Raw genomic sequence first — 53,912 nt, 5'->3', positions numbered from 1 at the left:
TGTGTTTCGGCGTGCAAGTTTGACCCCTTGAGGCGGGGGATCGGCGTCCAACTTTGACCCCCTTGAGCCGGTTTCGGTGAGACTGCCCGTTCTGGTTTCAGACGGGCGGGCGGGGGATGAAGGGCGTGGATACGATTGCGCGGATCCGGCGCGAGTTTTCGATCCGGGGGAAGACGATCAAGGAGATTGTCCGCGAGCTTCACGTCTCGCGGAACACGGTGCGCAAGGTGCTGCGCTCGGGCGCGACGTCGTTCGAGTACGAGCGGAAGGTTCAGCCCCAGCCTAAGATCGGCCCCTGGCGTGCGGACCTGGACCGGCTTCTGATGGCGAACGAGGGCAAACCGGCGCGTGAGCGTCTGACGCTGATCCGGATCTTCGAGGAACTGCGGGGCCGCGGTTACGAGGGCAGCTATGATGCCGTTCGCCGCTATGCGCGGGGTTGGCGCCGCGAGCAGTCGGCCGTCACCGCCGACGCCTATGTTCCGCTGAGCTTCGCGCCCGGCGAGGCCTATCAGTTCGACTGGAGCCACGAGATCGTCGTCGTCAACGGCGTGACGACCAAGGTGAAGGTCGCTCATCTGCGGCTCTGCCACTCGCGCATGCTGTTCGTGCGGGCCTATCCCCGCGAGAGCCAGGAGATGGTCTTCGACGCCCATGATCGGGGCTTCGCCTTCTTCAAGGGCGCCTGCACGCGCGGCATCTACGACAACATGAAGACGGCGGTGGAGACCATCTTCGTCGGCAAGGAGCGCGCCTATAACCGGCGCTTCCTGCAGATGTGCAGCCACTACCTGGTCGATCCCGTCGCCTGCACGCCGGCCTCGGGCTGGGAGAAGGGGCAGGTCGAGAACCAGGTCGGTCTCGTGCGCGAGCGCTTCTTCGCGCCCAGGCTGAGGGTCAGGAACTATGACGAGCTGAACGCCTGGCTGATGGACCAGGTGCTCAGCTATGCCAAGGCGCATCGCCATCCCGAGCGGCGCGACCTGACGATCTGGGAGGCATTCGAAGCCGAGCGGCCGAGCCTCGTTGCCTATGCCGGCCGCTTCGACGGCTTCCATGCGCTGCCGGCGGCGGTGTCGAAGACCTGCCTGGTCCGCTTCGACAACAACAAGTACTCGGTCGCGGCGAGCGCGATCGGCCGGCCCGTCGAGATCCGCGCCTATGCCGATCGCGTCGAGTTGCGTCAGGACGGTCGCATCGTCGGCGAGCACGCCCGCTGCTACGGCCGCGATCAGACGACCTTCGATCCCTGGCACTATGTGCCGGTGCTGGCCCGCAAGCCGGGCGCCCTGCGCAACGGTGCGCCCTTCAAGGACTGGATCCTTCCGGCCGCGCTGGACCGGGTGCGTCGGAAGCTGGTGGCGGCGCAGGATGGTGATCGGCAGATGGTCGATATCCTGACCACGGTGCTGAGCGATGGCTTGCCGGCGGTCGAGGCCGCCTGTGCCGAGGCGCTGAAGCAAGGCGTGCATTCGGCCGACGTCATTCTCAACATCCTGGCCCGGCGCCGGGAGCCAGCCGCTGCGATCACCATCATGACGCCCGATGCACTGCGCCTGCGCCATGAGCCAGCTGCCGATTGTGCCCGCTACGACAGCCTCAGGAGGGCCGTGTGATGGAACGCTCGGAGATTCTCGCCACCATGGGCGAGCTCAAGCTCTACGGCATGAAGGCCGCCTTCGACGAGATCATCACCACAGCGGTGAAGCGCCAGCACGAACCGCAGCGCATCGTCGGCGATCTGCTATCGGCGGAGATCGCCGAGAAGCAGGCGCGCTCGATCAAGTACCAGATCACCATCGCCAAGCTGCCCCTCGCCAAGGATGTCGGCGACTTCGTCTTCGATGGCACGCCGCTCAACGAGACGCTCGTCCACGACCTGGCCGGCGGCAACTTCATCGCCCATCAGCGCAATGTCGTCCTCGTCGGCGGCACCGGGACCGGCAAGACCCATCTCGCCATCGCGATCGCCCGAGCCTGCATCCGTGCCGGCGCCCGAGGGCGCTTCTTCAACGTCGTCGATCTCGTCAACAAGCTCGAGGCCGAGGCCCGCGCCGGCCGGCAGGGCCGCATGGCCGACTATCTCTCACGCATGGACTTCATCGTCCTCGACGAACTCGGCTATCTCCCCTTCGCCCAGTCCGGCGGCCAGTTGCTGTTCCACCTGATCAGCAGGCTCTACGAACAGAGCTCCGTCATCGTCACAACCAACCTCGCCTTCGGCGAATGGCCCTCCGTCTTCGGCGACGCCAAGATGACGACCGCGCTCCTCGACCGGCTGACCCATCACTGCGACATCGTCGAGACCGGCAACGAGAGCTGGCGCTTCAAGAACAGGCTCTGAGCCCACGCGCGCCTACGACCCGGAGCCGGCGCGGCTGCGCAACCCATACCAGCTCCGCCGCGCCGCCTCCTGCCACCTCAGCTCATCAAGGGGTCAAGATTGGACGCCGATCGGGGGGCAATATTGCGTGCCGTTTGACAGAGCAAAGTCAGAGTTCAGAAGACCCAACGGAAAATCCGGTTTGGCCTGCCCCCATCAGGTGGCCCAGTTTTAATCTAATGCATGGTGGGCTTGGCGGCCACGGTTGAGATGGNACCCATACCAGCTCCGCCGCGCCGCCTCCTGCCACCTCAGCTCATCAAGGGGTCAAGATTGGACGCCGATCGGGGGGCAATATTGCGTGCCGTTTGACAAGCAGATCGCCGCCATGGTCGGCATGTCGATTCAGAAGGTCATGCACTACAGCCGGCACATCGATCAGCGCCTTGCGGCGAGAGGTAGCGAGAAGCCCGTTAGCGAGACTCGAGAAACAGTAGCCGGCCCGCTGGGGCGTATATTCGATCTAGAAGAGCTATCTGCCTAACATCGCCGCCTGCTCGGGCAGCGTCATAGAACGCCTTGGACGACACCTCGCCGGCCTTCACGAGCTGCGTCAGCTTGGCGACGTCGCCGCCTGCTTCCTTCATTCCCGCCGCGACCGCCTGCAAAAGCGGATACTGGCCATCGAGGAGGCTGTTGTACTCCTCGGCCTGGACCTTGCCGCCGCTGAGGGCCTGCGAGAGCTGGAGGAGCGAGCCGGAGGCTTCGGATGCGGATGTGCCAGAGACGCGAAGGCCCTGCGCCACGAGGTCGGTGAACTTCAGTAGCTCGCCCGATGTCGTGCCGAGGGTAGTCTGCGCCTGGCTAACCCGCCCGAAGAGCTGCGCGAGGGCTTCCATTGGGACAGCGTTCTTGATCGCCGATTGATAAACGGCGTCCAGCGTCTTTGGCAGTTCTGCGTCCGAAACGCCCGCAACCTTCAGCGAGTTTACGACCTTCTGGTAGCTTTCGGCAGCCCTCTGAATATCGCCGAGAGCCCTACCAACGGTGATGCCCGCGAACAGGCCGGCGAGCCGCTTGCCCAAGCTTCCGAAAGAAGCCCCGACACCCTTTTCCATCTGGCTGGCGCGGTCTTCCAAACTTTTGAAAAGGCGGTAAGCAGTCGCATTTTGCTTTTTCAGCTGCTGCTCAAAGCGATTTCCTTGAACTTCTAAGATGAGTTGTAGACGCTCGGCGTCGACCGCCATAAATTCAGCCTTTCCCAGACATGCGGAATCGGCCAACGGGTTGGCTTCTGCATTGTCCTGAAGATGAGATTTGGAATGAGTGAAAATAATCAGGAACTGGTCGCGATGGCTGCCGAGATCGTTTCGGCGTACGTCGCAAACAACAGCGTTCAGCCAGCAGATTTGGCTACGCTCATCGCAACCGTCCACGGATCGCTAACGAAACTGGGCGAACCTGCAGCGCCACCCGCTCCGCCGCAGATCCCTGCTGTTCCGATCCGGAAGTCTGTCACCCCCGACGCGATAATCTGCCTTGAAGACGGCAAGGCCTTCAAGTCGCTGAAACGCCACCTGAGCACGGCCTACGGCCTCACCCCCGAGCAGTATCGCACCAAATGGGGCCTGCCGGCGGACTATCCGATGGTCGCGCCCGCCTATGCTGAGGCTCGCTCCGCTCTCGCCAGGTCGATGGGCCTGGGTCAGAAGCGCCGCAAGACGCAACCTGCAGCAGCAAAGCCCGCCGTTGCTAAGCCCGCCGCGGCGAAGCGGGGCAGGCCGAAATCTTCTGCCTGATCGATACGGGCGGGCGAGATGGTCGAAGAACTCGCCCGCCGGCCTCGATACGCGAGGTCTTCAGCCTATAGGGTTGTTAACGATTGAGATTAGCGATAGCATCACCCCTCTAGTAGCTAGTGAGGAGTGTCCGATGCATCCAATTCTCGTAAAATGTCCGCAGACCGGGCGCGCTGTCGAGACTGGACTTCGCACCACGAAATCCAGCTTCGGGACACTGTCCATTCGCAGAGTACTGACGTGCCCGGATTGCGATCAGGATCATAGCTGGTCATGCGAGGAGGCTTTCCTTGGCGATGCACAAGAACTGCGGGGGCGTGGCTCTCCGCGCGCTTAGATCGATACCGCCATAGCTATTACCGCCCAGGGCGCCTTCGTTGAGCCCCGGGCGGGCCGAACTGCTCCTCGGCCCAATACGGTCGCTGCACCGCTCGATAGTCGCGATTGAACTCTTCGAGATAGACGATGACCTGCTCGCCGATGCGGCTCCATGTTTCCTCGGCAACGGCTATCGCCTCGGGTTCGGTCAAGCCGACGTCACCGAGATCGTCAAAGAAGTCGGCACCGCACATGAAGAGGCAGGACCACGCCTTAACCTCGCCTGCGCGGGCCTTCGATTTACGGCTACGGACGGGCATTAGCGCCGAGCCCCGTAGTTAGCCGTCCGCGGCGATCGGGGCGCCTCTGGCGCGTCCACGCCATCAAGCGCTAGTTCGCGCAGTAGGCGAGCGTAGGAGATTCGCGCATCTCTCTCGATGGCGATTTCTGGTCGAGGCTTAGGCGAGCCGAAACGATCAACGAACGTCATCCCCTCGGCGTCGACAACTTCGCGAGCCTGTTGGCCGCGATCCCAGGCTTCCGAGGCAAGCGTCAGGAGACGGACATGATGAGCGTCCAATTCGTATTCATCGACAACGGATCGGAACCAGTCTGCCGTGGCTTTGCGCAAGTGTGCTGGCGGCTTCAGGGATGCCGAAGCCGAATGATTTGGCATTGAATGCCTCCAAATTTTTGATTCAACCGGGGCAAGGCGCGCGCGTACTGTGGGAGGGCGCCGGTGTGGGCCTATCGATGCCCTCGCAGAGCAAAACTCCCCCCCGGCCTATAGGGGCCACCCGTCCGGCCCGAAGCGGACGACTGTCTTGCCGTGATCCTCAAGCTGGCCATCACGGTTATGATGAGCGGCACATAGGGACTCGAATGGTCCTGACCAAAATTTGGCCTCGTCACCTTTGTGGCCACCGTCCCTATGATGAACGACGGTCGCCTCGGTGACGATATCGGAAGCTAGGCAACGGGCGCAGAGCGGCTCAGCGGTTAGCTGTGCCTCGCGCAGCCGCTTCCAACGCGCGAGGCCGTACCAGCGTCGCCAGGCACGGCTATCGTCCGGCATACGCCACCTCTCTCGCAAGGGAGTCGCGCCGATCGCGCGCCAAGGCTCGAATGTTCGCAAACGCAGACGGCGCCCAGGTCATCCGGTCATTGCAGTGCTGCCTAGTGCTCTCAATATACTCCGAGCGCTCGGCTGGCGTTGCGCGGAGCAGATCGCACAGGGCCTCGGCAGATGCGAACACACTGCGTAGGTCACGCTTTAGGCGGGCGACGCGGCGGGGCGCTAGGAGATGCAACGTCGCACCTCCTCGCCTTCAGCCCCCATAGCAGCCACAGCCCGACGGCGAACGGCTGTGAATAGATGCGGCGCGAGACTGACTCGTGCCGGGAGGCGCACATCTGGCAGATCAGCAGGGCCGGCGGTCAGGGTGCAGCCGTGGAGCACGACGTCGCCCAGTTTCAGCGTGAAGCGGCGCGGGCCGGTGGGTTTGATGCTAATCAAGGAGCGGCCTCACTGACCGATCTGCCCAATCGCGCAACAGCTCCCGCTGGTGATCGAGGAGGTCGACCACCTCTCGCGGCACATCACCGGCTTCACGACGACGCTCATCGTGCGAGTGCAACGCCATGGCGGCGGCGGCAGCGACGAGTGCCACGGCGGCAGCCCGGTCAGGATCGGCGCCGTTTGCGACCAAGCGCTTCACCTCGCTCATGACGGAAATAGCGGTCATGAGCTGCTCCCGGCAGGAACGCGCACGCGGGGCTTAATAGCAGTCTGCGACTTTACCTCAGCCTCGAGCACCGCGATCCGCTGTGCGGTGGCTTCTTCGTGCAGGCGCTCTACCCTTGCGAGCCGATGCTCGACGGCGGCGAACCCGCGATCGATATAGCCCTTCACGGACGCAAACCCAGCGTCAAGTACCTTTTCAACGTCGAACTTCATGTATCATTCCTGGCGGCAGCAGATTTCAGCGCAGCAAAATCGGCCTCCATTGCAGAAACGCGCTGCGCTAAAGCATCTTTCTGCGCACCCTCGAGGGCTCTGAGCCGCTTGTGAATGGTCGCAAACGAGCGATCCACATAGCCCTTGATGGCATCAAAGCCGGCGTCGAAGGCCTTTTGGATATCGCTCATCGCTGCGCCTCCGCCGATTTGAGCGAGGCCACAGCAGCCTCAAGGGCAGAAATTCGCTGTGTCTCCGCGCTCTTGTGCACGCGCTCAACCTCGATTAGGCGTTCCTCAATCTGGTCGAGCGCAACATCAATGTATTTTTTGACGGCTTCGAAGCATTCATCAAAGGCGCTTTGTAGATCTGTCAATTCAGTGTCCTTGTAAAAATCTTGTGCTGCAGGCACCATTCGAGCCCTGACGGCTCTTCCGTGCTCTGTTCATTGGTTATTGCTTCGATCGGCGCGCCGGTTCGGGCGGCAATGATCTTAGCGATCTGCCTGTCGATCCAGGCGAGGTCGTCAGGATGACCGCCGTGGGCGGGGTGGATCAGAACCGACGCACCGCGTCTGGCTATCCGCTCGTCCCCAGCTAGTAGGGGTAAAATCGCTGCCGATTGGACGTGCGCGCCGAAAGCGACCTTGTGAGTGGCCGGGTGCCTGTCCAGAAGCACGAAGAGGTCGACGGCCGCCAGGGCCTCGCCACCGTACGAGTCGACATCGATCGTCAGGCTTTCAGCGGTTGACGCCTTGGCTAGCGTCTCGGCGACGCGGTCGACCATGGCGCGGTCGATTTCGTTCCAAATTCGGATATGAGCGCGGCCGGAAAGGCCGGGCACGCGCACCCGCGGCTCTTCGTTCCACAAGTCAAACGACACCAATGGCCTCGTCGATTGCCCTATAGAGCGGCTGGAGCGGGACGATCAGCAAAGGCCCATCGGCGGGAAAGGCATCTTCCGGAACAAGCGCCGGGCAGTGCCGAGGCTCGCCGGAAAAGACTGCCGCGATCGGCCACCCCTTGGTGTCGCGATCGGCGATCGACGCGGCGTGCTGGGCCGCCAGATTTGGGCTGATGCCCCGCTCGGTTTGGGCGCGCATCAAAGCCAGAATCCGAAGGCCGCGCTTGTCGAAGCGAGGGCGCCCATTACCTGCTTGTGCGGTGATGATATCGCGGCTGCGCTGCAGCCAGTTGTTGATGCTAGTTATGGGAACGCCCGTCAGGCGGGCCGCCTCGCGCGGGCTGTAGAGCATTGTGTGTTCCGGGAAATGTTGTGGGGGCGAAAAGAAACGACCCCGCCGAAGCGAGGTCGTTGATAGTCAACGGGGCCTACAAGAAGGAACTATCCCTCCTATTATGACCCGTCTCAGTGGCTGCGGAATCGACTCGGCTACGCCGCCTCCGAGCAATTTTCTTCATTATCGTTCGCCGCGACCCCCATGACGCGCTTGACCTCATCAACAGCAGCCAGCAGTGCCGGCTTCCCATGTCGAGCCGCAGTGCTAGCTGGAGCACCCAAGTGCCTCCCAATGTTCTCGAGCGTGCCGCCTGATAGTACGATTTCCAGAACAGCCACGGTCTCAGCCGTCAGCTCATCACGCGGATCGCGCTCGGGCACGGGAACTGGCTGGGACTTGTCTGCCTTCGCCGCCTGTGTCACGCCGCCGAATTCCGCGCCCTTCGCAATCCCTGGCCGGTGTTGCACCGCGATACGTCGTGCTTGAAGCCGCGCGATCTCGAAGGGCACATCGCCGTCAACGCCAAGGCCGCGCAGAAGTGCCCGTCCCTCCGCCACGCCGAAGCGATTTGCAGACTCGGAGCGGGGCATGCCGTGCAAGCCACCCGTAACCGCGCCGAGAGGCGCGCAAGGCCGTCTCCAGCCCTTAGCGGTGGGGTCGCTTGCCGGAAGGCGCAGATACGCCCACACAGCCGCCTGCGACCGTTTGGGTTCTGCGGGTCCGCGGTCGCCGGTCATACGGGTCGAAGGGCGTCTGGGCCTACCCTTCGACGTCCGTCCGTATTCGACGATGAAGCCGGTATCTATCGGGTGCTTCTGGCCAGGGGTCAGGTCGAGCACCACTGTGCCGCAGCGGGCAATAACGGGGTCGCCCCGGTGGGCGCGCTTATCAAAAATGACAGGCGAGCCAGGAGGAGCCGCTGCTAGCAACTCGTCGATGCTGGGGCGGGTGCGCAGGATGCTGTCGGTGTCCATCACGATGCCAGCGGGTGCTGCGTGCACATCGGGGTCGGCATATCTGCCGCGCCGGTTGTCATCGTTCTCAACCGTCAGGTCGATGTTGTCATTTGCAGGCGCCGACGTCGCCCGGTCGTACTGAATCAAGGCTAGCGCGGCGGCTGGGTCTGTTCCGACCATCTTTTTGACTAACCGGGGAAGTTCTGCGCGGTAGCGGCTATAAGCGAAATCAACGTCGGGCGCGTCCGGATGGAGCATTGATTTTGTAACAGTCATGTAGTTCCCATTGAATTAAGCGCGCCATTGCCTGGCGTCTATTTACAGAATGCGGTTTCCCGGCCCCGAGCGGGCCGTCGGCGGCGAAGGCAGGAATTTAGGTAGTCGGGTGGCCGGGACGTTTCGGAAGGTGCTGGCGGGCGCATGTGGGGCTGCGCGGCCAGCCTCCATACTAAATCTAGTGCGTCCGCGGCGAAATGGTCAAGGAATTACCAGATATTGTGTATCTGTGATTCTGCGCGTGGAATTTCAAGGCGCCCCGTAACCCTTTGACGCTGCAGGATTTTTGAGACGGAATAATCAAAGATCGGAATTTTAGTTGCGCATGGCAGGGCGGCAGGTGCGCTGGAAAGCGATCGCAACAGAAGCCTCCCCCCCGGTGGGACGCTGGTTTCGTCGGCGCACGCCCCTTGAATCTATATCGAGCCCGCCACGCTCAAAATATGCTGCAAGTGATGCAGCTGGACTTGTCCTGATACGGGGTATCTAATCAATTGCTGCGCCTAGCCTGCATCTTCCCAGATTGAATATATAGCAAGAATTGAGGAACAAATGGACAAGCGCGCCGGTCGATCACGCTTTGCATCAATCATGGAGCGCGCGCATAAGAAGAAGCTGCGAGCGAAAAAAGAAGCTAAAGAATTAGCTATCCAGAATGCGAAAGCTTACTGCTCCGCAGAGAATGACAACGTGCGTAACCTGCATCCGCTGCTCGCCCCAATTTCATAGGGCCCCTCGCGCGCTTGCGCGCGCGTAAGTCAGCGTTTTCTGTATTAGCGCTCGAGGTCGTTTACCGGACCGTTGCGGTGGACGAGGGGCCATAACCTGCACATGCCCCCGCCCTACGGCTCCCGAAGCCGGCACGCTCCACCAGCGCACGCCTCAATGGCTGTGAGCGCCTGGTCCAATGTCTCAAATGACTGCGCCGTGGCCGCGCGCAGCACAGCAGCCGTTCGGTCCGACGGTCTGAGCGGCTGCTTTCATTTCTCACAGTTTGTGAGTTTTGAAGCTCGGTAAGCTCGATCCACCGGGCGGCCCAGCAGATCGGTTAGCACCCAACGGTCGGGCGCGGCTTGTCTGACGTCTATATCCACAGGGGCCTCCGTTCTGGGCTGATGGCGCTTTCGGCTCTTTTTTGAGGAAGGCTGGTATTTGCTCGAGGATGAAAAGGGACATTTTGTCCTTTTTCATTATCTTTCGGACCCGCATCCCCGGACATCTGGACACCCGGACATCCCTAAGGAAAGGGATGTCCGTGTCCGGTGTCCAAGCTGTCCGATGGGAGGTTTTGCGCACCTATTGGACACCTGTTTGGACATGTCCGGACGTGTCCGGGGTGGTGTCCGGGAGGCGAAATAGGTCGCCATCGACGACGACTTTCTCCAGGTCCAGCAGCTTGGCCCTGTGCCTCCGGAACTTGCGAGCAACGCTGTCGGCGTTCCCTTCAGGCTCGGACGCAATATAGGCCGCGCACCATTCGTGCTCACTCATCGACCCGGCCGCGGTAAGGATGGCCAACGCGCTCTCCCACGATTCCGACTTGGTGGCCTTGCCTGGCTGTGGCTTCCAATCTGCCATCCCAACAGCCATGACGGTCGGAACGAGCCTGCCCTTGCTATCTACCAGCGTCGGCGCAGTAACCGTATCGAGTGCGAAATAGAGAGGCGCGAAGTCGGCTCCTCGGTGCTTGACCTGCCAGTGCAGTTTCACGCGCGAGTCGGCCTTCGTGAGGGTCAGATTGCCGTCCACCTCAGCGATGAAGGCGCCGCCACCACGCGGCTGCAAGTTCGCCGGGTCTGCGTTCTTTGTGGGATGACAGGCAACCACAACGGCAGGCCTGCCTGGGAGCGCGCATAGCTGCCGAAGCTCGCGGGCGTGCTTTCCGAGGGGCGTGTTGCCGTTCTCGTCATCGCCCTGAAAGTAGGCCGCGCTCGTATCCACTATGACGAGATCGACGCCGCCAAGCCGCTCCACGTCAGCGCTGACGCGTTCGATTACGCCGGGCACGGAGAAGGTGCCTGGGATAAAGTGGACGTCCATGTCGGCGGGGTCGAAGCCCTGATGGTGCGCCATCGCGAGCCAGCGCATTCGAACGTCATCGGGGTTCTCACCGGCCAGATAGAGTACTCGCCCCTTCCGAACGTCCTGACCACACAGCGCGGTGCCGAGCGCAGTGCTGGATGTCAGTGCAAGCATCACCGCAGTCTTGCCGGTGCCTGTGCTGGCTGTCAGGGCATAGATAAATCCGGCCTGGGCGACGCCGTCCAAGTGATAGTCCGGCGGCACGAAGCCCTTCACGAAGTCGGCGCTACTAACGATGCCGGGATAGGGGCTGTTATCGTTCGCGGGCTTCGGCGCCGCAAGCCGCAACGGCAACGGCGACTTCAGACCCATTTCCGCGGCGAGCGCGCCGAGGTCCCCTTCCAAAGCCAGTCGGCCCATGCGTCCGATTTTTCTGTGTCGCTCGTTTTGGGCGTCTTGCTCGGGTGTCAGGACACGGTTCGGTGCCTCAGTGGCTTGCCAATCATCGAGTATCCGCGAAAGGTGCGGGCTTGTCGGATAGGCTGCCTCGGCATTGAAGTGGTAGGCCTCTTCCAAATGGACGGTATCAGTTGCGGGCATGCGGGGCACCAAGCCTCCCGAACTCGGCGACAGCATCCGCGGTCAATGCTCGGAAGGTATCCAGTGCGAAGTGCGCCACCCGGACCCCGAACGCGGCAGGCGCCGCAATGGTGTGGCCACCGTCCCGACGCCGACGCAGGCGGAAGCCGGTCAGCTTGAGTTCTGGCGAGACATCTATAGAGAAACGTGCAATGTTCTGGCCGCCGTCGTAATAGATCGGCGTCATATCAACTATGCGCACAATGCGCTCCTATGGTTGGTTGTGAGTATAGGCGTAAAGACGTAACGCCGAATTTTGGCGTTACGTTGCGATTGCCGTACGAGGCGGCGGGGTTAAGCCGCGGCCCTCGCGCGGGCGGCGATCCTGTCTTTCATCCAGCCGATAACTTCAGCGCGGACGTACGCCTGCCGCCGCTCGCCGAGCTTGACCGGCAAGGGGAACTGCCCTTGCCTCGACATCAGGGTCAGGAGTTGTCGAGATAGGCTTGTCTCGCGAGCCGCATCCTTTGGCGACATCAGGATAGGCAGGTTGTCGTTTGCGGCCGTCATCAAAAAATCTCCGAAAGGGGGTTGACAGGGTTTTTAGGATTCAAGATACTGAGATCACATCGACAGGTGTGCCTGATTGAATTTTGGCAACCGTGTTTATGGCGAATCCTAATTTGCAAAGTCAAGCGTCAACTTGCGCTATTGCGCTTGGTCGCAGTATTTCGCCCAGTCCTCCATCAGGGCACGCCGCTTCTGGAGGGCATCGGAGCGGCGGTAAGCGCGCTCGACAGCATTCCCAACTTGGTGCGCGAGAGCTGCCTCTATTATTTCGCGCGGATGACTCGTGCAGTCACCCGCCCAGTCTCTCAGTGTGCTTCTCAGACCGTGCGGCGTGGCTGGAGCCGGCGTCGCTGCATCAAGCGCGTTCCCGACGGCGGTTTCTGAGATCGGCTTGCCTTCCACGGCCCCCGGGAAGATGAATTCGTTCACTGACTGCTGGCGCATGTTCTCGATGATTCCGAGACCCCGCTCGGTCAGCGGCACGACGTGGTCCTTCTTCATTTTTGCGCGCGAGGCCGGAACGGTCCAAGTACGCGCCTTGGTGTCGACCTCGGAGAAGAGGGCACCCCTCGCCTCCCCCATGCGAACTGCAGTGAGCAGGATGAACTCCACACAACGGGCGGCAACACCTGATGCGGATCGTAGATTCCGAGACAGATCTGGAACGCGGGTATAGGGAAGCGCGGTGTGGTGCTTCGCGGCCTTCTGAGGCTTAGGCAACGCGTGCTCCAACAACCCCGTCCAGGCAGCCGGATTGGCGTCGCGGCGCCACTTATGGGCAATCGCAAAGTCGAAGACGGATGCGATGCGAGCGCGGAGCCTCGTCGCTGTTACGTGACGGGCGGTCCAGTGCGGCAGGAGGCACTCTTTGACCTGCTCCATAGTAATGCCTGCGACAGGTAGCGCATGCAGGTCGGATGCGTAATTAGTGAGCGTATCGCGCCATTGCGCAGCGTGCTTCGCGTTGGTCCACTCGGACGACTTCGCTTCGAGGTAGTCGTCGACGACGTCCTTGAAGGTTCGCGCTTTCGCGCGAGAATGATGGGGATGCTCGCCTAGAGCTAGCCGGTCCCGGATCGCGTCTGCCTTCGTCCGCGCCAGAGCCAGGCTAACCGGCTGCGTCCCCTGCCCGTAGCCGCCCAGCCCGATCTCGGTTCGTGTCACGCCCCTACGAAAGATAAAGATCCAGTTTTTCGAGGGCGGGCGCTCGCCCTTCGGCTTGTGAACGCGCAGCCATAATCCGTCGCCATCACCGTAAAGACCGGGCTTGGACAGGCCCTTGATTCGTGCTTCGCTTAGCTTGTTCTTGGCCATGAGAACCGTCCATCGCAGAATTTCGCGATAACGGTTATCCTAACGGCGAACAAGCGCAAGGCGGAAAACTGATAAAATGAAGCAAGTGTGTTTGCCTTTTTGGCCGATTTTTCCGAGTTTCAAGCAAGTTCGCGGCACTCATGTCCGCAACACCGCCGAGATCGGCCTTGTCGCGGTCACCGATATCGAGAAAAAGGGCAAGCAGAACCGGCGGGTACGGATCGCGCTGGCCTGCATCGACGAGCTGCCCAGACCAAGAGGAAACGCCGACATGGCACATGAAGATGTTTTCGTCTCGACGGAGTGGCTGGCGGAGCGCCTCGACGCTCCGGACGTCGTCGTCGTGGACGGCTCCTGGTACCTGCCCGCCCATGGTCGCGATCCGCATGCGGAATATGCCGAGCGCAGGATTCCGGGGGCGCTGCGCTTCGACATCGACGCCGTGAAGGATGCCGGTTCCGATCTGCCGCACATGCTGCCGCGGCCGGAGGCCTTTGCCGCCGCCGTCGGCGCGAAGGGCATCGGCGACGGCATGCGGATCGTCATCTATGACGGGCTCGGCCTGTTCTCGGCGCCCCGCGTCCGCTGGACCTTCAAGACCTTCGGCGCGAAGGATGTCGTGATCCTGGAAGGCGGTTTCCCGAAATGGCAGGCCGAGAACCGGCCGATCGAGCACGGTCCTCCCCGCTCCCGCGCCGCCCGCAGCTTCACCGCAAGGCTCGACCATTCGGCGGTGGCCGATGCCGACGATGTCGCGCGCGCCCTTTCCGAGGGCACGGCCCAGGTGGTCGATGCACGCCCCGGCGACCGCTTTCGCGGCGAGGCGCCGGAACCGCGCCCCGGCGTGCGCTCCGGCCACATACCGGGCGCGCTCAACCTGCCCGCGCCTGCGGTCATGCGGGACGGACAGCTCAAATCGCCGGAAGAGATCGCCGCCGCCTTCACCGAGGCCGGCGTCGATCTTGACCGCCCGCTTATCACAAGTTGCGGCTCGGGCGTCACGGCCGCGATCCTGTCGGCAGCGCTGGAGAGCATCGGCAAGCGGGCGCGCGCGCTGTATGATGGCTCCTGGGCCGAATGGGGCGCAAGCACCCGCTCGCTTGAGATTGGGCCGGCAAAGCCGAAGTGACCTGCGCAACGGATGAGCGGCCAGCGTGGCGGCATTGACTGCCGCATCGCTGGCCCCTTATACTAAACCTTAAAGTTAAGCTTTCGGCGACCGCCTGCAACCAGCGGGCACTTCTCCGTGCTGTCAGCCTTTGACGCACTGGAATCTCATGCTGAGCAGCATCTGCGAGTGCCCGGAACGGCGCCCTGAAGATGTCTCGGGGTGCGTCGGCGCGACGCAACGACAAAATGGCTGGAACCATGACGATTGCCGAAGAGGGGCCGAAGGCAACGCGGCGCGAGTGGCTGGGGCTCGCGGTCCTTGCCCTGCCCTGCCTGCTGTATTCGATGGATCTCACGGTCCTGAACCTCGCCGTACCGCAACTCAGCGCCGATCTGAAGCCGAGCGCAGCGCAACTCCTCTGGATCGTCGACATCTACGGTTTCATGGTTGCCGGAGCGCTCATCACCATGGGCACGCTGGGGGACCGGATCGGGCGTCGCAAGCTGCTGCTGATCGGCGCGGCGGCCTTCGGCGTCGCCTCGGTCCTCGCGGCCTTCTCGACCAGCGCCGAGATGCTGATCGCGACGCGCGCGCTGCTCGGCATCGCCGGCGCGACGCTCGCGCCCTCCACGCTCTCGCTCATCCGCAACATGTTCCTGGACGGCCGCGAGCGCAGTTTCGCCATCGGGATCTGGATCGCGAGCTTCTCGGCCGGCGCCGCGATCGGCCCGCTCGTCGGCGGCCTGCTGCTCGAATACTTCTGGTGGGGCTCGGTCTTCCTCGTCGGCGTGCCGGTGATGGTACTGTTGCTGATTCTCGGGCCCGTGCTCCTGCCGGAATTCAAAGACCCCGATGCGGGGCAGATCGATCTCGCCAGCGCAGCGCTGTCGCTGGCAGCCGTGCTCGCGATGATCTACGGCATCAAGCACATGGCCGAGCATGGCGCCAGCTGGCAGGCCGCTGTCGCGATCCTGGCCGGAATCGGGCTCGGCACGGTGTTCGTGCGCAGGCAACGCAAGCTGGCCGATCCCCTGGTCGATCTCAGGCTGTTCCGCAGTTCGGTGTTCAGCGCCTCGCTCGCGATCAACATCCTCGGCTTCCTCTTCCTGGTCGGCAGCTTCCTGTTCATCGGCCTGTATTTCCAGCTCGTCGTCGGACTGTCGCCGCTTCAGGCGGGTATCTGGAGCCTGCCTTCCGCCCTCGCCTTCATCCTGGGCTCGATGATCGTGCCTTTGTTGGCACATCGCTTCCGGCCGGCCATGGTCATGACCACCGGATTGGCGGTTGCCGCAGCCGGCTTTGCGCTGCTGACGCGGATCGAGGTCGGCGGGAACCTGGCGCTGGTCGTCACAGCCTCCGTGATCTTCTCGCTCGGCTTCACGCCGGTGGTGGCGATGACGACCGACCTGATCGTGAGCAGCGCGCCTCCGGAGCGCGCCGGTTCGGCCGCAGCCATGTCCGAGACCAGCATCGAGTTCGGCGGGGCGCTCGGCATCGCGATCCTCGGCAGCATCGTCACCGCGATCTACCGCAGCCAGATGGCGCAAGCATTGCCGGTCGGGATTCCCCCGGAATCGGCCCGGATCGCCACCGCGACCCTGGCCGGCGCTGTCGCGGAAGCGGTGCGGCTGCCGGCGGAGCTTGCCGCGAGCCTGATCGCGATCGCGCGCGAGGCCTTTGTCGCCGGCATGCAGTTTTCGGCCCTGGTCGCGGCGCTCGGCCTCGTTGCGACGGCGTTGGCAGCGCTGGTCCTGCTGCGCGGCGCGCCTCCCGCAGGATCAGAGGGTGCACCGTCCAAGACGGTTTCGGAGGACGCCGTCGTCCTCTAACCTGCCGGTGACACGCCTGGCATAGGAGCATGACGATGACCGATCACGATCACCCCCATGATCATGACCACCACCACGGCGACGAGCCGCGCTGGAAGCATGACGGCGTGCGCGTCATCACCGGCGACAAGCTCGATTCGAACACTGCGCAGACGCCGGGCATGTTCCGGCAGGCCGCGATCAACCACGCCCGGGTCGGGGCGCAGAAGATCTGGGCCGGCACGGTCTCGATCCAGCCGAACGCCAAGACCGGCGTGCACCACCACGGCGAGCTGGAGAGCGTGATCTACGTCGTGCGCGGCAAGGCCCGGATGCGCTGGGGCGAGCGGCTCGAATTCGTCGCCGAGGCCGGCCCCGGCGACTTCATCTACGTGCCACCCTATGTGCCGCACCAGGAGATCAACGCCGATCCCGACAACCCGCTCGAATGCGTGCTGGTCCGCTCGGACAACGAGGCCGTCGTCGTCAACATCACCGATGTCGACCCGGTCGAGGCGCCGGAGGCGGTCTACTGGGTCGACCCGATCCACAAGCACCCGCAGGGCTGAGGCTCGGCGGTCCGCGATAGGCGTCAGTCGATCGCGATCATCACGTCGGAGGCCTTCACCACGGCATAGGCCTCCTGCCCCACAGTCAGCTTCAGCTCGTCTACGGCGGCATTGGTGATGGCGGAGGTCACGATCGTGCCGCCGACATCGAGCCGCACATGGGCGGTCGTCGCCCCCTTGGTGATCTCGACGATCTTCCCCTTGAGCTGATTGCGGGCGCTGATCTTCATCACTGTCTCCATAGGCCTGCCCGCACGGTCACAGCTTGACTCGGCGCTTCCGGCTCTGCCACCATCGCTATATACGGCCATGCACAGCGGCCTTGTCTACGGGGATGATGGAAATGAACACGCGGCGTTCGCTGCTGGGCCTCGGCCTGGCCTTGGTCATGGGCTTCGGCACGGCGGTCGATACGGCCCACGCGCAGTCCAAGGAACTCGTCGTCTTCGCTGCGGCCAGCCTCAAGAACGCGCTCGACGACGCCGCTGCGACCTGGGTGAAGGAAACCGGCAAGCCGGCCCCGAAGATCTCCTATGCTGCGAGCAGCGTGCTGGCGAAGCAGCTCGAACAGGGCGCCCCGGCCGACATCTTCTTCTCGGCCGATCTCGACTGGATGGACTATGCCGCCGGCAAGGGCCTTATCCGCAACGACAGCCGCGTGACGCTGCTGGCAAACCGCATCGGCCTGATCGCTCCAGCGGAGTCGCCCCTTACCCTTAAGCTTGCACCCGGCGTCGATCTCGCCGCCGCCCTCGGTGAGGGCCGCCTCGCCATGGGCAATGTCGATTCGGTCCCGGCCGGGAAATACGGCAAGGCGGCGCTGGAGAAACTCGGCGCCTGGGACAAGGTAAAGGACAAGATCGCGCAGGCCGACAATGTGCGTGCCGCGCTGCTTCTGGTCTCGCGTGGCGAGGCGCCGCTCGGCATCGTCTACACCACCGACGCCGCGGCCGACCCGAAGGTCAAGGTCGTCGCCACCTTCCCGCAGGATTCGCACCCGCCGATTCTCTACCCGATCGCGGTGACGAAGGAGTCGAGCAATGCGGACGCTCAGGGCTTTCTGACCTGGCTGCGTGGCACCACGCCCCGTGCCGCGTTCGAAAAGCAGGGCTTCACTGTGTTGAACCAGCCGGCCGGCGCCTCCTGAGCGTTCCTGACAAATATGCTGGAAACTGCCGGGGCCTGGCTGTCGCCCGATGAGTGGACGGCGGTCAGGCTCAGTCTGCTGGTCGCGACGACGGCCATGCTGGCGAGCCTGCCCTTCGGGCTTGCTGTCGCCTTCCTGCTGGCGCGTGGAAAGTTCTGGGGGCGCTCGCTGCTCGATGCGGCGGTGCATCTGCCGCTGATCCTTCCCCCCGTCGTGACGGGCTACCTGCTGCTGATCTGGTTCGGCCGTCGCGGACCGGTCGGGCAGCTGCTCTACGACCATTTCGGCATCGTGCTGTCGTTTCGCTGGACGGGGGCGGCGCTGGCGAGCGCGGTCATGGGGTTTCCCCTGATGGTGCGGGCCATGCGGCTCTCGATCGAGGCGGTCGACCGCAAGCTCGAGGACGCCGCCGGCACGCTCGGCGCCAACCCGGTCTGGGTCTTCGCGGTGGTAACGCTGCCTTTGTGCCTTCCTGGCATCCTCGCCGGCATGATCCTGAGCTTCGCCAAGGCGATGGGCGAATTCGGCGCGACGATCACCTTCGTCTCGAACATTCCCGGCGAGACGCAGACCCTGCCTTCCGCGATTTACACCTTCACCCAGGTGCCGGGCGGCGACGCCGGCGCAATGCGGCTCACCCTGATCTCGATCGCGATCTCGGTGGCAGCCCTCTTCGCCTCGGAAGTCATGGCCCGGCTCGTCGCGCGCCGGATCGCCGCCGCATGAGCCCGGTCCTCGACATCGCGGTGCGGCACCGGCTCGGCAGCTTCCAGTTGAACGCGGAGCTGCGCTCGGACGGGCGCCTGACCGCGTTGTTCGGCGCATCCGGCTCAGGCAAGACCTCGCTCGTCAACGTCATCGGCGGGCTGGTGCGGCCACAAGCCGGGCACGTCCGCCTCGACGGCGAGGCATTGGTCGACACGGAGCGTGGCATCTTCCTGCCGAAGCATCGCCGCCGGATCGGCTATGTCTTCCAGGAGGCCAGGCTGTTCCCGCATCTGAGCGTGCGCCAGAACCTGCTGTTCGGGCACTGGTTCTCGAAGGCTTCCGATAGCAACGGCGTCGAGCTTTCGGCCGTGCTGGAACTGCTCGGCATCGGCCACCTGCTGGCGCGGCGCCCGGGCGCCTTGTCCGGCGGCGAGAAGCAGCGGGTCGCGATCGGCCGCGCGCTTCTCGCCAATCCGCGGCTGCTGCTGATGGATGAGCCGCTGTCCTCCCTCGACGAGGCGCGCAAGACCGAGATCCTCCCCTTTATCGAGCGCCTGCGCGACGAGAGCCGAATCCCGATCGTCTATGTCTCGCATTCCATCACCGAGGTCGCCCGCCTCGCCACGACGGTCGCCCTCATGGACGGCGGCACGGTCAAGAACTGCGGCCCGACATCGGAGATCCTGTCGCGGCTCGATCTCGCCGCTTTGCCCGGCGCGCCCGAATCCAGCTCGCTGATCGAGGCCGAGGTCGTGAGCTTCGACCGAGAGTTCGGCCTGACGCGGCTCGAAACGCGCGCGGGCCCGCTGCTCGTCGGTCGCGGTGACTTCGAACCCGGACGAAAGCTCCGCATCCGCATCCTCGCCAGCGACGTGCTCGTCAGCATCGGGCCGCTGAGCGGCATCAGCGCGCTCAACCAATTGCAGGGCAAGGTCACCGAGATCGGCGCCATCCCGGAAAGCGGCACGAGCGCGGTCGACCTCCGCATCGACTGCGGCGGCGAGATGCTGACGGCACGGCTGACGCGCAAATCGGTGGCTGCGCTTGGGCTTGCCGTCGGCAGCCCCGTCCACGCGGTCGTAAAGAGCGTCTCCGTCGAGACGCCCTGAAGCGGCATGGGGCCGGGCCTCCTTGGGCATTCCGCGCAGGATGCACTAGCATGGCGCAAAATGCCCAAGGATGCCGACATGCCCACCTCGCCCGAGCAGCGCCCTGCCCTGAAGCTCGGCCTCCGCCTCGATTTTCTGCCGGGCGGACGCCTCGGCCCGGGCAAGGCGGACCTGCTGGAAGCGATCGCCCGGACCGGCTCGATCTCCGGCGCCGGCCGCGCGATGAAGATGTCCTACCGCCGGGCCTGGCTCCTGGTGGACGACCTCAACGGGATGTTCACCCAGGCCCTGGTCGAGGCCCAGCCCGGCGGCGCCAAGGGCGGTGGCGCAAGGCTGACGCCGCTCGGACGCGAGGTGGTCGCGCATTATCGCGCGGTCGAGCGCGCGGTTCTCGAAGCCGGGGCCCCCCACATCGAAGCCCTCCGCGAGATGATCGACATGACGCCGCGGGCGACCGAAACGGACATGCCGACGCAGGATGAAGGGTGACACCATGAACATCGGCGAGGCGGCGAAGCGCTCCGGCGTCAGCGCCAAGATGATCCGCTATTATGAGAGCATCGGCCTGATCGAGGCGCCGCTGCGCACACAGGCGCAGTATCGCGTCTACGAGGCTGACGACGTCCACACGCTGCGCTTCGTCAGGCGTTCGCGCAATCTCGGCTTCTCACTCGAAGAGACGCGCGCGCTGCTGGCGCTGTGGCGCGACAAGAGCCGCGCCAGCGCCGACGTGAAGCGGCTCGCCATGAGCCATGTCCGCGATCTCGAGGCGAAGGCAGCCGAGTTGCAGGCGATGGCGGACACGCTGCGGCATCTGGCCGAGCACTGCCAGGGGAATGCCCGACCCGATTGCCCGATCCTGGCCGATCTTGCCGCCCCGCCAGGCCGGGAGCAGCCCTGCTGCTGATTCCTCTGCCGATCTTACGCATGGTAGCGCCCGGAAATCGCCCCAGCCATGCGCGATGCGGCTGGACGGATCGGGCAGCCCTTGGTCTTATGCCGGCCTGACCAAGGCAGGACCATCATGGACAATCGAAACGATCTCTGGCGCCACGTCGATGCGAACAAGGAGCGGCTGATCGCGCTGAGCGACCGGGTCTGGGGCATGCCCGAGGTCTGCTACACTGAGACTCGCTCCTCAGCCGAGCATGCCGCGGAGCTCGAGCACCAGGGTTTCCGCGTCACCAAAGGCGTCGCGGATATCCCGACCGCCGTGATCGGCGAGGCCGGCGAGGGCGGGCCGGTGATCGCTTTCATGGGCGAGTACGATGCCCTGCCCGGCCTGTCGCAGGAGGCCGGCGTCGCCAGCCACAAGCCGATCGAGGACGGCGGCCATGGCCATGGCTGCGGCCATAACCTCCTCGGCTCGGCTGCGCTTCTCGCCGCCGTCGCGATGCGGGACTGGCTGGCGGAGAACAAGATCCCCGGCCGCGTGCGCTATTATGGCTGCCCGGCCGAGGAAGGCGGCGCCGCCAAGGCCTTCATGGTCCGCGCCGGCGCCTTCGACGATGCCGATGTGGCGATCTCCTGGCACCCGTCGAGCTTCTGGGAAGTGGCGCCGCCGCTGGCGCTCGCCAACACCCGCGCCGATTTCGTCTTCACCGGCCGCACCGCCCATGCCGCCGCGGCCCCGCATCTCGGGCGCAGTGCCCTCGATGCCGTCGAGCTTATGAATGTCGGCGTCAACTACATGCGCGAGCACATGCCGAGCGATGCGCGTGTACACTACGCCTTGCTCGACACCGGCGGCATCGCGCCGAACGTCGTCCAGGCCCATGCCCGCGTGCGCTACTCGATCCGTGCTCGCGACCTGCGCGGCATGCTGGAGCTCGTCCAGCGCGTCAAGAAGATCGCCGAAGGCGCTGCGCTGATGACCGAAACCAAGATGGAGATGCGCATCGTCAGCGCTGTTTCCGATCTGCTCGGCAACACACCGCTGGAGCAGGCCATGCATGGCGTGATGGAAGAGCTCGGCCCGCCGCATTTCGATGATTCCGACCGCGCCTTCGCCGCCGATATCCGCAAGACGCTGCAGCCGCAGGAGATCGCCTCGATCTGGCGGACGATCGGCCTGGAGGATACGGGCGCGCCGCTGGCCGACTTCACCGTGCCGCTCGACGCCAAGCGCAACCCGGCGATCGGCTCGACCGATATCGGCGACGTCAGCTGGGCCGTCCCGACGGTGCAGGCGCATGCGCCGACGGTCGCGCTCGGCACGCCGTTCCATACCTGGCAGGTGGTCGCGCAGGGCAAGTCGCCCGCCGCGCACAAGGCGATGGTGCATGTCGCCAAGGCGATGGCGGCCACGGGTGCCGCCGTGCTGCTCGATCCCGAACTGATGGCCGCGGCCAAGGCCGATCACAAGAAGCGCCTCGGCACGGAAGGCTACACCTCGCCGCTGCCGGCCGAGGTCAAGCCGCCACTGACGATGTCGCTCGGCGGTTGAGTGGCTGCGGCGACCGCAGGGAACCACGGGTCATTCCGGGGCAGGCCGTAGGCCTGAGCCCGGAACCCGTGACAACTGCCGCTTCGGGACGAAGGAGGCCGCCGGCCGCGTTTTCCTGCCCGCTGAGCGGCTATGGGTTCCGGGATCGAGCGCTTTACGTTCGCCCCGGAATGACGGCGTGGTTGCGGAAGGGCCCTGGAGAGGGCTCCGTTCTGCGAAACGACCCTGCATCGCTCGATAGTCTCCGAAGCGAGCCCGCAAGTTTCGTCTCGGTGCGCGTTTTCTCGGCGTAAAAGTTCAACGCAACCCGTCCTCGCCCTTTATCTGATCCTTCGTCAGCCCGCCGATGCGCGGCAGCGGCCGGCCTGAATCGGTGACGGCGATCGCGACCAGGATCTCGCCGGCGCGCGGCGCGTCCGTGACCCGAACCTCGACCGCATCGAAATGCGAGCGCACGAAGGCTGCGTCCTTGTGTCCGAGGGGCACGTCGATCGGGGTCCCGAGCCCGCCGCGCTTCTTGGCCGACGGAATGAGCGCAGGCCCCTTGCCGAGCGCGGCGCGAACCGGCGTGCCGAGCTTCGGATGCAGGATCGCGGCGGCATGCTCCAGCTCGCCGCCCTCGCCCACGATCGCGGCCTTGCCGAAGCTCTCGGCCTGCGCCGGCTCGATGCCGAGCGCCGCGAGGCAGCGCTTCGTCAGCAGGTCGCCGAGCTCGACGCCGATCTCGGTCAGCTCCGACAGGTCCTCCTGATAGCGGCCGCTGAACGGGTTGGCGATCACGGCGACGGCCACGGCGCGGCGCGTCGGCGGCGCGACCGCCTTGCCGGCTTCGGTCAGGGTTTCATCGACCTGCGTCAGGATCTTGCGGATGTTCGCGGGCATGGTGGAAGGCTCCGGGCAGGCTGCGAATAGGCTAAGGCGTCATGGTCGGGCTTGTCCCGACCATCCACGTCTTCGCTGGTCGAGATCCGTGTTCAAGACGTGGATGCTCGGCTCGAGGCCGAGCATGACGGTGAGGTTCGCGCGCTGCGCTCCATCACCGCTGCCCGTCCCAGACGCTGATCTGGTCGGCACGCAGCCCGCCGACGCGCTCATGGATGCGCGCGCCCGTGGTCATCACCAGGATGAAGACCAGCTCGTCGGCCTGAGGCGAGCCGGGAACACCGATCTCGACGGCGCCGAAATGGCTGCGAACATAGCAGGCATTGATATGGGTGACGGGGATGTCGATGCGCGCCCCCGGCCCCGCCACTTTCTTGGTGGAAGGAACGATCGCCTTGGCGTTGCCGAGGATTTCGCGCATCGCGTAACCGCCCGGCACATGCCAGAGCGCGCCATGCTCGAGTTCGCCGGCTGAGCCCACGACGGCGCCCTTGCCGTATCCCTCGACCGTCTTCGGATCGCCGCCCAGCGCCTTCAGGCAGCGCGTCGCCATTTCGAGGCCTGCGCCCTTCAAGGCCTCCATCATCGGCATGATGTCGGGCTCGTAGCGGCCGGCATAAGGGTTGGTCAGCACGGCGCAGACCGAGGCGATGCGCTCGGTGCGGCCCGGCGCGGGCCCGAACTCGTGGAAGATCTCCTCCACGGAAGTCTGGATACGGCGGATATCGATGAGTCCGGTCATGGCGCGCTTCCGTCAGCCCACCGTCGGGGCGGTGTTGGCCGGCGGCGTCGAGCGGGAGCGCCCCGTCCGGACCAGCCCGTCGATTACCACCATGCCGATGCCCGGAATGTCGCCGAGCGACACAGCTTCAAGGAGATCCTTGGCGGACGAATGCTGCGGCTTGTCCAGGAAGACGAAATCGGCCGGATAGCCCTCCGCGATCAACCCGGCATCGAGTGAGCGCTTCCGGGCGACATTACCGGTCGCGAGGCAGAAGGCTTGCTCGGCCGGAAGCCCGCCGAGGCTCGCCAGCAGCGTGATCATCCGCAGCACCCCGTTGGGCTGCACGCCCGAGCCCGCGGGGGCATCGGTACCGATCAGGACATCCGCGAGGCGCCCGGCGGCGAGCGCCGCTTCCAGCGCGACCAGAGCCGATTTCTCATTGCCGTTGTGGACGACTTCCAGCGCCCCCCTCGCCTGCTCGCAGAGCACGCGGATATCGGCATGAGCGATCGAGGTCGGGCCGCCATTGATGTGGCTCACCACATCGGGCTGGGCTTCCAGCACATCGTCCTTGTTGACGAAATGCGACCCGGCGATAGACGGGCCTCCGGTATGCATGATCGTCTCGAGGCCGATCTCGCGGCACCAGGTGGTGACGCGCTTGGCATCTTGCCCCTTGGCGACGGTGCCGAGCCCGATCTCGCCGATATGGCGGATGCCAAGCGCCTTCAGCTCCTCGAAGACCTCGCGGCCGAAATCAAGCTCGGCCACGGGCGCACCGGCAATGACCTTGGCTCCCGCCGGTCGGAAGTTCTGGAAGCAGCGCTGGGCGGTGACGGCCAGCGCCTTGACGCCGATCGCATCCTTGGGCCGGCCGGGCAGATGCACCTCGCCGGCCGAGACCAGGGTGGTCACGCCGCCGTTAACGCCCATCTCGATCCAGCCAAGCTGGTTCTGGCGCGGCGTCCAGTCTCCAAAGACGGGATGGCAGTGGGAATCGATCAGGCCGGGCGAGACCGGGGAGCCCTTGGCATCGATCGTAACGTCGGCGCTGTCCAGATCGAGATCGGCGGCCCGGCCGATGGCCTTGATCCGGCCATCGACCGCAACGATCGCGTCGGCGTCGAGGATCGGCCTCGCCAGATCGCCCGAGAGTAGGAGCCCGATATTGCGGACCACCAACTTGCCCTTGGCGGGTCCCGCCGCGACGTCGTGAGCCATCTGCTTCTCCGTCTTCGAGCGGGCCTGCCCCGAGCGGCAGGACAAGCGGCGATTGAATGTGTAATAACAATCATGGACAGCGCCGCGGCGGCTGGCAAGAGGCAGGGAGCGCCCCTCCGCCGCCTGCGCGAAGACTTACCGTAAGGCGTTTGCAGAGACGATGACGAGCAGTTCCACCAGCACCGCAGAGGCCGTGAGCGGAGCCCCGACCGAAGCCATGCCGCGCCAGCGCAAGGCCGCGGGCGGGCCGAATCCCGCTGCAGCTGGCTATGTCCTCGACGAGCAGGTCGGCTTCCTGATGCGGCGGGCGCAGCAGCGTCACATCGCGATCTTCCAGCGTATCATGGGCGATGATGGGCCGACACCGACGCAGTTCGCGGCGATGGCCAAGCTCGGCGGCGGCGAGGAGATTTCACAGAACCAGCTCGGCCGGATGACGGCGATGGACCCGGCCACGATCAAGGGCGTGATCGCGCGGCTGGCCGAGCGCGGCATGGTCGAGCGGCGCCCGGACCCGGACGACCAGCGCCGCGTGCGCGTACGCCTCACGTCCAAGGGACTGGAGGCGATGCCGGCACTGATCGAGAAGGCACGGGCGATAACGGCGGCGACATTGTCGCCGCTCTCGCGCGAGGAGGCGGAGCGCCTGCTCGGGCTGCTCGGGCGCCTCGACTAAGGTAGCGCCGTTTGGGGCCGCTCGCAAAATCCGCTTGCGCCTACTTGTTTGTATACTAACAATAATCAGCGAGGTTTGAGCCGTCCTACCCGGAGGGGAGCCTGGCCATGACGCGCTATCTTCGACCGCATTCACTGGACGAGGCTGTGGGGCTGCTCGCGGCGGAGCCGGTCTCTCCTCCGTTGACGCTGCTGGCCGGAGCAACCGACATCTATCCCGTCCGCACCGCTCGTGCCGCCTGGCTCCAGCCCATCGATCGAGACGTGCTCGATCTCGGCGCTGTGCCAGAGCTCGCCGGCATCAGCCATGACCCAGGCGGCACGCGCATCGGAGCCGGCGTGACCTGGAGCGCGATCGCAAGCGCCGCGCTGCCGTCGGCCTTCGATGCGCTGAAGCAGGCGAGCCGGCAGATCGGCGGAATGCAGATCCAGAATCGCGCCACGGTTGGGGGCAATCTCTGCAACGCGTCGCCGGCTGCCGACGGTGTGCCGCCGCTGCTGGCACTGGATGCGCAGGTCGAGCTGGCGAGCCTGCGCGGCCGCAGGCGCTTCCCCCTCGCGGAGCTCGTTCTCGGCAATCGCCGTACCGTCCTTGCAGCCGATGAAATCCTGGTCGCGATCCATATCCCCGCTCAGCCCGCGCAGGCGCGCTCGGCCTTCCTCAAGCTCGGTGCGCGCAATTACCTCGTGATCTCGATCGCATCCGTCGCTGCCCTGGTCGCAACCGATGCGGAACGGCGGATCACGGCGCTCAGGATCGCGGTCGGTGCGTGCTCGGCCGCGCCGCAGCGGCTGGCCGCGCTGGAGGCAAGGCTGACAGGAGAACTCGCCGGCCCCGCATTGGCCGAGAGCGTGTCACCGGCCGATCTCGCCCCGCTCGCGCCGATCGACGACGTCCGCGCCAGCGCCGCCTATCGGCGCGAGGCCGCGCTCATCCTGGTGCGCCGGGCGCTGGCCGGGTTGCTTTCATCCACTCTGGAGGTGGCGGCGTGAACCTCCATGATCGCGCCGCCCTGCCCGCCAGCCCAGTGCGGCAGAAGGCCGTCGGCTTCCGCCTAAACGGCCGCGAGGTCCAACTCGACGTCGCTCCCGACACGCGCCTCAGCGAAGCGCTCCGCAGCGATCTCGGCGCGACCGGGACCAAGGTCGGCTGCGATGCCGGCGATTGCGGCGCCTGCACCGTCCTGATCGACCAGGCGCAGGCCTGTGCCTGTCTCGTCCCAGTCGGACAGATTGCCGGCAGCGACGTGGTTACTGTGGAAGGTCTTGGCCACGACGCGCTGGGTACCGCCCTGCAACGCTCCTTCCATTTTCACGGAGCCGCGCAATGCGGTATCTGTACGCCCGGCATGCTGATGGCGGGCTACGACCTGCTGAAGCGCAATCCGCAGCCGGGCGAGCGCGAGACACTGGATGCGCTGGGTGGCGTGCTCTGCCGCTGCACCGGCTACCTTAAGATCGTCGAGGCGGTTCGTAACGCACATCGCTTCTTGGATGGCGAAGTGGCGTTCCGCCAGCCGCCGGAGGCGGGACAGCCGGCGATCGGCGCGCGCATCGCCCGCCTCGACGGCGAGCCGAAAATCTCGGGGACGGAGATCTACGGTGCCGATGCCGCGCCCGGCGACGCTCTGTGGCTGCGCGCGCTGCGCTCGCCGCATCCGCGCGCCCGCTTCACGCTGGGCGACCTCGACGCCTTCGTCGCGGCCCGTCCGGGACTTGTGCGCATCTTCACGGCGAAAGACGTGCCCGGCGAGAATTCCTTCGGCATCTACCCGCATCTCAAGGACCAGCCGGTGTTCTCGACCGGCGAAACACGCTATCGCGGCGAATGCGCGCTCGCGATCGTCGGCGAGAAGGAGGCCGTCGAGGCCGTGCGCGCCGATGAGGTCCCGATCGCGTGGGAACCGCTGCCCCCGATGATCGGAAGCAAGGCGGCTCTCGCCGAGACCGCCTTCGCGCTGCACGACTTCGTACTTGACAATGTGCTGACCCGCGGCCGCGTCGAGCGCGGCGATGTCGAGACGGGCTTCGCGGAGGCCGCGCATGTCGCGTCAGGCGTCTTCGAAACCGGCTTCGTCGAGCACGCCTACATCGAACCCGAAGCCGGCTATGCACGGCGTATAGGCCAGACCATCGAGGTCTTCGCCTGCACCCAGGCGCCTTATATGGACCGCGACGAGGTCGCGCGTGTCATCGGGCTTCCGCTCGACGCCGTCCGCATCCTGCCCTCGGCCTGCGGCGGCGGCTTCGGCGGCAAGCTCGACGTCTCGCTGCAGCCGATGCTCGCGGTCGCGGCCTGGCTGCTCGACCGGCCGGTGCGCTGCGTCTTCGGGCGCATCGAGTCGATGGTTTCCTCGACCAAGCGCCACCCTTCCTCGATCCAGGCGAAGGCCGCCTGCGACGCAGCAGGCAAGCTCGTCGCCTATGCGATGGACGGCGATTTCGACACTGGCGCCTATTCCTCCTGGGGGCCGACGGTGGCGGGCCGCGTGCCGGTCCATGCGACGGGCCCGTACAAGGTGCCGCATGTGCGCAACCTGTCGCGGGCGATCTACACCAACGGCCCGCCCTCCGGTGCCTTTCGCGGCTTCGGCGTGCCGCAGGCGGCGATCGCGCAGGAGAGTCTGTTCGACGACCTGGCTGCGGCCTGCGGCCTTGACCGGCTGGAATTTCGCCTGCTCAACGCGATCCGCGCCGGCGACGCAACGCCTTGCGGCCAGGTCCTCCAGGCAAGCACTGGCCTGGCAGAATGCCTCGAGGCGCTGAGGCCGCATTGGCAGGATCTGCTGGCCGACGCCGCCGCGTTCAACGGCGGTGGGCGCCGGATACGGCGGGGCGTCGGCATCGGCTGCATGTGGTACGGCATCGGCAACACCGGCATGTCGAACCCCTCGACCATGCGCGTGACGCTCTCCCGCGACGGCAAGCTCACCTTCTGGAACGGCGCCGTCGACATCGGACAGGGCTCAACCACGGTGCTGACGCAGATCGCCGCCGATGCTCTGGGCCTGCCGGTCGAACAGTTCGAGCTGGTGGTCGGAGACACGGCGCGAACCGCCGACGCGGGCAAGACCTCGGCCTCCCGCCAGACCTTCGTCTCCGGCAAGGCGGCCGAGAACGCAGCCGGCGCTTTGCGATCGAAGATCCTGCGGCTGACCAATGCGGGCCCCTCGGCGAAACTGACGCTGCAAGGCACGGTCGTCCGAATCGAGGAAAACGGAGTCGGCACGACAATCGAGCTTAGTGATTTGCCGGCAAATAAAAATGGTATCGTTTTGGAGGGGATCGGGAATTTCGACCCGCCGACAGTGCCTCTCGACGAGAAGGGCCAGGGCGTGCCCTACGCGACCTATGGCTTCGCCGCGCAGATCGCCTCCCTCGATGTCGATCTCGATCTCGGCACGATCAGGCTCAACCGCATCGTCGCAGCCCATGATGTCGGCAAGGCGATCAACCCCATGCTCGTCGAGGGGCAGATCCATGGTGGCATCGCCCAGGGTATCGGGCTCGCGCTGATGGAGGAATATCTCCCCGGCCGCACCGAGAACCTGCACGATTACCTGATCCCGACCGCGGGAGACGTGCCGCCGATCGACATCATCCTGGTCGAGGACCCCGAACCGCTCGGCCCCTCCGGTGCCAAGGGCATCGGCGAGCCGGCCCTGGTGCCGACGGCACCGGCGATCCTCGGCGCGATCCGGCACGCGGCCGGCGTAACGCCGCGCCAGGTCCCGGTGCTGCCGCACCGGTTGTGGGAGTTGTTGCGCGCGAAGGACGCTGAATCTCTCCTCGGCCCTCATCCTGAGGAGGTCGCTTCGGCGGCCGTCTCGAAGGATGAGGGTTCACCTGGCAGAATGGAAAACGCCGCCCTCGCCAAACGCTCGCGCCAGTTCGGCGTCGCCGAGGGCGAGGACGGCATCCTGCGCTGCGACGCCTGTCCCGTGCTCTGCCGCATCCGGCCCGGCCGCGCCGGCGCCTGCTCGCGCTATGCCAACGAAGACGGCCTGCTGATCAGGACCGATCCGGTCGTATTGCTCGCGGAGGCAGTGGCCGAAGGCGAGCCTGTCGTGCCCTTCGCCGGGAACGCCGAGGATTGGGACGGCAGCGCGCTGCCGGCGAACCGCATCTTCGTCACCGGCATTGGCGCGGGCACGACCTATCCCGACTACAAGCCGGCGCCCTTCATCGTTTCGTCGCAGCATGAGGGCGTCGATACGGTCACCGTGGTCACCGAGGGAATCTTCTCCTATTGCGGCGTCAAGGTGAAGATCGACACCGATCGCCATCTCGGCCCCGAGACCGCTGCCGTCAGGGCGAACGGCGAGCAGGTCGGCCATGTCACGACGGCTGAATACGGTTCGCAGATGCTTTCCATCGGCGGCGTGCGCCACCTCACCGGCGGCTCGAAGAAGGAAGGCAACACGACCTGCGAGACCATGCTGAAGCTCTGTAATGGCGAGCCGATCGAGCTGACGATCGACGGCGGCCATGGCGTCGTCGTGCAGGCGGGCCGCGCGCCCGTCGTGGACGGCAACCCGGAGAAGCGTATGAGGGTCGGCTGCGGCTCGGCCACGATCGGCATCTTCGCCAAGCAGTGGCAAGGCCATGTCGACGAGGTCATCGTCGTCGACGACCACATCACCGGCGTGCTGACCGAACATCAGGCCGGCCGCGTGCTCGACATGCGCCCCGCCGGTATCCGCGTGCGCGGGCGCAAATCGACGCCGGGCCGCTATTTCCAGGTCGCCGAGCCCGGCCTCGGCTGGGGCGGCACCGACATCACCGAGCCGCTCTCGATCATCCAGAAGATCGACCCTGCGCTGGCCTGGCCCGGCATGCGGCTTTTGATGACCTCCACGACCGGCGAGGATTCGCTCTACTGCGTGCTCGACGAGAACCTCGTCCCGGTCGAAGCCGAAATGCCCGGCGCCGTGCGGAAGGTGGTCGAGCGCATCGGCGAGAACTGCGAGCCGTCGCTCTGCACCGTGCTGTTCATGGCCGGTGCCGGCGGCTCGCTGCGCGCGGGCGTGACCGAGAATCCGGTACAGCTGACGCGTTCCGTACAATCGGGCACGACACGGGTCACGATGGGCGGCGCGCCGGTCCATCTCTGGCCGGGCGGTGGCATCACCGTGATGGTCGATGTGCTGCGCATGCCGAAGAATGCCTTCGGCTACGTGCCGACGCCGGCGATCGTCGCGCCGATCGAGTTCACCCTGCCGCGCGCGCTCTATCTCGCAGCCGGCGGCCATGCGGCGGAGATCGTCCCGGTCGAGGACGTGGTGCGCGACCATGGCGGGCAGGCGCGGATCGAGAGAGCAGAGGCCGAAAACCCTTGGCCGTTTTGGCGGGAAGCCGGGTAGGGGCGACACATCTCTCGCCGTCGTTCCGGGCACGGCGAAGCGGAAATCCGAAATCCACCGGAGGGCCGATCCTTTCCAACGGATTTGGCTCTACGATGGAGTCCGGATCGGCGCCGCTTCGTAGCTTGACGACGGGTTTCACGAGAGAGCGATGAAAACGCACCGCATCGCCCGTCTTCCCGGCAACCGGCTGCATCTGCAGGAAGGGCCGAGCGATCTCGTGATCGCGGCCTTCGGCGGCCCATCCGAGATCGAGCGAGCCTATGCCGCTGCGGAGGACGCGTTCGAGGGATTGCTGGCGGAACTCGCCGGAGAATTGCGCACGCTGCGCCAGCCACTGGCAGCCCAGCCGCCTGCCCTGAAAGGCGCGACGGCGCAGCGCATGGCGCGCGCCTGCTGGGCTTTTCGCGCCCAGTACATCACCCCGATGGCAGCGGTCGCAGGCGCCGTAGCCGACACCGTCATGACCGCGATGCTGGCACGCGCGCCCCGGCTGGAACGGGCCTATGTCAACAATGGCGGGGACATCGCGGTCCATCTCACGGCACGGCATCCGCTCGATATCGGCGTCGTGCCGTCGCTTGCGCGTGCACGCCCGGAAGGCTTCATCCGCCTCGACGTGTCGCAGCATGTGCGCGGGATCGCGACCAGCGGCTGGCGCGGCCGGTCCTTCTCGCGGGGCATAGCCGATGCCGTCACGGTGCTGGCGCGCAGCGCTGCCGAAGCGGATGCCGCGGCGACCGTCATTGCCAATGCGACGAATGTGCAGGATGCGTCGATACGGCGCCGGCCGGCGCGCGAGCTCGATCCCGACAGCGATCTCCGGGACCTGCTGGTCACGGTGGATGTCGGGTCCCTGCCCCCGGAGGCGATCGCAGCAGCATTGGCCGCGGGGGTGCGCACGGCCGAGGGGCTGCTGCGCGACGGCCTGATCGAGGGCGCCCTGGTGGCGCTGGCCGGCGAATGGCGCAGCGTCGGCGGCGTCGGCAGCACCCCGGCATTGCGAACGTAGCGAAGCAGTCCAGAACGGCTAGTTCCATTTGCAGCGATGCGGAAACATCTGCGGTTCTCGCGCGTCAGCCTGAATGCAAAGTGTTCCGAGATTGCTTCGCTACGTTCGCCATGACGATGCGCGGGTCACACCGAAAGATACTGAGTCCGGATCGCCTCGTTCGCCTTGAGCTCGTCCATCGTCCCGGTGAAACGGATGACACCCTTTTCGATGATGGCGGCGCGGTCAGCGACATTGCCGGCGAAATGCAGGTTCTGCTCCGAGATCAGTACGGTCAGCCCCTCGCTCTTCAGTGCCAGGATCGTCTTCGCCATCTCCTCGACGATGACTGGCGCAAGCCCCTCCGAGGGTTCGTCGAGGAGGACGAGCTTCGGATTTCCCATCAAGGTGCGGGCGATGGTCAGCATCTGCTGCTCGCCCCCCGACATCGCCCCGCCGGCCCGGTCGCGCATGCGGCCGAGATTGGGAAAGAGCGCGAACAGCCGTTCCGGCGTCCAGTGCGGCGCATCGGCCCGTGCCGGGCGCTGGGCCACGGAGAGATTCTCCATGACGCTGAGTTCGGAGAAGACGCGCCGGTCCTCCGGCACGTAACCGACGCCCAGCCGCGCGATCTCGAAGGGCTCGCGGCCATCGAGGCGCTGCCCCTCGAAGCTGACGGTTCCGCCGGCCGGCGGCACGAGGCCCATGATGGCCTTCATGGTCGTCGACTTGCCCGCGCCGTTGCGGCCCATCAGCGCCAGCACCTCGCCACGGTTCATCGCGAAGCTGACACCCTGAAGGATATGGGCGCGACCATAATAGGCGTCGAGCGCCGCGACCTCGAGCATCGGCCCCATCTCAATGCCCTCCCGAGGTCGTGCCGGAACCCAGATAGACGGCACGGACATTCGGGTCGCGGCGCACCTCTTCGGCCGTTCCATGCGCGATCAGGCGGCCGCGATCGAGCACGATGACGCTGTCGGAATGGGTAAAGACGACGTCCATGTCATGCTCGGTGAAGAGTACCGCGATGCCCCGGGCAGTGGCGATACCGGCTGTCAGGGCCATCAACTCGATGCGTTCGCGCGGCGCCATGCCCGCCGTGGGCTCGTCCATCAGCAGCAGCTTGGGGTCGTTGGCGAGCGCGACCGCGAGCTCGACCCGTTTCAGGTCGCCATAGGCGAGCACGCCACAGGCGCGCTCCGCCTGCTCAGCCATGCCGACCTGGGCGAGCAGCGCGTCGGCCGCCTCGCGATGGCAGTCGCGCGCCCTGCCGAAGGGCCGCCAGATCTCGCCGGCATGGGAGATCAGCGCCATCTGCACGTTCTCGCGCACAGTCATCGAGGTGAAGGTCGCGGTGATCTGGAAGGTACGGCCGACGCCCATGCGCCATACTGTGCGGGGCTTAAGCCCGGTGATCGGCTGCCCCGCGAGCAGCACCGTGCCGCCATCGGGCCTGAGCTGGCCGTTCAGCATGTTGAAGCAGGTGGTCTTGCCGGCGCCGTTCGGGCCGATCAGCGCGAGCATCTGGCCGGGCAGGACCGAGAAGCTGACACCGTCGACCGCGCGCAGGCCGCCGAAGGATTTGGCGAGGTCCCGTACGACGAGGATCGGCTCGGCCGCGCTCATCGGCTGGCCTCGGCCAGCGCGGCGGCGGGTTTTTCCCTGCGGCGCCGGCGCTCGCGCAGCATCAGCGCTGTTCCCACCAGCCCGCGCGGGAACAACACGACGAGCACCACGATCGAAAGCCCGAGCACGAAGCGCCAGTACATCGTCGCCTTCATCAACTGCTCGTGGAGACCGGCATAGGCGAAGGCACCGACGATCGGGCCGGCAACGGTCTGGACGCCGCCGAGCAGCACCATCAGAAGCGCATCGACCGAGCGCGGGATCGCCATATAGGTCGGGAAGACGGAGCCCTTGAAGAAGGCGAAGAGCGCCCCCGCCATGCCCGCACAGAAGGCCGCGACGACGAAAGCAACCCATTGCAGGCGGACGACGTCGAGCCCGATCGCCTCTGCCCGCAGGGCATTGTCACGGCCGGCCCGCAGGCCATAGCCGAAGGGAGAGAAGATGGTGAGACGCAGCAGCAGGACCGCACCGGCGCAGATCGTCAGCGAGAGATAGTAATAGGCGGCCTTCGACGCGGCCCAGGCGGAGGGCCAGACGCCCAGGATGCCGTTGTCGCCGCCGGTGAGATCGACCGACTGGAAGGCCGTCGCCCAGGCTATCTGCGCGAAGGCCAGCGTCAGCATTGCCAGATAGACACCCGAGAGCCGGACGCAGAACCAGCCGAATACGACGCCGGCGATGCCCGCCAGGAACGGCGCCATCAACAGCGCCGGCTCCATCGGCGCTCCCAGCCATTTCACGGCCAGCGCCGCGCCATAGGCGCCGAGGCCGAAATAGGCTGCGTGGCCGAAGGAGACCATGCCGCCCGGCCCCATCATGAAATGCAGCGACGCCGCGAAGAGCGCGAAGATGACGAGCTCGGTCAGCGTCAGCAGGATGTGGTCGGGCGTCACCAGGGGCGCGAGCGCCAGGATCAGCAGGGCGATGAGGCCGGCGATCTTGGTCGCTCCATCGGCCGGCAGCATCAGCGGCGCGGCCGGGCCATGGCTGCGTGCATGGCCGACCGGGGCCTTCCCCATCAAGCCGTAGGGCTTGACCACGAGCACCACGGCCATGACCAGGAAGACCAGCACCAGCGTGATCTTGGGGAAGATCAGGATGCCGAAGGCATGCAGGATGCCGATCAGGATCGCGGCGAGATAGGCGCCGGTGACGCTGCCGAGCCCGCCAACGACCACGACCACGAAGGCCTCCGAGATCATGGCGAGGTCCATGTGCAGCGTCACCGCTTCGCGCGGCAGCTGGAGCGCACCACCGAGCCCCGCCAGCATCGAGCCGAAGGCGAAGACGGAGGTGAAGAGCAGACGCTGGTTGACGCCGAGCGCGCCGACCATCTCGCGATCCTGCGTCGCAGCCCTGACAAGCGTGCCCCAGCGCGTCTTCTGAAACAAAAGCCAGAGGATCAGCAGGACGATCGGCCCGATGGCGATCAGGAACAGCTCATAGGTCGGGAAGCGGTTGCCGAAGATGACGACGAAACTCTTGAAGCCCGGCGCACGCGGCCCGAGCTTGTCCTCCGCGCCCCAGACGCCAAGCGCGATGTCCTGGATCATCAGCACCACGCCGAAGGTCGCGAGCAGCTGGAACAGCTCCGGCGCCTGGTAGATCCGGCGCAGGATCAGCACCTCGATGACGACGCCGACCAGACCGGTGAGTGCCGCGGCCAGCAGCACGCCGCCCCAGAAGCCCAGCGCATCCGCGGGCCCGAAATGCGTCACCAGCGTCCAGGCCAGATAGGCGCCGAGCATGTAGAGCGAGCCATGGGCGAAGTTCACGATGCGCGTGACGCCGAAGATGATCGAGAGTCCCGACGCGACCAGGAACAGCGAGGAAGCCGAGGCCAGCCCGTTCAGCGTCTGCGTGAGGATGAGATCGATCATGCGGCTATGGGTCTCGCAACCTCTGGGCGCACCATCTCGTCATTCCGGGCGACCGACAGGCCGAACCCGGAACCCACGATCGGGCGCAAGCATCTTGAACAGCGGAGGAAGACCTTATCCCGCCGGACGCATCGCCTTCGCCTCGGCGTCGCTCGGCAGGTAGTTGGCGCCATCGGCATAGCGCCAGTCGATCATGACGCCCTTGCCACCCTTGACCGCCGTCTTGCCGACATAGGCGCCCATCGTCGACTGGTGGTCGGAAGCGCGATAGGTGATCGGCCCGAAGAGCCCGGGGAAGCTAAGCCCCTTGAAGGCCGCGATCAGCTTGTCGTTCTCGACTGCGCCGGCCTTGGCGATCGCAGCCCTGATCGACTGCACGGTGTCGTAGCCGACGACGGAGCCCAGGCGCGGATAATCGTTGTACTTGGCCTTGTAGGCCTCGACGAACTTGACGTGCTCCGGCGTCGTGATCTCGGCATGCGGATAGCCGGTGACGATCCAGCCAACCGGCGTCTCCGCCCCGAGCGGATCGAGATATTCCGGTTCTCCGGTCAGCATGGAAACGACGGTCCGCCCCTCGAACAGGCCGCGCGTATTGCCCTGGCGGACGAAGTTGGTGAGGTCGCCGGCGAAGGTAACGTTGAAGATCGCGTCGGGCTTGGAGGCCTCGAGCGCCTGCACCGTCGCGCCGGCATCGATGCGGCCGAGCGCCGGGAACTGTTCGGCGACGAACTCGACATCGGGCTTGGCCCGCTTGAGCAGCTCCTTGAACCACTTCACCGCCGACTGGCCGTATTCGTAGTTCGGGGCGACGATCGCCCATTTCTTCGCGGGCAGCTTTGCCGCCTCCTCGACCAGCATCGCCGCCTGCATGTAGGTCGAGCAGCGCAGGCGGAAGGTGTAGGGGTTGCCCTTGGCCCAGACGAGCGCGTCCGAAAGCGGCTCGGAGGCAAGATAGAGCCGCTTGTTCTGGGCGGCGAAGTCGGCGATGGCGAGCCCGACATTGGAGAGGAATCCGCCTGCGACGATGTCGACCTTCTCCGCGTTGACGAGGTCGCCGGCATGGCGCACGGCATCCTCCGGCTTGCCGCCATCGTCTCGGAACACGGTTTCAAGCTTGCGGCCGAGCACGCCGCCGGCGGCGTTGGCCTGCTCGATCGCCAGCTCCCAGGCCTGGCGATAGGGCTTCAGGAAGGCGGGCTGGGCGGTGTAGCTGTTGATCTCGCCGATCCTGATGGCCGCGCCTTGCGCGCGCAGCACCGAGGGGGCGGCCAATACGGTGGCGCCAGCCGAAGCGGCGGCCAGAAAACTCCGACGGTCGATCGTCATCGCGGTTCCCCATGTCTGGCCCGGTGGCGGGTGCCCCAGCGCTCTTTGACAGATGTCGCATGCCGACAGCATGGCGTCAGCCCGCAAACTCATTTGTATGCCTACGAATTTGAATAGGGCCAAACTGGCTGTCAACGCTTAATCGGCAGCGGGAGCCCGGCGGCGGCGGCACCGGTTCCTGCCGTTGAGATTGCCCGGGAATGGGTGGCGCGAAGCCTTTGGGCAGCCTGCTTGAAAATTAGGACAATGATGCTGCCCTTTTACCCTTGTGAAGCGGCCCCCCCGCCCCTATGTAGAGTGCACCGCAGCAGCGATGCTGCGTCGCCCTCCTTGGGCGTTTCCTCCCTAGACTTGGGCCGCCTCGTGCGGCCCTTTTTTTTGCCTTTCGGGAGGGGGGAGCGCATCTCGCGCCCCTCGAAATGATGTGCCCTTCCGGCCAGCCACTGCCGCCGCAGATCAGGATCCGAGGGCACGCCGGGAGCGGGCGATTTCATGATCTTGCGCCCGGCCCGGGGCGATAGGTGGCATGGCCGCTCGCATTCTGCCGAGACGGCTGCGCAGAGCCGAGCCGCTCCGCGCAAGCGATGCCTCAGCGTGAAAACCTGACCGGCACGGCGAGCGCGATCGTACCGCCACCCAGCCCCGCTGGCGGGGCCGGAACAGGGCTCGCGCGCCGGATCATCGCGACGGCTTCCTCATCCAGCGCCGGGCTGCCCGAGCCGCTGAGAAGCCGGGCAGACAGCACGCGCCCGGAACGGTCGATGCTGAACGCGACCTGGACGGTGCCGGGGTTGGCGCCGCTCGGGAAGCGCTTGTAGCGATTGAGATGAGCGAGCAGCGTGCCGCGCCAGCTCGCAGGCGAGACCGACGGCGCCGACGATGCGCCATGCGTCGGAGCCGCCGCGTTCGGAGCCGCCTGGGCCTGCGCCGTGGGCGCCGTCGTGCGTTCGGCCTGCGGCTTTTCCGGATTGATCGGCTTGCGCCGCTCGACGACCCTCTTCTTCGGTGGCGGCTTGCGCTCGACCACCTTCGGACGTGGCGGAGGCGGAGGCGGCGAAAGGATCGCTGCGGCATCGGGAAGCGGCGGCAGCTCCGGGATCTTGATCTCGGGCTCTGGCTGCACGACGGGCTGCGGCTCCTCGATCGGCGGAGGCTCGATCGGCGGCGGCTCGACGACGGGCTCGGGCGGCGGCGGCTCGGGCTCGGGCTCCGGCGGCTTCTCGATCACGGGTTCCGGCTGCGGCTCGGGCTGGGCCTCGACCATTTCAGGGCCCGGCGCGACCTCCTGGGGTGGCGCTTCCGGCGCGACCGCTACCGGGGCTAGCTCGATCATCACCGCCGCCGGAGGGGCTCCCATCGCAGCTTCGGCGCGCTGCCAGGTCGCGATCATCCAACCGGCTGCGCCATGCGCTCCGGCGACGATGAGGCCGGCGAGCGCCCAGCGCGCGGCGGCCGGCCAGAACCTGGAGCCGATACTGTCGGAACGGCCGGCCAGCTTCGTGAGCGCGCTCATGGCTGAGGCGCTCCGCCGGCCGGCGCAGCCTGCGCGGCGCCCTGCCCCGTATCCTCGAGTCCGACCAGCCCGATCTTGAGGTAGCCGGCCTGCCTGAGCAGGTTCATCACCTCCATCAGTTCGCGATAGGCCACGGCGCCGTCGGCCCGCAGGAAGACCCGTTGTTCACGGTCGCTGTTGGTCTGGCGGTCGAGCATGGCGCCGAGCATTTCGCGCGGCACGCCGTCATTGCCGAGCGACAGCGTGAGATCGCCCTTGACGGTGACGAAGATCGGCGCCTCCGGCCGCGGCTGCGGCTGCGCATTCGAGACCGGAAGATCGACCGCGACGTCCACCGTCGAGAGCGGCGCCGCGACCATGAAGATGATCAGCAGCACCAGGATGACGTCGATGAAGGGCGTGACATTGATGTCGCTGACCTCGCCGAGGTCGCCGTCCTGGGATTCCTTGAGCGAAATGGCCATGGCTCACTCCGCCGGCATGCGCGGCATGGCGGGCGCAGGCTGGACCGCCTGCAGCGGCGCGCGGGAGAGCGCCGGAGCCGGGACCGGCCCGCGGTGCCGGCGCTCCAGATCGCGCGAGAGATGCTGCAGGATCTCGCCCGAGGCATCCGACAACGTCGCGCGATAGCCCGTGATGGAGCGGGCGAAGACGTTGTAGATGATCACAGCCGGAATCGCCGCCACGAGGCCGATCGCGGTGGCGAGCAGCGCCTCGGCGATGCCTGGCGCCACGACCGCGAGATTGGTCGTCTTGGCCTGGCTGATGCCGATGAACGAATTCATGATCCCCCAGACGGTGCCGAAAAGGCCGACGAACGGCGCCGTCGAGCCGATCGTTGCGAGAAGGCCGGTGCCGCGCGCCATCGAGCGGCCGGCCCTCGCCTCGATCCGCGACAGCGCGATGGCGACGCGCTCCTTGATGCCGTCCTCGCCAAGGTCGGTCGAACGGCGGGTCTCGTCCAACGCCGCGCCGAGCAGCGTCCCCACTGCGCCGCGCATCCGCCCGCCCTTGCCGGCGACGGCGCCGGCCGCGTCCTGCAGGCTTCCGGCCTCTTCGAGCCGGCGCACAGCGCGCCGCGCCGAGGCCTTGGCGGCCGCCAGTTCGAGCGCCTTGGCGAGCCAGATCGTCCAGGTCACCAGCGAGGCGAAGGCCAGCCCCACCATCACCGCCTTCACGACGATATCGGCGGCCATGAACATGCCCCAGGGGGACAGGTCGTGCGGCAGCGCGGGCAGCGCCGCCGGCTGCACTGCGACAGGTGTCGGAATTCCCGACGGAACCGCCGCCGGATGGGCTGCGGTCGGCGGCGCAATGCCGAATTGCGGCGGAACGGACGGCAGGGCGGTCGCGGGAGCAGCCGTCTCCGCAGTGGGAGCCGCGGCCGCAGGTGCCGCGGGCACCGCCGGAGCAGGCGCAGGAGCGGCCGCGGGCGCAGATGACTGCGGCTGGGACTGCGGCTCCTGCCCATGCGCGGGCACGAAGTCGCCTGCAGCGACCGCCAGTGCCAGGAGAACGCCGCCGAGCGCGTGGCGCGCAGTGCGGGTCCGCGGCTCGCATCCCGTCCCCGTCCGCTGACGCAGCGCGACAGAGACGACGCGCGAGAGCCTGAAGGCCGTCATTAGTTCTTCCTTGGAATAATTAAAAAACGCTTTACAACCAAACAGTTGCGTGGCGCTAGCCCTCTTCCAACCGCTCCGGCGTGTCAACCCTTCGGCCTGTCGAAGGGTTGGTTTCACGCGGTCGCGAACGCCCGCGTCATCACGTCGCGGCGCAGAATTCGCTTGGGATCGGGTGGGATTGCGGCTCGACCAGTCACGCTCATAACGCATGAGTACTCGGCCAAGCTTGTCCCGACGAAGCAGCAGGACATGGCGGTCATGTCCGCGAAACGGACTCCTTGGCGGCTGAGGGTTTGACGGAGCCGCGCAGTCCTTCCGTCCGGAATCAGCCGGCTCAGCCTTGCGCGTCGAGCAGTTCGCGGATCCGCACCGCGAGTTCCATCGCGGTGTAGGGCTTCTTCAGCCAGTTCGCATGCGCTGCGAGTTCGCGGACAGCGACGCTCGGCTCGGCGAAGCCCGAGGTGAAGACGACCTTGACGCCGGGCCGCATCAGCCGCGCCTCGCGCGCCAGTTCGTCACCCGACATGCCGCCCGGCATGACGATGTCGGTGAAGAGCAGTGCGACCTCCGGATGCACCTCGAGCAACCGGAGAGCCTGAGCCGCGTTCTCCGCCTGCAGCACGCGATAACCGGTGTCCTCTAGCCGGGCGACCGCGACGCGGCGCACGCGGGCATCGTCCTCGACGACGAGGATCGTCTCGGAGCCGACGGGCAAGCTGGCCTCGGCGGCGGGCTGCGCGGAGCCCTCCCCGGCGACCTGGGACGGCAGCGCCCTCGCCACCGGCAGATAGAGGCGCACGCTCGTGCCCTGCCCCACCTCGCTATAGAGTTGGACATGGCCGCCCGACTGCTTGGTGAAGCCGTAGACCATGCTGAGCCCAAGGCCCGTGCCGGCGCCGACGCCCTTGGTGGTGAAGAACGGCTCGAAGGCGCGCTGCTTGACCTCGGCGGACATACCGGCACCCGTGTCCGTGACGGAGATCAACACGAAGCTGCCGGTGCGCACCTCGGGATACATGCTGGCATAGTCGGCATCGAGCTTGGCCGGCGCGATCTCGACCGTCAGCCGCCCGCCGCGAGGCATCGCGTCGCGGGCATTGAGCGCGAGATTGAGCAGCGCATTCTGGAGCTGAGAAGCATCGACCAGCGCCGGGCCCGGCGAGCCGGAGACGATGGTGCGCAGCTCGACCGCCTCCCCAAGCGCCCGGCGCAGCAGGTCGGAGAAGTTCGAGACGAGCTGGCCGACATCGACGAGCTTGGGGTTCAGGGGCTGGCGGCGTCCGAAGGCGAGCAGCTGACCGGTCAGCTTGGCGCCGTCATCGGCCGCTCCCTGCGCCTCGCCGAGCAGGACGCGCAGCTTGTCGTCCGTGATCCGCCGCTCGATCATCTCGAGATTGCCGCTGATCACGGTCAGCAGATTGTTGAAATCATGGGCGATGCCGCCGGTGAGCTGGCCGACCGCCTCCATCTTGTGGGCCTGGCGCAGTTCCTCCTCGATCCGGTGGCGGCTCGTGAGGTCGCGAATGAAGCCGGTGAAGATGCGGCGCCCCGCGGCCTGCGCCTCGCCGATCGCGAGTTCCATCGGGAACAGGCTGCCGTCCTTCTTCTGGCCGGTGACGACGCGGCCATAGCCGATGATCCGGCGCTCGCCGGTGGTCAGGTAGCGGTGGATATAGCCGTCATGGGCGTCGCGATCCGGCTGCGGCATCAGGGCGCTGACATTGCGGCCGATGACCTCGCGCGCGCCATAGCCGAACAGCCGCTCGGCTGCGGCGCTGAAGGAGGAAATCAGCCCCGCATCGTCGATCACCACCATCGCCTCGGGCACGGTGTCGAGAATCGAGCGCAGATGCGCTTCCCTGGCCACGAGGTCGGCCTGCACGGCGCGCAGGTCGCTGACGTCGATATTGGTCTCGACGATCACGAAGCCCGAGGCGTCCTCCGAGCGAGCCAGAACCCAGCGGCTGGCGACGAAGATGGCGTGGCCGTCCTTGTGGCGATGGGCGATCTGCCCCTTCCAGATGTCGTGCTCGTGCAGATAGGCGATGATATCCCGCAGCGGCTGGGGGAACGACGTCTCGAGCAGATCGTGCACGACACGGCCGACGGCCTCCTCGCGCGTCCAGCCGTAGAGCGCCTCGCAGCCGCTGGTCCAGCGCGTGACGATGCCGTCGAAGCCGTGGACGATGATGTTGGCGCTGTCGAGGACCCGCGTGATCTCGTCGAGGCTGAAGTCACTGGTGACGGTCGACCGCATGGCCTGCACCACTCCGACGCTTACCATGCCGCTCAGTTGGGCCAGACGGCCTGCTGCACCGACCCCATGCCGGTCGCGCGGTTATCGTCGTCATCGGCCTCGCCCGCAAGCATGACGAGCTTGCCGAGCTTGCGGATGACGATGGCGTGGCGGCTGCTCGGCGCGATCACGCCACAGGTGGTGAGCCGCGTCATGGTCCGGGACACGGTCTCGATGGTCAGGCCGAGATAATCCGCCATGTCGAGCCGGGTCATCGGAATTTCGATTACGGCCTGCGCCTGCACGGCGCCGAGCCGGCGGGCGATCACGAGCAGGAAGCTGGCGACCCGCTCCTCGGCGCTCTTGCGGGCGAGCAGGATCATCTGGTCCTGCGCTGCGGCCATCTCGTCGCAGAGGCGGGCGAAGAGCTGCGGCCGCAGCTCCGGCGAGCGGTTGATCTCGTCCTGGAAGCGGCCGCGCTCATAGCGGCGAATCTTCGTCCGGGTCACCGCCTCGGCGGTGTAGAGGTAATGGTCCTTCAGGGAGACGCCGAGCAGATCGCCCGGATAGATGAAGCCGGTGATGACGCGGCGGCCGTCGCTCATGATCCTGAACACGCGTAGGACGCCCTCGACGACCTCGAAGACGTGGCGCGCATCGTCGCCTTCCCAGAACACCGCGCTTCCGCTCTCGAAAGTCTCCACCGGCTGCCCGCCGAAGAGGCTGCGCAGGCTCGGCGCCTGTGCCGGGATCGCCGGGAAATGCCTGACAGCGTCCCGGGGCTGTGACATGGTGGCTTGCGAGAACATCTGCGTCTTCCTGTATGATCGACGCAGGCAATTGAACTGAATCCGGTAACAGGCGAACGGCGCGACGGTAACGCTCCGTGCGATATTGTGACGGTTTGTAACGAAGACCGCGGCGGGAGACGGCGCATCCGGACATGACTGAGCTGCCAGCCCGCAAAGAGCATATTCTCGTCGTGGACGACGACGTCCGTATCCGCCAGATGCTGATCCGCTACTTCGAGGACGAAGGCTATCGCGTCACCGCCGCCGCTAATGGCGAGGCGATGCGCGATGGCCTGCAGAAGCACGAGATCGACATCATCCTGCTCGACCTCGTCCTGCCCGGCGGCGAGGACGGACTGATGCTGGCGCGCGAGGTCAGGGCACGCTCGGACATCCCGATCATCATGCTGACCGGCCGCAACGACGTCGTCGACCGCGTCGTCGGCCTCGAGGTTGGTGCGGACGATTACATTGCAAAACCCTTTCATCTCCGCGAGGTGCTGGCGCGGCTGCGGACCGTCCTGCGACGTCGCCAACCTGCACCGTCGGTGCCGCAGAAGCAGGCGCAGGAGCTCATCCGGTTCGAGGGCTGGCAGCTGGATCTCGGCCGGCGCCAACTCGTCACGGCCGAGGGCGCCGAGATCGTCCTCACCACCGGCGAATTCGACATGCTGGCGACGCTCGCCCGCCACCCCGGCCGGGTGTTCTCCCGCGAGACCCTGATGGACCTGACGCATGGCCGCAGCCTGGAGGCTTTTGATCGCACGATCGACGCGCAGATCGCCCGGCTGCGCAAGAAGGTGGAGCAGGACCCGAAGCAGCCTGCACTGATCAAGTCGGTCCGCGGCGTCGGCTATGTCTTCACGGGCAGGCCATCGTCCTGAGGCTCCAGCCAGGCAAGATCGGGAAAGGGCGTGGCGTCGAGGATCACCGGCACGCGATACCGGCACTCGGCCATCGGACAGTTCACGAGTTTGCGGTGCCAGGGCTCGGCAGCGCCGGTCCGGATGCGGATGGCGGCACAGTCCTGGCGCCCCGCCGTCATGCAAAGCTGGCGGAACAGGGCGCCCGCGACGCCGATCTCGTCGGCTGCGCTCGCCACCGCGAAGATCGGCGCGTCGAGGATGCAGCCATGGACCGCATGGTTGGCGACCGCATGCACGCTCAGGCCCTGCAGATAGCCGCGCGAATTCACCGCGACGACGACGTCGCGGCGATTGCCGGCGGTGGCGCCGTCCAGCAACGCGCCGCAATGGCGGCGCCAGCGGTCGATCTCCAGGACAGGCAGGAACGAGCCCGCGAGCAGATAGGCGGGATCGACCTGAACCGGCGTGATGCGCGAGATTGTATAGGCGCGTTGCATTGCGAGGCCCCTCCCTGCCCTGCCATGACGGGCGGAGGATAGAGCCGGCAACCGATCTGGCCTTGCGCGAGATCAAGCGGCGAAACATTCGTGCGGCAAGCCGCCGCGGGCCGCAGGCTCAGTTCAGGCGCTGCGCCTGCGGGAAACGAGCGGCGAAGGCGCCTTCACGCTCCGGCGGCAGGCGCACCTCCAGGGAAAGCTCGCCATCCTCGGCGTCCTCGCGATGGAGGATTTCGCCGTTGGCATGCAGCCAGGCGAGCGATTTTCCGTCGCCGGGCGCCAGCAGCACTCGGTAGACCGGCCGGCGAAGCGCGATGCGCGCTTCGATCGAGTCGGTCAGCCGTCCCACCCCGTCGCCGGTGAGCGCCGAGACGAGAACCGGCCGCGAGGCATCCGGCTTGAGCCCGGCGAGGCCGAGCTGGCGCTCGCGTTCGGCAGCATCAAGCAAATCCGACTTGTTCCAGACCTCGATGACGCGCTGCCCGTCATCCGGGTCGATGCCGAGATCGCGCAGGATCGCCTGCACGTCGGCGGCCTGGGCCTGGGTGTCCTCATGCGCGACGTCGCGGACATGGAGCAGCACATCGGCCTCGATCGCATCCTCCAGTGTGGCGCGGAAGGCTGCGACGAGCTGGGTCGGCAGGTCGGAAATGAAGCCGACCGTGTCGGACAGCATGATCCGCGCGCCATGCGGCAGCTTGATCGCCCTTGCCGTCGGGTCGAGCGTGGCGAAGAGCATATCCTGCGCCAGAACCTCGGCCGAGGTCAGGCGGTTGAACAGCGTGGACTTTCCGGCATTGGTGTAACCGACCAGCGCAACCACCGGATAAGGCACGCGTTTGCGGCTGGCGCGATGCAGCGAGCGGGTGCGCTTCACGCTTTCCAGGTCGCGCTCGATCTTGGTCATGCGCTCCTGGATGATGCGCCGATCGGCTTCGATCTGGGTTTCGCCCGGGCCACCGAGGAAGCCGAAACCGCCGCGCTGGCGCTCGAGATGGGTCCAGGACCGGACCAGCCGGCTCTTCTGGTAGTTCAGATGCGCGAGCTCGACCTGCAGCGCACCTTCCTTGGTACGGGCGCGGCGGCCGAAGATTTCGAGAATCAGGCCGGTCCGGTCGATGACCTTGCAGCCGAAGGCCTTCTCGAGATTGCGCTGCTGCACCGGCGAGAGCGCGCAGTCCATCACGACGAGGCCGATCTCCTCGAGCTTGATGCGCTCGGCGATCTCCTCGACCTTGCCCGTGCCGAGATAGGTCGCGGGCCGCAGCGCCGTCAGCATCACCTGGATCGGCTCGACGACGGTAAGGTCGATCGCGGCGGCGAGGCCGACGGCCTCGTCGAGCCGCGCGGCGAAGGAGCGCTGGTTGGCGTCCGCCGCCCCGCGTCGCTGCAGATAAGGACCGACGACGAAGGCGCGGGTGTTGGCCGCGATCTCGCGCTCGATGGCGTCGAGCGGCTTGGTCGCCGCCCGCGCCTCATCCGCATCGCTGCGGGCGCCCATCGATGTCAGGCCTTGTCCTGTTCCTCGGGCTCGAACAGCTGCACCGGATGGCCGGGCATGATGGTCGAGATGGCGTGCTTGTAGACGAGCTGGGAATGCCCATCGCGCCGCAGCAGCACGCAGAAATTGTCGAACCAGGTGACGACGCCCTGCAGCTTCACGCCGTTGACGAGGAAGATCGTCAGCGGAATCTTCTGCTTGCGTACATAGTTGAGGAACGTGTCCTGTAGATTTTGTGCCCGCTCTGCGGCCATGGGTAGCCCCTGTTGTTGGGATCGCTGATCGGGTTCAGGCCCGCGATCCATTTCGTCCCGTTCGCGGCGCAGGCGGATGCCTGCCCCTTCGGGACACCGACTTGTCATTAGATGGCCGAGTCCGCTTACAACGCAAGTGCAACATTGGTCCAGCGGCGGACGATCTGCCTGCGCTGCGCGCAGGCGAGCATGCATATCGTGACTGACTCAGAGCATTGCGCGAAAAAGTGGAACCGGTTTTTCGCGGAAAGAATGCTCTAAAATTTCCAGAATCGATCACGTTTTCCGCATTCGGACGGTTCTGTCCGAATGCGACGTGATCCAGGCCTCAGCCGACCCCGAGCGACTTCAGTTTGCGGTGCAGCGCCGAGCGCTCCATGCCGATGAATTCGGCAGTGCGGGAGATATTGCCCGAGAAGCGCGCGATCTGGGCGATCAGGTACTCACGCTCAAAGATTTCGCGCGCGTCGCGCAGCGGCAGGCTCATCAGCCGCTCGCCGCCCGTACCGGACGGCGTGGTCGGCACCATGGCGCCGACCTCGGCCGGAAGCATGTCGACGGTGATGTCGGCGGTCGGGTCCCCCTTCGTCAGGATCATCAGCCTCTCGACGTTGTTGCGCAGCTCCCGGACGTTGCCCGGCCATTCATGCGACTGCAGCACCGCCATCGCATCGGAGCCGATCCGACGTTTCGGCAGCCCCGACGCAACAGAGATCTGTTCCATGAAGAACTCGATCAGCTCCGGCACGTCCTCGCGGCGCTCGGAGAGGGCCGGCACCTTCACCGGCACCACCGAGAGCCTGTGATAGAGGTCCTCGCGGAAATGTCCGTCGCTGATCAGCTGGGCAAGGTCCCGGCTGGTCGAGGAGACGATGCGGACATCGACATGGACGCGGGTAGCGCCGCCGACACGCTGGAAATTCTGGTCGACCAGCACGCGCAGGATGCGGTTCTGGGTTTCCCGCGGCATGTCGCCGATCTCGTCGATATAGAGCGAGCCGCCATGCGCCTCCTCGAGCGCGCCGACGCGGCGCGAGCGGCCCTCGCTCGCCTCGATCCCGAAGAGTTCCTCCTCCATCGTGTCGGGGGTGATCGTCGCGGCGTTGATCACCACGAACGGCCCGGAGGAGCGCGTCGAGGCCTCGTGCAGCGTGCGCGCCGCCAGTTCCTTGCCGCAGCCCGGCTCGCCGGTGATCAGCACGCGGGCGTTGGTGGGCGCGATGCGCTCGATCGTCTGGCGCAGCTGGTTGACGACGGTCGACCGGCCGACGATGCGGCTCGCCTGGACGAAACCCTTCTTGAGCTCGCGCACCTCGCGCCGCAGCCGCGAGGCTTCCAGCGCGCGTTCGGCGACGAGCACCAGCCGGTCGGCCTTGAATGGCTTCTCGATGAAGTCGTAGGCGCCGCTCTTGATCGCCGAGACGGCGGTTTCGATGTTGCCGTGGCCCGAGATCATCACGACCGCGAGGTCGGGATGGCTCTGCTTGACCAGTTCGAGCACCTGCAACCCATCGAGGCGGCTGCCCTGCAGCCAGATGTCGAGGAAGACCAGGTTCGGGCGCCGCGCCGCGATGGCGGCCAGAGCCTCGTCGGCGGAGCTCGCCTTGCGGGTGCGGTAGCCTTCGTCCTCGAGCAAGCCGGCCACCAGTTCGCGGATGTCGGCCTCGTCGTCCACGACCAGAATGTCAGCGCTCATACGCGTATCCCATCTTTCGTTTCCCGTCCCGCCACAGCGTCCGACCCTCGCCCGAATGCTTTGTCGCTGCGGTTGCTCTCGGGGTTCTCTTCGTTTGAAGGCCCAGTCTCCGGAAACCAGAGCCTGATGCGCGCACCGCGGCTGCCTTCGCCTGCATCAGCCCGATCGAGCAGGTCGATGCCACCGCCATGGTCTTCCAGGATCTTGCCGACGATGGCGAGACCCAGCCCCGTGCCGCCCTCGCGGGTGGTCATGTAGGGCTCCAGCAGCTTCTGGCGCTGGTCCGCCGGCAGCCCCTTGCCATTGTCGATCACCTCGATGACGATCCGGCCATCCTCGCGCCGCTCGAAGGAGACGTCGATGCGGCCCGGCCCGCGCTCGTCCATCGGCACGGCCTCGATCGCCTCGGTGGCGTTCTTGATGATGTTGGTCAGCGCCTGGGAGATCAGCCGTCGGTCGAACCGGGCGATCACCGGCCCCTCCGGAAGCTCCTCCGCGATCGTCAGCTCCGGATTCCCGACCCGCATCAGGAAGACGATCTGGCGCACCGTCTCTGCGATGTCGTCGCGCGTCAGCGAGGGTTTCGGCATCCGGGCGAAGGAGGAGAACTCGTCGACCATGCGCCGGATGTCCTCGACCTGGCGCACGATCGTCGCCGTGCACTGGTCGAAGACCTCCTTGTCGTCGACGATGACGCGCCCGAACTTGCGCCGGATGCGTTCGGCCGAGAGCTGGATCGGGGTCAGCGGGTTCTTGATCTCGTGGGCGATGCGGCGCGCCACATCGGCCCAGGCCGCGGTGCGCTGGGCGGAAACGAGGTCGGTGATGTCGTCGAGCGTGATCACGAGGCCGGCTCCGGCGCCCTCGCCTTCGCGCACCGCCCGAACATTGACCATCCGGTCGCGCCCACCGCGGGTGATGGCGATCTGCCCGGAACTCTGGCGCTGCCGCCCGTGCAGAGCATCAGCGACGAAGGCCGCGATCTCCGGCGCCACCAACGCGATCGGCTCGCCCAGCAGGCGCCCGCCACTGCCGAGGAGGCTTTCGGCCGAACGGTTGACGATAGTGATGTGGCCGTCGCCGTCCAGGCTGAGGACGCCCGAGGAAACGCCCGAGAGGACTGCTTCGGTGAAGCGCCGCCTGCGGTCGATCACCTCGCTTGCGGTGACCAGGCCGTCGCGCTGGCGGCGCAGCTCGGCCGTCATCTTGTTGAAGGTCTCGCCGAGATGGGCGAGGTCGCCCTCGGATCGGCGGATCGGCACCTGCACGTAGAAATTGCCGCTCGAAACCTGGTCCGTGGCGTGGATCAGGCGCCGGATCGGCGCTACGAGCCCATTTGCGAAGCTCAGGCCGAGCCAGCTCGCCGAGAGCAGCAGGATCAGCGAGATGAGCGCGTACATCGAGGCGAAGGCGACCTGCACGCCCTTGCGGCGCGCGTCGATGGACAGATACTCGGCCGCCGCGGCCCGCGCCACCGTGGGGAACTCGACCGCCATCGGATCGACCTCACGGGCAATGTGCAGGAAGGTGTTGTCATAGGTCGGCAGCTTCATCAGCGCGCCGAAGATACGGCCCTTGGCGGGAATGACGCAGATCGGCTCCGGCGCCGACTGGGCATCCTCGAAGGCGGCAGAATCGGGCTTGGGGGCGTCCTTCAGGACGTCGATATTCGCCCGCGCCAGCACCTTGTCGGGCGGCTGCACGAGTGCCACGACCGGCACGCCCAACGCGGTCGCGCGCGCTGTCAGGAAGCTATCGAACCATTTCCGGTCGACGTCATAGGCGGCCTTGGCCCGCGTCAGGTCGTCGGCGAGCAGGCGGATCTCGCGGCCGAGTTGCTGGCATTGCGAGGCCGCATAGGCGTCGGCTACATTGACGGAGCGGAAGATCGCGTCGCGCATCCTGTCGGAGAACCAGGGCTCCAGGCCGCGCTCGATGGTGACGGTCGCAATCACGGCCACGAGTACCGCCGGCAGCGCCGCGATGATGCTGAACAGACCGACGATGCGCACATGCAGGCCCGCCGCCGCAGCTCCGGCGCGCCGCGCGCGGATCAGCACGGCCGCCTCGAAAGCGACGACGACCAGCAGCAGCAGAATCAGCAGCGCGTTGAGGACGAAGACGCCGACCACGACCTCGTGGATCGGAACGACCGGCGTGACGCCCGAAAGCACCAGAAAGGTGACGAGCGCCGAGACCAGCGCGAAGACGACGACGGTCGCCCCGAGCCAGCCCGAGACCCGGCGCGGCGTGTCATCGGCGCGCGGCACGATCCTGGGGTCGCTGGCAGAAGCAGACACGATTCTAAACAACTCCCGTGCGGCCGGACTCGAAGGCGAGAACGATCCGCGACGCACCACTGATGCGCCGGCGCAACGGTGTTGTCAAAATATGACATGGGAAAGGCAGGCGCCTTCCCCGGAAATCAGCGCGGTGAACGAACCACCTGCATATCGAGCTCGCGGATTTTCTTGCGCAGGGTGTTGCGGTTGAGCCCCAGCAGCTCGGCCGCGCGGATCTGGTTGCCGCGCGTCGCCGCCAGCGCCGCCGCGATCAAGGGCGGCTCGACCTCCCGCAGGATGCGGTGATAGAGACCGGGCGGCGGGATATTGTCGCCGAACCCATTGAAATACTGGCTGAGATGGCGCTCGACCGAGCCGGAAAGGGTCTCGGCCCGCTCCGGAGCCGCGCTGGCGGTAAAGCTCATTGTCGCGTTGGCGGGTTGCAGTTCGGCCTCGACGATCGGCGCCGTGATCGTATCCTGCGGATAGAGCGCAGCGAGGCGCCGCACGAGGTTCTCCAGCTCGCGGACATTGCCCGGCCAGCGATAGCGCCGCATCACGTCCATCGCTTCCGAATCGATCTGCTTGCGCGGCAAGCCTTCCTTCTCGACGAGCGCGAAGAAATGCCGCGCCAGGTCCGGAATGTCCTCGACGCGCTCGCGCAACGGCGGCAGCCGGATCGGCACGACGTTCAGGCGGAAGAACAGGTCCTCGCGAAAGAGCCCCTGCGCAATCGAGATGCGCAGGTCCTTGTTGGTCGCGGCGACGATCCGGACGTTGGTCTTGATCGGCGTGCGGCCGCCGACAGTGGTGTATTCGCCCTGCTGGAGCACGCGCAGAAGCCGGGTCTGCGCCTCCATCGGCATGTCGCCGATCTCGTCGAGGAAGAGTGTGCCGCCCTCCGCCTGCTCGAAGCGGCCGGACGAACGGGTCAGCGCACCGGTGAAGGCGCCCTTCTCATGGCCGAACAGCTCGGATTCGATCAGGTCCTTCGGGATCGCCGCCATATTGATCGCGACGAAGGGGCCGTTCTTGCGCTTGCCGTAGTCGTGCAGGGCGCGGGCGACCAACTCCTTGCCGGTGCCGGACTCGCCGTTGATCATCACGGTCAGGTCGATCGGCATCAGCCGCGCCAGCGCGCGGTAGACGTCCTGCATCGCCGGCGAACGGCCGACCAGCGGGATGTCGTCGGGCTCGGCCGGGTGGGAGCGGACGCCGTCGCCGCGCGGTCGCGACAGCGCGCGGCCGACGATCGCGACGAGCTCCTTCAGGTCGAAGGGCTTCGGCAGATACTCGTAGGCGCCGCGCTCCGAGGCCTTGATCGCGGTCATGAAGGTGTTCTGCGCGCTCATCACGATGATCGGCAGCTCGGGCCGGACCCGCTTGATCCGCGGCAGCAGGTCGAAGGCATTGCCGTCGGGCATCACCACGTCGGTGATGATCAGATCGCCCAGCCCTTGCGCGGCCCAGGTCCAGAGCGTCGCCGCCTGGCCCGTGGCGCGCACCTCGTAGCCGGCCCTGGCGAGGGCCTGGTTGAGGACGGTGCGGATCGCGGCGTCGTCATCCGCGACGAGAATGTTTCCGGTCGGCATTCAGTGTGGTCCTGTGCGCCTCAAACTGCCTGCCGTGCCCGGAGCTGGTGCAGCGGCAGCAGAATTCTGAACGTGGTGCGGCGAGGGACGGATTCGCATTCGACGATTCCGCCGTGATCGCCGATCACCTTGGCGACGAGTGCAAGTCCAAGGCCACTGCCCTGAGCCTTGGTAGTGACGAAGGGATCGAAGAGGTGCGGCAGCAGGTCCGCCGACACGCCCGGCCCGTTGTCACGGATGCCGATCTCGAGCGGCAGCGCGATCCTGTCTGAGGACCCGGCGAGCTGCATGCGGATGCCCGACCGATAGGCGGTGGTCAGGGTGATCTCGCCGTCGATCGCATCAGGGCCGATCGCCTCGGCGGCGTTCTTGACCAGATTGAGCAGGACCTGGACGAGCTGATCACGATTGCCGGAGACCGGCGGCAGCGAGGGATCGTAGACCTCGGCGAAGCGGATATGGCGCGCGAAGCCGGATTGCGCCAGCCGCTTCACATGGTCGAGCACGTCATGGACGTTCACCGCGTCGCGCTCGGTCGGTCGCTCGTCGCCGAACAGCTCGACCCGCTCGACGAGCTTCACGATCCGGTCCGTCTCGTCGCAGATCAGCTGGGTGAGGACCCGCTCTTCGTCCGGCACAGTCGCTTCCAGGAGCTGGGCCGCGCCGCGGATGCCGGAAAGCGGGTTCTTGATCTCATGGGCGAGCATCGCACCGAGTGCCGTGATCGACCGCGCTGCCCCTCTATGGGTCAGCTGTCTGTCCATTTTTTCGGCAATTGTCCGTTCTTGCAGCATAAGCACTACCGTTTCGCCCTGTCCGGGCAAAGGTGATGCAAAAACATCCACCACGCGGTCGGCGCCCAGCCGGGGCGAGCCGAGGTCGAGGCGGTACTCGCTGACGCTCGCGCCGCGGCGCTGCACCTCCTCGACGAGGGCGAGCACCGGCGAGCCGAAGGCGATCAGGTCGTCGATGCGCTGGCGCTTGAGCACGACTGCACTCGCCTGGAAGAAGCCTTCCGCCGCGGTGTTGGCGTAAAGGATGCTGTGCCCCTCGCCGACGACCACGACCGGCATCGGCAGGACGTTCAGCGCCTGCATCTCGATCGGATCGAGCAGGAACTCGTTCCCGCCCATCGCGCCACTATCGGCGAACGCCATCGTCATAGGCTTGACCTTCGGTTCAGGCCGCGGCGCGGCTGCGTTCTGTGGAGAAGAGGCCGGCCAGGGCTTCGAGCACCTGCCGCGGCTGGTCGGAGGTCAGCAGGGTCCGGCGCAGCTCGGCGTCGGGATCGGCACCGCTCTCGGCCGCGTCGTCGGCATAGGCGGCCAGATGCTTGCGCGCATGGCGCACGCCATGGGCCTGGCCCATCAGGCTCAGCAAGCCCTCGTAATGCTCCTGCGCGATCGCGAGCTTCTGCGCCAACGTGAGCGTCGGGACGGGCCGACCGTCGAGCGCGGCGCCGATCGCACCGACCAGCCAGGGCCGCCCCAGTGCCGCCCGGCCGACCATGACGAAGCCGGCGCCGGACCGCGACAGGCAATCCCGGGCATCGTCGATGTCGTGGATGTCGCCATTGGCGACGAGCGGGAAGTTGCCGGCCTCGCGCACCGCGCGGATCGCCGACCAGTCGGCACTGCCCTTGTAGAATTGCTGGCGGGTGCGCCCATGCACCGTAATCAACTGCGCTCCGGAGGCGACCGCGCGTCGCGCAAGCTCCGGCGCGTTGCGCGAGGCGTCGTCCCAACCGAGCCGCATCTTCACCGTTACCGGCACCTTCACGGCCGCGACCGCCGCCTCGACCAGCGCGAGGGCATGGTCGAGATCGCGCATCAACGCCGAGCCAGCCCAGCCGCCGGTCACCTTCTTGGCCGGGCAGCCCATGTTGATGTCGATGATGGCAGCGCCGTTCGCCTCCGCGAGCCGCGACGCTTCCCCCAGCCAATGCGGGTCGCAGCCGGCAAGCTGCACGACATGCGGCGAGATCCCGGCACCTTCCGCCCGGATACGTGCCTCCTCGCTGCCGCGCACGAATTCGTCCGACGCCACCATCTCGGACACGACGAGGCCGGCGCCATGGCGTGCCGCAATGCGACGCATGACGATGTCGGTGACG

52 protein-coding genes and 1 pseudogene (1 of these 53 only partly in view) are annotated in these 53,912 nt (G+C 66.2%); 19 read left to right on the top strand and 34 right to left on the bottom strand.

Features of this window, described 5'->3' with window-relative positions; translation table 11 throughout:
* Window positions 1-116: 116 nt before the first annotated feature.
* Together istA and istB are read left to right on the top strand one after the other, a co-directional pair.
* Window positions 117-1,616: an IS21 family transposase gene (gene istA / locus ASE63_RS18505; RefSeq protein ID WP_056804526.1), complete on the top strand. Its 1,500-nt coding sequence runs from the start codon at window positions 117-119 to the stop codon at window positions 1,614-1,616.
* On the top strand, window positions 1,616-2,344 hold the full coding sequence (istB, locus tag ASE63_RS18500; RefSeq protein ID WP_054211923.1) for an IS21-like element helper ATPase IstB: 729 nt from the start codon (window positions 1,616-1,618) through the stop codon (window positions 2,342-2,344). The genes istA and istB overlap by 1 nt, the downstream gene beginning before the upstream one ends.
* A gap of 452 nt (window positions 2,345-2,796) precedes the next feature.
* Here istB and ASE63_RS18495 read toward each other — a convergent pair whose 3' ends face one another.
* Window positions 2,797-3,606, bottom strand: coding sequence for a tape measure protein (locus ASE63_RS18495; RefSeq protein ID WP_156410460.1), 810 nt, complete (start codon window positions 3,604-3,606; stop codon window positions 2,797-2,799).
* Between the two features lie 39 nt (window positions 3,607-3,645).
* Here ASE63_RS18495 and ASE63_RS18490 point away from each other — a divergent pair, with 39 nt between their 5' ends.
* Complete coding sequence (locus ASE63_RS18490) at window positions 3,646-4,122, top strand: MucR family transcriptional regulator (RefSeq protein WP_056804520.1); 477 nt, start codon at window positions 3,646-3,648, stop codon at window positions 4,120-4,122.
* 356 nt (window positions 4,123-4,478) lie between these two features.
* Here ASE63_RS18490 and ASE63_RS27395 read toward each other — a convergent pair whose 3' ends face one another.
* The 8 genes from ASE63_RS27395 to ASE63_RS18450 all read right to left on the bottom strand — a co-directional run bounded on the left by ASE63_RS27395 (window position 4,479) and on the right by ASE63_RS18450 (window position 8,869).
* Window positions 4,479-4,652, bottom strand: a complete 174-nt coding sequence (locus ASE63_RS27395) for a hypothetical protein (RefSeq protein ID WP_156410459.1) — start codon at window positions 4,650-4,652, stop codon at window positions 4,479-4,481.
* Window positions 4,653-5,948: 1,296 nt separating this feature from the next.
* Window positions 5,949-6,185 (bottom strand): hypothetical protein, encoded by a 237-nt coding sequence (locus tag ASE63_RS18480; protein ID WP_056804514.1) that lies wholly within the window; start codon window positions 6,183-6,185, stop codon window positions 5,949-5,951.
* Entirely contained in the window at window positions 6,182-6,397 is a 216-nt protein-coding gene (locus tag ASE63_RS18475) for a hypothetical protein (RefSeq protein WP_056804511.1), read from the bottom strand. The genes ASE63_RS18480 and ASE63_RS18475 overlap by 4 nt, the downstream gene beginning before the upstream one ends.
* Complete coding sequence (locus ASE63_RS18470) at window positions 6,394-6,588, bottom strand: hypothetical protein (RefSeq protein ID WP_056804508.1); 195 nt, start codon at window positions 6,586-6,588, stop codon at window positions 6,394-6,396. The genes ASE63_RS18475 and ASE63_RS18470 overlap by 4 nt, the downstream gene beginning before the upstream one ends.
* Window positions 6,585-6,773, bottom strand: coding sequence for a hypothetical protein (locus tag ASE63_RS18465; RefSeq protein ID WP_056804506.1), 189 nt, complete (start codon window positions 6,771-6,773; stop codon window positions 6,585-6,587). The genes ASE63_RS18470 and ASE63_RS18465 overlap by 4 nt, the downstream gene beginning before the upstream one ends.
* Window positions 6,770-7,279 (bottom strand): ATP-dependent Clp protease proteolytic subunit, encoded by a 510-nt coding sequence (locus tag ASE63_RS18460; protein ID WP_156410458.1) that lies wholly within the window; start codon window positions 7,277-7,279, stop codon window positions 6,770-6,772. Before ASE63_RS18460 ends, ASE63_RS18465 begins: the two co-directional genes overlap by 4 nt.
* On the bottom strand, window positions 7,269-7,652 hold the full coding sequence (locus ASE63_RS18455) for a MerR family transcriptional regulator (RefSeq protein ID WP_056804500.1): 384 nt from the start codon (window positions 7,650-7,652) through the stop codon (window positions 7,269-7,271). Before ASE63_RS18455 ends, ASE63_RS18460 begins: the two co-directional genes overlap by 11 nt.
* Window positions 7,653-7,789: 137 nt before the next feature.
* On the bottom strand, window positions 7,790-8,869 hold the full coding sequence (locus ASE63_RS18450; RefSeq protein ID WP_156410457.1) for a hypothetical protein: 1,080 nt from the start codon (window positions 8,867-8,869) through the stop codon (window positions 7,790-7,792).
* 552 nt (window positions 8,870-9,421) lie between these two features.
* On the opposite strand from ASE63_RS18450, the gene ASE63_RS27390 reads away from it, so the two are divergent.
* The gene (locus tag ASE63_RS27390) at window positions 9,422-9,598 is read left to right on the top strand and encodes a hypothetical protein (protein ID WP_156410456.1); all 177 of its coding nucleotides are present in this window, start codon (window positions 9,422-9,424) and stop codon (window positions 9,596-9,598) included.
* 567 nt (window positions 9,599-10,165) lie between these two features.
* On the opposite strand, the gene ASE63_RS18445 is transcribed toward ASE63_RS27390, so the two are convergent.
* The 4 genes from ASE63_RS18445 to ASE63_RS18430 form a co-directional block, all read right to left on the bottom strand.
* The gene (locus tag ASE63_RS18445) at window positions 10,166-11,491 is read right to left on the bottom strand and encodes an AAA family ATPase (protein ID WP_162261800.1); all 1,326 of its coding nucleotides are present in this window, start codon (window positions 11,489-11,491) and stop codon (window positions 10,166-10,168) included.
* A complete protein-coding gene (locus tag ASE63_RS27385; RefSeq protein WP_056804491.1) occupies window positions 11,478-11,717 on the bottom strand; it encodes a hypothetical protein in 240 nt (79 codons plus the stop codon). Before ASE63_RS27385 ends, ASE63_RS18445 begins: the two co-directional genes overlap by 14 nt.
* A 107-nt stretch (window positions 11,718-11,824) precedes the next feature.
* Complete coding sequence (locus ASE63_RS18435; protein WP_056804487.1) at window positions 11,825-12,040, bottom strand: AlpA family phage regulatory protein; 216 nt, start codon at window positions 12,038-12,040, stop codon at window positions 11,825-11,827.
* Between the two features lie 138 nt (window positions 12,041-12,178).
* The gene (locus ASE63_RS18430) at window positions 12,179-13,354 is read right to left on the bottom strand and encodes an integrase arm-type DNA-binding domain-containing protein (protein ID WP_056804484.1); all 1,176 of its coding nucleotides are present in this window, start codon (window positions 13,352-13,354) and stop codon (window positions 12,179-12,181) included.
* Window positions 13,355-13,625: 271 nt separating this feature from the next.
* On the opposite strand from ASE63_RS18430, the gene sseA reads away from it, so the two are divergent.
* The 3 genes from sseA to ASE63_RS18415 all read left to right on the top strand — a co-directional run bounded on the left by sseA (window position 13,626) and on the right by ASE63_RS18415 (window position 16,842).
* Window positions 13,626-14,483 (top strand): 3-mercaptopyruvate sulfurtransferase, encoded by an 858-nt coding sequence (gene sseA, locus ASE63_RS18425; protein ID WP_056804625.1) that lies wholly within the window; start codon window positions 13,626-13,628, stop codon window positions 14,481-14,483.
* Between the two features lie 239 nt (window positions 14,484-14,722).
* Window positions 14,723-16,294: an MFS transporter gene (locus tag ASE63_RS18420; protein WP_056804482.1), complete on the top strand. Its 1,572-nt coding sequence runs from the start codon at window positions 14,723-14,725 to the stop codon at window positions 16,292-16,294.
* Between the two features lie 35 nt (window positions 16,295-16,329).
* The gene (locus tag ASE63_RS18415; RefSeq protein ID WP_056804479.1) at window positions 16,330-16,842 is read left to right on the top strand and encodes a cupin domain-containing protein; all 513 of its coding nucleotides are present in this window, start codon (window positions 16,330-16,332) and stop codon (window positions 16,840-16,842) included.
* 23 nt (window positions 16,843-16,865) lie between these two features.
* Here the strand turns inward: ASE63_RS18415 and ASE63_RS18410 are convergent, their stop codons facing one another.
* On the bottom strand, window positions 16,866-17,072 hold the full coding sequence (locus tag ASE63_RS18410) for a molybdopterin-binding protein (protein WP_056804477.1): 207 nt from the start codon (window positions 17,070-17,072) through the stop codon (window positions 16,866-16,868).
* 158 nt (window positions 17,073-17,230) lie between these two features.
* On the opposite strand from ASE63_RS18410, the gene modA reads away from it, so the two are divergent.
* From modA to ASE63_RS18380, 6 genes are all read left to right on the top strand, one after another.
* A complete protein-coding gene (modA, locus tag ASE63_RS18405) occupies window positions 17,231-17,989 on the top strand; it encodes a molybdate ABC transporter substrate-binding protein (protein ID WP_244491447.1) in 759 nt (252 codons plus the stop codon).
* 15 nt (window positions 17,990-18,004) lie between these two features.
* Window positions 18,005-18,715 (top strand): molybdate ABC transporter permease subunit, encoded by a 711-nt coding sequence (gene modB, locus ASE63_RS18400; RefSeq protein WP_156410454.1) that lies wholly within the window; start codon window positions 18,005-18,007, stop codon window positions 18,713-18,715.
* The gene (gene modC / locus ASE63_RS18395) at window positions 18,712-19,806 is read left to right on the top strand and encodes a molybdenum ABC transporter ATP-binding protein (protein WP_056804471.1); all 1,095 of its coding nucleotides are present in this window, start codon (window positions 18,712-18,714) and stop codon (window positions 19,804-19,806) included. Before modB ends, modC begins: the two co-directional genes overlap by 4 nt.
* A 78-nt stretch (window positions 19,807-19,884) precedes the next feature.
* Complete coding sequence (locus ASE63_RS18390; protein WP_056804620.1) at window positions 19,885-20,295, top strand: winged helix-turn-helix domain-containing protein; 411 nt, start codon at window positions 19,885-19,887, stop codon at window positions 20,293-20,295.
* Window positions 20,296-20,299: 4 nt separating this feature from the next.
* Complete coding sequence (gene cueR, locus ASE63_RS18385; RefSeq protein WP_056804616.1) at window positions 20,300-20,713, top strand: Cu(I)-responsive transcriptional regulator; 414 nt, start codon at window positions 20,300-20,302, stop codon at window positions 20,711-20,713.
* 117 nt (window positions 20,714-20,830) lie between these two features.
* The gene (locus ASE63_RS18380) at window positions 20,831-22,252 is read left to right on the top strand and encodes a M20 family metallopeptidase (RefSeq protein ID WP_056804468.1); all 1,422 of its coding nucleotides are present in this window, start codon (window positions 20,831-20,833) and stop codon (window positions 22,250-22,252) included.
* Window positions 22,253-22,549: 297 nt separating this feature from the next.
* On the opposite strand, the gene ASE63_RS18375 is transcribed toward ASE63_RS18380, so the two are convergent.
* From ASE63_RS18375 to ASE63_RS18365, 3 genes are all read right to left on the bottom strand, one after another.
* Window positions 22,550-23,134 (bottom strand): amino acid synthesis family protein, encoded by a 585-nt coding sequence (locus tag ASE63_RS18375; protein ID WP_056804465.1) that lies wholly within the window; start codon window positions 23,132-23,134, stop codon window positions 22,550-22,552.
* Between the two features lie 154 nt (window positions 23,135-23,288).
* Window positions 23,289-23,876, bottom strand: coding sequence for an amino acid synthesis family protein (locus ASE63_RS18370; RefSeq protein ID WP_056804462.1), 588 nt, complete (start codon window positions 23,874-23,876; stop codon window positions 23,289-23,291).
* Window positions 23,877-23,888: 12 nt separating this feature from the next.
* Window positions 23,889-25,079 carry an amidohydrolase family protein gene (locus ASE63_RS18365; protein WP_056804613.1) on the bottom strand — a complete coding sequence of 397 codons (1,191 nt, stop codon included), beginning with the start codon at window positions 25,077-25,079 and terminating at the stop codon, window positions 23,889-23,891.
* Window positions 25,080-25,239: 160 nt separating this feature from the next.
* Between ASE63_RS18365 and ASE63_RS18360 the strand changes: the two genes are divergently transcribed.
* The 5 genes and pseudogenes from ASE63_RS18360 to ASE63_RS18345 all read left to right on the top strand — a co-directional run bounded on the left by ASE63_RS18360 (window position 25,240) and on the right by ASE63_RS18345 (window position 32,129).
* Window positions 25,240-25,755 (top strand): MarR family transcriptional regulator, encoded by a 516-nt coding sequence (locus tag ASE63_RS18360; protein ID WP_244491445.1) that lies wholly within the window; start codon window positions 25,240-25,242, stop codon window positions 25,753-25,755.
* A 107-nt stretch (window positions 25,756-25,862) separates the two neighbouring features.
* A complete protein-coding gene (locus ASE63_RS18355) occupies window positions 25,863-26,747 on the top strand; it encodes an FAD binding domain-containing protein (RefSeq protein WP_056804459.1) in 885 nt (294 codons plus the stop codon).
* Window positions 26,744-29,329: pseudogene (locus ASE63_RS18350) on the top strand (molybdopterin cofactor-binding domain-containing protein); the annotation flags it as partial. The gene ASE63_RS18355 and the pseudogene ASE63_RS18350, both read left to right, overlap by 4 nt.
* Before the next feature lie 279 nt (window positions 29,330-29,608).
* On the top strand, window positions 29,609-31,117 hold the full coding sequence (locus ASE63_RS26765; protein ID WP_082610091.1) for a 6-hydroxynicotinate reductase: 1,509 nt from the start codon (window positions 29,609-29,611) through the stop codon (window positions 31,115-31,117).
* 151 nt (window positions 31,118-31,268) lie between these two features.
* Window positions 31,269-32,129 (top strand): UPF0280 family protein, encoded by an 861-nt coding sequence (locus ASE63_RS18345; RefSeq protein WP_056804455.1) that lies wholly within the window; start codon window positions 31,269-31,271, stop codon window positions 32,127-32,129.
* A gap of 125 nt (window positions 32,130-32,254) precedes the next feature.
* On the opposite strand, the gene ASE63_RS18340 is transcribed toward ASE63_RS18345, so the two are convergent.
* From ASE63_RS18340 to ASE63_RS18300, 9 genes are all read right to left on the bottom strand, one after another.
* On the bottom strand, window positions 32,255-32,965 hold the full coding sequence (locus ASE63_RS18340; RefSeq protein ID WP_056804452.1) for an ABC transporter ATP-binding protein: 711 nt from the start codon (window positions 32,963-32,965) through the stop codon (window positions 32,255-32,257).
* Between the two features lies 1 nt (window position 32,966).
* Window positions 32,967-33,737: an ABC transporter ATP-binding protein gene (locus ASE63_RS18335; protein ID WP_056804450.1), complete on the bottom strand. Its 771-nt coding sequence runs from the start codon at window positions 33,735-33,737 to the stop codon at window positions 32,967-32,969.
* Window positions 33,734-35,620 (bottom strand): ABC transporter permease, encoded by a 1,887-nt coding sequence (locus ASE63_RS18330; RefSeq protein WP_056804447.1) that lies wholly within the window; start codon window positions 35,618-35,620, stop codon window positions 33,734-33,736. The genes ASE63_RS18335 and ASE63_RS18330 overlap by 4 nt, the downstream gene beginning before the upstream one ends.
* A gap of 114 nt (window positions 35,621-35,734) precedes the next feature.
* Window positions 35,735-36,949, bottom strand: coding sequence for an ABC transporter substrate-binding protein (locus ASE63_RS18325; RefSeq protein ID WP_056804444.1), 1,215 nt, complete (start codon window positions 36,947-36,949; stop codon window positions 35,735-35,737).
* 589 nt (window positions 36,950-37,538) lie between these two features.
* The gene (locus ASE63_RS18320) at window positions 37,539-38,462 is read right to left on the bottom strand and encodes an energy transducer TonB (protein ID WP_082610079.1); all 924 of its coding nucleotides are present in this window, start codon (window positions 38,460-38,462) and stop codon (window positions 37,539-37,541) included.
* Window positions 38,459-38,926 carry a TonB system transport protein ExbD gene (gene exbD, locus ASE63_RS18315; protein WP_056804441.1) on the bottom strand — a complete coding sequence of 156 codons (468 nt, stop codon included), beginning with the start codon at window positions 38,924-38,926 and terminating at the stop codon, window positions 38,459-38,461. The genes ASE63_RS18320 and exbD overlap by 4 nt, the downstream gene beginning before the upstream one ends.
* 3 nt (window positions 38,927-38,929) lie before the next feature.
* Window positions 38,930-40,084, bottom strand: coding sequence for a tonB-system energizer ExbB (gene exbB / locus ASE63_RS18310; RefSeq protein WP_082610078.1), 1,155 nt, complete (start codon window positions 40,082-40,084; stop codon window positions 38,930-38,932).
* A gap of 334 nt (window positions 40,085-40,418) precedes the next feature.
* Window positions 40,419-42,341, bottom strand: a complete 1,923-nt coding sequence (locus ASE63_RS18305) for a PAS domain-containing sensor histidine kinase (RefSeq protein ID WP_056804439.1) — start codon at window positions 42,339-42,341, stop codon at window positions 40,419-40,421.
* A gap of 32 nt (window positions 42,342-42,373) precedes the next feature.
* The gene (locus ASE63_RS18300; protein WP_056804598.1) at window positions 42,374-43,111 is read right to left on the bottom strand and encodes a helix-turn-helix domain-containing protein; all 738 of its coding nucleotides are present in this window, start codon (window positions 43,109-43,111) and stop codon (window positions 42,374-42,376) included.
* 152 nt (window positions 43,112-43,263) lie between these two features.
* Between ASE63_RS18300 and ASE63_RS18295 the strand changes: the two genes are divergently transcribed.
* On the top strand, window positions 43,264-43,995 hold the full coding sequence (locus tag ASE63_RS18295; RefSeq protein WP_056804436.1) for a response regulator: 732 nt from the start codon (window positions 43,264-43,266) through the stop codon (window positions 43,993-43,995).
* Here ASE63_RS18295 and ASE63_RS18290 read toward each other — a convergent pair.
* From ASE63_RS18290 to dusB, 8 genes are all read right to left on the bottom strand, one after another.
* On the bottom strand, window positions 43,965-44,474 hold the full coding sequence (locus ASE63_RS18290; RefSeq protein ID WP_056804433.1) for a hypothetical protein: 510 nt from the start codon (window positions 44,472-44,474) through the stop codon (window positions 43,965-43,967). The two genes, ASE63_RS18295 and ASE63_RS18290, sit on opposite strands and share 31 nt — an antisense overlap.
* Window positions 44,475-44,592: 118 nt before the next feature.
* The gene (gene hflX / locus ASE63_RS18285) at window positions 44,593-45,975 is read right to left on the bottom strand and encodes a GTPase HflX (RefSeq protein WP_056804429.1); all 1,383 of its coding nucleotides are present in this window, start codon (window positions 45,973-45,975) and stop codon (window positions 44,593-44,595) included.
* A gap of 5 nt (window positions 45,976-45,980) precedes the next feature.
* Window positions 45,981-46,229: an RNA chaperone Hfq gene (gene hfq, locus ASE63_RS18280; RefSeq protein ID WP_054207979.1), complete on the bottom strand. Its 249-nt coding sequence runs from the start codon at window positions 46,227-46,229 to the stop codon at window positions 45,981-45,983.
* A gap of 328 nt (window positions 46,230-46,557) precedes the next feature.
* Entirely contained in the window at window positions 46,558-47,925 is a 1,368-nt protein-coding gene (locus ASE63_RS18275; RefSeq protein WP_056804426.1) for a sigma-54 dependent transcriptional regulator, read from the bottom strand.
* Window positions 47,922-50,225 carry a PAS domain-containing sensor histidine kinase gene (locus ASE63_RS18270; RefSeq protein ID WP_244491444.1) on the bottom strand — a complete coding sequence of 768 codons (2,304 nt, stop codon included), beginning with the start codon at window positions 50,223-50,225 and terminating at the stop codon, window positions 47,922-47,924. The genes ASE63_RS18275 and ASE63_RS18270 overlap by 4 nt, the downstream gene beginning before the upstream one ends.
* 125 nt (window positions 50,226-50,350) lie before the next feature.
* The gene (gene ntrC, locus ASE63_RS18265; RefSeq protein ID WP_056804422.1) at window positions 50,351-51,799 is read right to left on the bottom strand and encodes a nitrogen regulation protein NR(I); all 1,449 of its coding nucleotides are present in this window, start codon (window positions 51,797-51,799) and stop codon (window positions 50,351-50,353) included.
* Window positions 51,800-51,819: 20 nt separating this feature from the next.
* Complete coding sequence (locus ASE63_RS18260) at window positions 51,820-52,932, bottom strand: ATP-binding protein (RefSeq protein ID WP_056804419.1); 1,113 nt, start codon at window positions 52,930-52,932, stop codon at window positions 51,820-51,822.
* Between the two features lie 46 nt (window positions 52,933-52,978).
* Window positions 52,979-53,912 carry the 3' portion of a tRNA dihydrouridine synthase DusB gene (gene dusB / locus ASE63_RS18255; RefSeq protein WP_056804416.1) on the bottom strand. 89 nt of this gene lie beyond the right edge of the window, so only the last 934 of its 1,023 coding nucleotides appear in the window; the start codon falls outside the window, past its right edge; the stop codon is at window positions 52,979-52,981.

This window comes from Allobosea sp. Root381 (assembly GCF_001429395.1).
Classification (GTDB): Bacteria; Pseudomonadota; Alphaproteobacteria; order Rhizobiales; family Beijerinckiaceae; genus Allobosea.
This window is presented reverse-complemented; position numbering and strand designations above follow the sequence as displayed.

What these genes read in the sequence shown, in the direction of transcription:
- istA (WP_056804526.1), top strand. Translation starts at nt 117, where the DNA reads ATGAAGGGCGTGGATACGATTGCGCGGATCCGGCGCGAGTTTTCGATC.
- istB (WP_054211923.1), top strand. Translation starts at nt 1,616, where the DNA reads ATGGAACGCTCGGAGATTCTCGCCACCATGGGCGAGCTCAAGCTCTAC.
- ASE63_RS18490 (WP_056804520.1), top strand. Translation starts at nt 3,646, where the DNA reads ATGAGTGAAAATAATCAGGAACTGGTCGCGATGGCTGCCGAGATCGTT.
- ASE63_RS18480 (WP_056804514.1), bottom strand. Translation starts at nt 6,185, where the DNA reads ATGACCGCTATTTCCGTCATGAGCGAGGTGAAGCGCTTGGTCGCAAAC.
- ASE63_RS18475 (WP_056804511.1), bottom strand. Translation starts at nt 6,397, where the DNA reads ATGAAGTTCGACGTTGAAAAGGTACTTGACGCTGGGTTTGCGTCCGTG.
- ASE63_RS18470 (WP_056804508.1), bottom strand. Translation starts at nt 6,588, where the DNA reads ATGAGCGATATCCAAAAGGCCTTCGACGCCGGCTTTGATGCCATCAAG.
- ASE63_RS18455 (WP_056804500.1), bottom strand. Translation starts at nt 7,652, where the DNA reads ATGCTCTACAGCCCGCGCGAGGCGGCCCGCCTGACGGGCGTTCCCATA.
- ASE63_RS18450 (WP_156410457.1), bottom strand. Translation starts at nt 8,869, where the DNA reads ATGACTGTTACAAAATCAATGCTCCATCCGGACGCGCCCGACGTTGAT.
- ASE63_RS27390 (WP_156410456.1), top strand. Translation starts at nt 9,422, where the DNA reads ATGGACAAGCGCGCCGGTCGATCACGCTTTGCATCAATCATGGAGCGC.
- ASE63_RS18445 (WP_162261800.1), bottom strand. Translation starts at nt 11,491, where the DNA reads ATGCCCGCAACTGATACCGTCCATTTGGAAGAGGCCTACCACTTCAAT.
- ASE63_RS27385 (WP_056804491.1), bottom strand. Translation starts at nt 11,717, where the DNA reads ATGACGCCGATCTATTACGACGGCGGCCAGAACATTGCACGTTTCTCT.
- ASE63_RS18435 (WP_056804487.1), bottom strand. Translation starts at nt 12,040, where the DNA reads ATGACGGCCGCAAACGACAACCTGCCTATCCTGATGTCGCCAAAGGAT.
- ASE63_RS18430 (WP_056804484.1), bottom strand. Translation starts at nt 13,354, where the DNA reads ATGGCCAAGAACAAGCTAAGCGAAGCACGAATCAAGGGCCTGTCCAAG.
- sseA (WP_056804625.1), top strand. Translation starts at nt 13,626, where the DNA reads ATGGCACATGAAGATGTTTTCGTCTCGACGGAGTGGCTGGCGGAGCGC.
- ASE63_RS18420 (WP_056804482.1), top strand. Translation starts at nt 14,723, where the DNA reads ATGACGATTGCCGAAGAGGGGCCGAAGGCAACGCGGCGCGAGTGGCTG.
- ASE63_RS18415 (WP_056804479.1), top strand. Translation starts at nt 16,330, where the DNA reads ATGACCGATCACGATCACCCCCATGATCATGACCACCACCACGGCGAC.
- ASE63_RS18410 (WP_056804477.1), bottom strand. Translation starts at nt 17,072, where the DNA reads ATGAAGATCAGCGCCCGCAATCAGCTCAAGGGGAAGATCGTCGAGATC.
- modA (WP_244491447.1), top strand. Translation starts at nt 17,231, where the DNA reads ATGGGCTTCGGCACGGCGGTCGATACGGCCCACGCGCAGTCCAAGGAA.
- modB (WP_156410454.1), top strand. Translation starts at nt 18,005, where the DNA reads ATGCTGGAAACTGCCGGGGCCTGGCTGTCGCCCGATGAGTGGACGGCG.
- modC (WP_056804471.1), top strand. Translation starts at nt 18,712, where the DNA reads ATGAGCCCGGTCCTCGACATCGCGGTGCGGCACCGGCTCGGCAGCTTC.
- ASE63_RS18390 (WP_056804620.1), top strand. Translation starts at nt 19,885, where the DNA reads ATGCCCACCTCGCCCGAGCAGCGCCCTGCCCTGAAGCTCGGCCTCCGC.
- cueR (WP_056804616.1), top strand. Translation starts at nt 20,300, where the DNA reads ATGAACATCGGCGAGGCGGCGAAGCGCTCCGGCGTCAGCGCCAAGATG.
- ASE63_RS18380 (WP_056804468.1), top strand. Translation starts at nt 20,831, where the DNA reads ATGGACAATCGAAACGATCTCTGGCGCCACGTCGATGCGAACAAGGAG.
- ASE63_RS18375 (WP_056804465.1), bottom strand. Translation starts at nt 23,134, where the DNA reads ATGCCCGCGAACATCCGCAAGATCCTGACGCAGGTCGATGAAACCCTG.
- ASE63_RS18370 (WP_056804462.1), bottom strand. Translation starts at nt 23,876, where the DNA reads ATGACCGGACTCATCGATATCCGCCGTATCCAGACTTCCGTGGAGGAG.
- ASE63_RS18365 (WP_056804613.1), bottom strand. Translation starts at nt 25,079, where the DNA reads ATGGCTCACGACGTCGCGGCGGGACCCGCCAAGGGCAAGTTGGTGGTC.
- ASE63_RS18360 (WP_244491445.1), top strand. Translation starts at nt 25,240, where the DNA reads ATGACGAGCAGTTCCACCAGCACCGCAGAGGCCGTGAGCGGAGCCCCG.
- ASE63_RS18355 (WP_056804459.1), top strand. Translation starts at nt 25,863, where the DNA reads ATGACGCGCTATCTTCGACCGCATTCACTGGACGAGGCTGTGGGGCTG.
- ASE63_RS26765 (WP_082610091.1), top strand. Translation starts at nt 29,609, where the DNA reads ATGGAAAACGCCGCCCTCGCCAAACGCTCGCGCCAGTTCGGCGTCGCC.
- ASE63_RS18345 (WP_056804455.1), top strand. Translation starts at nt 31,269, where the DNA reads ATGAAAACGCACCGCATCGCCCGTCTTCCCGGCAACCGGCTGCATCTG.
- ASE63_RS18340 (WP_056804452.1), bottom strand. Translation starts at nt 32,965, where the DNA reads ATGGGGCCGATGCTCGAGGTCGCGGCGCTCGACGCCTATTATGGTCGC.
- ASE63_RS18335 (WP_056804450.1), bottom strand. Translation starts at nt 33,737, where the DNA reads ATGAGCGCGGCCGAGCCGATCCTCGTCGTACGGGACCTCGCCAAATCC.
- ASE63_RS18330 (WP_056804447.1), bottom strand. Translation starts at nt 35,620, where the DNA reads ATGATCGATCTCATCCTCACGCAGACGCTGAACGGGCTGGCCTCGGCT.
- ASE63_RS18325 (WP_056804444.1), bottom strand. Translation starts at nt 36,949, where the DNA reads ATGACGATCGACCGTCGGAGTTTTCTGGCCGCCGCTTCGGCTGGCGCC.
- ASE63_RS18320 (WP_082610079.1), bottom strand. Translation starts at nt 38,462, where the DNA reads ATGAGCGCGCTCACGAAGCTGGCCGGCCGTTCCGACAGTATCGGCTCC.
- exbD (WP_056804441.1), bottom strand. Translation starts at nt 38,926, where the DNA reads ATGGCCATTTCGCTCAAGGAATCCCAGGACGGCGACCTCGGCGAGGTC.
- exbB (WP_082610078.1), bottom strand. Translation starts at nt 40,084, where the DNA reads ATGACGGCCTTCAGGCTCTCGCGCGTCGTCTCTGTCGCGCTGCGTCAG.
- ASE63_RS18305 (WP_056804439.1), bottom strand. Translation starts at nt 42,341, where the DNA reads ATGCGGTCGACCGTCACCAGTGACTTCAGCCTCGACGAGATCACGCGG.
- ASE63_RS18300 (WP_056804598.1), bottom strand. Translation starts at nt 43,111, where the DNA reads ATGTCACAGCCCCGGGACGCTGTCAGGCATTTCCCGGCGATCCCGGCA.
- ASE63_RS18295 (WP_056804436.1), top strand. Translation starts at nt 43,264, where the DNA reads ATGACTGAGCTGCCAGCCCGCAAAGAGCATATTCTCGTCGTGGACGAC.
- ASE63_RS18290 (WP_056804433.1), bottom strand. Translation starts at nt 44,474, where the DNA reads ATGCAACGCGCCTATACAATCTCGCGCATCACGCCGGTTCAGGTCGAT.
- hflX (WP_056804429.1), bottom strand. Translation starts at nt 45,975, where the DNA reads ATGGGCGCCCGCAGCGATGCGGATGAGGCGCGGGCGGCGACCAAGCCG.
- hfq (WP_054207979.1), bottom strand. Translation starts at nt 46,229, where the DNA reads ATGGCCGCAGAGCGGGCACAAAATCTACAGGACACGTTCCTCAACTAT.
- ASE63_RS18275 (WP_056804426.1), bottom strand. Translation starts at nt 47,925, where the DNA reads ATGAGCGCTGACATTCTGGTCGTGGACGACGAGGCCGACATCCGCGAA.
- ntrC (WP_056804422.1), bottom strand. Translation starts at nt 51,799, where the DNA reads ATGCCGACCGGAAACATTCTCGTCGCGGATGACGACGCCGCGATCCGC.
- ASE63_RS18260 (WP_056804419.1), bottom strand. Translation starts at nt 52,932, where the DNA reads ATGGGCGGGAACGAGTTCCTGCTCGATCCGATCGAGATGCAGGCGCTG.